Source organism: Nocardioides sp. 616 (assembly GCF_002930065.1).
GTDB classification, from domain to species: Bacteria; Actinomycetota; Actinomycetes; order Propionibacteriales; family Nocardioidaceae; genus Nocardioides; species Nocardioides houyundeii.
Map to the genome: position 1 here is coordinate 1 of NZ_POAG01000003.1, position 55538 is coordinate 55538.

The following is a 55538-nucleotide window of genomic DNA, read 5'->3' on the forward strand; positions in this document are numbered from 1 at the left end:
CCGACCGGCGGCCCGACACCGAGCGCCTCCCCGACCGGCGGCCCGACACCGAGCGCCTCCCCGACCGGCACCGGGACACCGACTGCCACCCCGACCGTCCCGACCGGGAGCGACACCCCGATCCCGTCGGTCCCGGTCGGCACCCCCACCGTCCCGACCGGCGGACCCCCGGTCCCGGTGGGCCACCCGCCGACGGGCCTCGGGGGCGCTGAGCAGCAGAGCGCCACGGGAGCGAGCCTCCTGTTCCTCCTCGCCGGGCTCGCCGCGGTGGGCGCCCTCGCCGTCCCTGCCTTGGGGGGCCGTTCCTCCCGCCGCCGTTGACCGGGCGCGGCGTGAGCCGCTCAGGGAGCACGTCCACCGGTAGCCGGAAGCTCCCGCGGCGCCGGTGCGTGCTGACGATCTCCCTCGCCGTGCTGGCCTCGGCGCTGGTCGTCGGTGGACTGCTCGCCCGCGGCCCCGAGGCCCGGCCTCCCGCGGCGCCTGCGGACAGGGCACCCGTGAGCGCGAGGTCCGACGCCTCGCCGACCGCGGTGTCGTCGCCGAGCGTCCCCGTCTCCATCACGATCCCGTCGATCGGCGCCTCCTCCGACCTGGTCGGCCTCGGGATGGAGCAGGACCGCACCGTCGAGGTGCCACGCGACGCCGACCAGGCTGGTTGGTACGAGCTCGGGACCAGCCCGGGCCAGCCCGGGTCGGCGGTGATCCTGGGGCACGTGGACTCGACCCGGGGACCGGCGGTCTTCCACCGCCTACGCGAGCTGGTTCCCGGCGCACACGTCCGGGTGGTCCTCGCCGACGGTGCCGTCGAGACGTTCGCCGTGAGCCGCCTCGAGACGGTCCGGAACGACGACTTCCCCGCGCAGCGGGTCTATGCCGGGACCCCGGACCGGCCCACCCTCAGCCTGGTGACGTGTGGCGGCGAGTACGACGCGGCCAGGGGCGGCTACCAGGCGAACGTCATCGCCTACGCCGAGCACCTGAGCACGGATCGCTCCGGCACGGCGCGGTAGCTGCCCGTGGCGGGATCCGAGAGCACCGTTCCATGCTCGAGGATGGTGCTTTCACGTACCTCCACGGTGGGTAGGCGTGGGAGAGTCAGCGCATGAAGGCGTTCAAGGCGGCCGTCGAGGCCCGCGACATCGAGGCGATGACGGCTCTGCTGGCACCCGACGTGGTCTTCCGCAGTCCGGTGGCCCACAAGCCCTATCCGGGCAAGGCGATCACCGCCTCGATCCTGGCCGAGGTGATCGAGGTCTTCTCCGACTTCCGCTACGTCACCGAGATCGGCGAGGAGGGCGGGCGCGACCACGCGCTGGTCTTCGAGGCGAACGTCGGCGACCGGGCGCTGACCGGCTGCGACTTCATCCACCTCGATGAGGACGGGTTGATCGACGACTTCATGGTGATGGTCCGGCCGCTGTCCGGGGCCCAGGCGCTGGCCGCCGAGATGGGCGCGCGATTCGACCGAATCGTGGCCCGGGTCACCAGCGCTACGGAAGACTCGGCGTCATGACCTCCATCTTCGAGTTCGAGGCGCCCGCGATCACCGGCGACCCCACCCCCTTGGCGACGTACGACGGGGACGTGCTGCTGGTGGTCAACACCGCCTCGCAGTGCGGTTTCACCCCGCAGTACGAAGGACTGCAGGAGCTGGAGACCAAGTACGCCGACTCCGGCTTCCACGTGCTGGGCTTCCCGTGCGACCAGTTCGGTGGTCAGGAGCCCGGCCAGGAGGAGGAGATCGCCGCCTTCTGCACCGGCAGCTTCGGCGTCACCTTCCCGATGTTCGCCAAGGTCGAGGTCAACGGCAAGGCGGCCCACCCGCTCTTCGAGTGGCTGCGCCACGAGAAGGGCGGCGTCCTGGGCAACCGGATCAAGTGGAACTTCACCAAGTTCCTGGTCGGCCGCGACGGTCAGGTCATCAAGCGCTACGCGCCGACCGTGAAGCCGGCGGACATCGCCGCCGACATCGAGACCGCGCTGGCGGCGCCGCGAGCCTGAGCTGCCAACACCGGCACGCCGTCCGCGCGCGGGGGCCGCGAGCCGCGATCACTCAGGCCGGAGCCGCCTGGTTGGCCACCGGTATCGCTCGTGCTGTTGATCCTGCTGATCACCGCTCCCCACTGACGGCGAGACGCGTGATCGGTGCGCCGAGCTGAAAAGCAGTCGTCTCAGGCTCCATCGGTACCGTCGTCAGGGATGAATTACTCGACACGAACCAAGACCGCCCTCGGTGCCTCACTCGCAGCAGCCCTGCTTGCCCTGACGGCCTGCGGTGGCAACGACCAGGATTCCGACTCCAAGACCTCCTCCGAGGAGTCGAGCGCGCAAGCCGAGTCGGGGGACGCCCAGCAGCCGCCGGGCCCCGACCTCGAGGGCATCCCGGACGTGGTGGCCGAGGTCAACGGCGAGGAGCTGACCAAGGACGAGTTCGTCCCGATCTACGAGGTGCAGTTCCGGCAGGCCTCGATGCAGGCCCAGATGAGCGGCGAGGAGCCGGACGAGGACGCGATCAAGAAGCAGACCGCGGAGGGGCTGGTGGGCACCGAGCTCCTGCGGCAGGAGGCCGACGACCGCGGCATCTCGGCCTCCGAGGAGGATGTCGAGGAGACGCTGACCGACCTGGCCGAGCAGAACCAGATGGGTTCGGTCGACGAGCTGTTCGAGGCACTGGAGAAGCAGGGCACCTCGGAAGAGCTCGCGCGCAGCCAGGTCGAGACCCAGGTCGTCGTGGAGCGACTGGTCGAGGACGAGGTGGGCTCCGTCAAGCCCACCGAGCGCGAGCTGCGGAAGATCTACGCCGCCGCGGTGCTGCAGCAGAAGAAGGCGGGCAGTGGCGCCCAGGACCAGCCCATCCCGTCCTTCGCCGAGGTCAAGCCGCAGCTCGTGGAGCAGGCCGAGACCGAGAGGGAGGGCAAGGCGGCCCAGACCCTGGTCGAGGAGCTTCGCGAGGACGCGGAGATCACCATCAACCTGTGACGGGTCTCCCCCATGAGCGCCCGGATCACCTGTGTCCGGGCCGGCGGCGGAGGTAGGGGACGAGCGGCCTCGGCGGCGAAGGACTGGACTAGGTAGCCGACGATCCTCCTCCAGGCGTCGGGTGCAGCGTTTCGGGTGGCAGTGACGACCCCGGCGTTCGCCATCAGGATGAGCGGGACGTCCTGGTGGACGAAGTCCTCTCGCAGTCGTCCGGTGGCCTTGGCCCGGGCTATCAGCTCGCCGAGTCCGTCGAAGGCCCTGTTGCGGTCGGCCTCGAGCGCCTTGGCCGTGGGGAAGGTGAGGATCAGGACGTCGGCGAAGCCGCGGTCCTCGGCCTGCATCTCACACATGCGCTCGATGTAGCCGCAGAAGCCCTGCCAGGCGTCGACCTCCGCGAGGGCGGTGTCGACCGCGTCCACGTAGGCGCGCATCTTGTCCGCGAAGACGGCGCCGACCAGGTCGTCGCGGGACGGAAAGCGGCGGAAGAGCGTTGCCACGCCTACCCCCGCGCGACGAGCGACCTCGTTGGTGGAGGCCTGTAGTCCTTGCTCGGCGAACACCTCGCGCGCGGCCTCAAGGATCCGCTCGCGGTTGCGTTCGGCGTCGGCTCTCAGGCCGCGGGGCTCCACTGTCGTGCCGGGACTCTACCCGTCGATGTGGAGCGGCCACTCCATCTCATTGATCCGGCTCGCGGGCACGGGTGGGGCCGCCGAACGTGCGGTGGCTCCAGGTAAGCAGCGCGAGGGAGACCGCCCCGGACAGGACCTGGGTGAGTCCGGTGACCAGACCGCCCGGCAGCCACCAGGCCACCGGCAGTCGCCACCAGTCAGCCGGCGCCGGGTCGAGGATCCACAGCGCCCCGAGAGCAGGGCGATGCCGGCGAAGACCATGAGCGTTCCCGGCCCCGGCAGGACCAGGGCGGCGGTCCCGGCGATGAGGAGGGTCCAGCCGCGCCAGTCGCTGGGGTGAGGTCAGGGCGCGTCCGGCGGCTTAACGGCCGCGGGGTTGGGGGCTCGCGGCGTGCCCGGGGAACCCGAACTCGGTGTGCACGCCGGGGCTGAACGCCACGTGGTCGGGCCGACGGGCGGCCAGGTCGGGCAGTCCCACCGACGCCAGCAGGTCGTCGTCGAGGGTGAGCACCTCGGCGTCGTGCACCGGCCACGGCTCGTGACGGTTGGGGATGTAGAGGGTGCGGCCCCAGTGGCGCACGTGCAGTCCCCAGCGGGCGCTCAGGAAGAGGTCAAGCTCCGTGGGCTCGCGCCTGGCTCCGGCTCGGACCAGGATGCGGCTCTCGGTGCGGGCGCCCGGTCGCCGCAGGCGCGCGTCGTAGGTGTGCACGTCGCCGCTCGCCTGGTAGCGCATCCGCGCCAGGCGGTACGGCAGGCCGAACGCCGTGCGGGCGCCGGCGACCACTGCCGCCCGGTCGGCGTCCAGACTGAGGAACACGATGCCGCGGCGCCCGGTCTCGTCGACCGAGTAGAGCCGCACGTTGGTCTCCAGGAAGGAGCCGAACCACGGGACCGCCGGGCCGCGGGAGAGGCCGGATCCGACGGTCCGGAACGGGATCAACCCGACGTAGGTGACCCCGTCGAGGGTGTCGGGACGTACGCCGGGCGGCATCCGGTGGGCGACCTCCTGCGGGTCGACCGCCCAGTGCAGGAAGGTGAGATCCAGCCAGCTCTGGTTGAGCATCACCGGGCCGGGTAGGTCGGGGGCGTCCGAGGTGACCGGCTCCGGGGCGAAGGGCTGCGTGGCGGCGTGTCTCACGCCGCCAGCCTAGGTCGACCGGAGGAGGGCCGGCCGGGTCGAAGGTCCCTACTCGCGGCGGGCCTCTGCGGCGCTTCGGCGCGCTTCGGCACGCAGCAGGTAGTCGGCGGTGCTGTTCTCGTGGGGGAACGGCTCGTCCGGCACCGGTACGTCGAGCGCCCGGCAGAGCGGCTCCCACCCGTCGCCCGGCTGCCACTCGACGAGCCGCTCGGGTGCGATCTCCGCGCGCACCCGCGCCAGGTGCCGCTCGTAGCCCGCCATCACCTCGGCGGGATCGTCCAGGTCGCCCAGGACACCGGTGAAGATGGAGCCGAACAGCGCCACCAAGGGGTCGGCGGGGTTCCCGCCGGCCAGGGTGTCGCGGGTACGGGCCAGGACGGTGGGCTCCATGCTCCGGTGCCACACCTCGGCACTCTCCCGACGCGACAGCAGCACCGGTGCCTGGGGATAGGCCGCGGCCAGGTCCCGCCAGCAGGTCGAGAACGGGGTGTCGACCCCGGCGGCGTACCCGGCCAGGAACTCCTCCCACACCGGGGGCTCACCGTGGATCGCCGCCACCCAGGTGGGGGCGTGCTCGGGGTGCGCCAGGGCCTCGCTCATGTGGTAGACCGGCGCGTCCAGCAGCTGTCCCAGCGCCCGGCGCAGGGAGGTCGTCCCGGTGCGGGGCAGGCCGGCGCCGATCAGTCGCAGGGTCACGTCTCCGCCTCCTTGCTCGGCAGCCGCGGGCGAGCTCAGCCCATGGTGCGGCGGAACACCCGGTGGAAGATCCCCGCGCGACCGAGCTCCACCCGGCTCTCGGGGCTGATGGTGCGGCCCGCGAGGTAGTCGTTGAACCCGGGCAGCTCGGCGGCCTGCTCGGGGCTGATCGACTTGAAGCCCATGGACCAGTCGGGGAAGGTGCGCTCCTCGATCCCGTCACGCAGCGCGACGTCCAGGTTGCGGTGACGTCGGTCCCGCTGGATGCGCCCGTACGTCTCCTCCACCGCATCCTCGGGACCCTCCAGGGTCTGGATGAAGTGGCCGTCGGCGTACAGCAGCACGCCGGTCAGGTTGGTGGCCTGGTTCTTCTCGCGCGTGGTCAGGAGCAGGTCTGTCAGCTCGGACTCGCCGTAGCTCGAGGTGGCCGTGCTGATGTAGGTGAGGGAGATCATGTGGGCCCTTGCGGAGTGGCGGGACGGCTTGCGGCGCGTAGGGGCGCTTCCCGCAGTATGCGCGGTCGATGGCCCCCGAGTGGCGGAAACGGTTCAGCAGCCGACATCATGACCCGGATCATCGCCGCGGTGCAGGATGGTCCGGTGACCGTCTACCTCGCCTGGACCTCCGAGCCGCCCGCGGACCTCGACGGACCGTGGCACGAGGCAAGGCAGATCGCTCCGGGGCTGCTGGCCCTGGAGAGCACCGAGACGCTGTCGGTGGTCTACCACGCCCTGAAGTGGGCGCTCTCGGACGAAGGATCGCTGATCGTGGTCCCGGTCGACCGCACGCCCAAGTCGCGGGGCATGGCGCCCGGCAGCACCAGCTGGCTGCGCGAGCGGACTACTCCTGACCGTCGGGACGACCCTCGTCGGGAGCGTTGAGCGACGGCTCCGCGTCCGGGCCGCCCGGCTTGCCCGCGTCGGCGTAGGACCGCACGACCGAGACGTTGAGCGGGAAGTCGATCGGCAGCGACCGGAACAGCAGACTGGACGCCGTCGCGGCCGCGGTGGTGGCCTGCTCGGCGACCTCGTCGGCGAGCGCGGCCGGCGCGTGCACGACCACCTCGTCGTGCAGGAAGAAGACCATGTGCGGCCGCGCGTCGAGCGGCCCCGTCCTACCGAGCCGCCAGAGCCGGTTGCGCAGGTCCGCGATCCAGCACAGCGCCCACTCCGCGCCGGTTCCCTGGACCACGAAGTTGCGGGTGAACCGGCCGTAGGCCCGCCGGAAGCGGGCCTGGCTGTCGGGATCGGTCGGCGGGTCGTCAGGGTCCCGGTCCCAGACCTCGCCCAGCCGGGGCGACCCCCGGCCGAGCAGGGTGCGCACCCCCAGGCCGCGCTCTCCGGCTCGCGCCGCCTCCTCGACCAGGCCGAACGCGGCCGGATAGCGCCTGGTGAGCCCGGCCACCATGCGCCCGCTCTCGCCACTGGTCGCGCCGTACATCGCCCCCAGCAGACCCAGCTTGGCCTCCTGCCGGGTCGCGACCGCGCCGTCCGCGACCATCCCCTGGTAGAGGTCGGTGCCGCGGGCGGACCGGGCCAGCGCCCGGTCGCCGCTCATCCCGGCCAGCACCCGCGGCTCGAGCTGGGCGACGTCGGCGACCACGAAGACCCAGCCCTCGTCGGCGACCGCCGCCGGACGCACCTGCACCGGGAACGACAGTGCGCCGCCGCCGTTCGAGGACCACCGTCCGGTCGAGGAGCCCGCCGGCTGGTACGACGGCCGGAACCGGCCGCCGCTGACCCACTGGTCGATCCACGCCCAGCCGTTGGTCGAGAAGAGGTGCGCCAGCCGCTTGTAGCGCAGCAGCGGCTCGATGCCCGGATGGTCCAGGCGGCGCAGCGAGTGGGCGCGGGTGTCGGTGACCTCCAGCCCGGCCCGGCGCAGCGCCGCCAGCAGCTCGGGCCGCGAGTCGGGGTTGAGGCCCGGGGCGGCGAAGGAGCGGCGTACCTCGGCGACCAGCTCCTCCAGCAGCTGCGGTCGGGCCCCGCGCGGCGGCCGTGGGCCGAGCAGGTCGGTGAGCAGCCGCTCGTGCACGTCGACCCGCCACGGCACGCCGGCGTGCGTCATCTCGGCGGCGACCAGCGCCCCGGAGGACTCCGCCGCAAGCAGCAGGCCGAGCCGCCCCGACTCCGGCGACGCCGCGACGGTGGCCAGCTGTCGGGCGTCCTCGAGGTCGGCGCGCAGGTGCTCGGCGGTGTCGTCGATGGAGAACAGCGCCGGGTCCGAGGGAGTGCTCGGCCCCAGGACGTCCCAGTGTGCCGACTGCTCACCGGCCAGCAGCGAGGCGTCCGCCGCGGGGGCTCGCCGCAGCAGGTGGTGGCCCAGCCGCAGGTCGTGGCAGCGCTCGATCCGCACCCCGGCCGCCAGCAGCGGGGGATACCAGCGGGCGGTGTCGTCCCACACCCAGCGCGGGGCCTCGGCCTCCCGGCCCGCGACGTACGTCGGGAGCTCGGCCGCGGCGATCTCGTGGGCCGCGTCGCCCTCGACGACCAGCACCCGCTCGCCCGGCAGGCGGGAGAGCGAGATCCGTGGCACCGGGACAGTGTGACCCTCCCGTGCCGCGCTCGGACCATCAGGAGTCCGGTCAGCGTGCCCTCGACCGTCCCCGGGCGAGGATCCCGGTGATCACCTCGGTCTTGGCGTCGGCGTAGGCGTTCGTGTCCGGCCAGTCCCGAGCCGCCAGCGCGCGCTTCGTCCGCTCGTACAGGGCCCGGTCGGCCTCGTCGCTGCGCAGCCGCTCGCGCAGCACGAGGTAGTCCTCGATGCCGCCGTGGCCGACCTCCAGGACGTGCACGTGGACGTCCCGGGTGGGGGGACGCACCAGCCGGTGCCCCGGCTCCCGGGCCCGCAGCTGGTAGCCGGCGGCGAGCAGCTGGTCGAGGTAGTCCTCCTCGGCGGTGATGTCGGGCACCACCAGCAGGATGTCGATGATCGGCTTGGCGGCCAGCCCCGGCACCGAGGTGGAGCCGATGTGCTCGACCTGCACGGCCGCGGCACCGACGGCCTCTCGGATCCGGGCCTCGTGCTCGCCGAAGGTCACCGGCCAGGAGTCGTCGTACGGCGCCACGACGATCTCCCGCTTCTCGACCCCGCCGACCAGCTCGACATCGGTGACGTCGGGGCGCCGCGGACGGAGCCTGATCCAGTAGCGCCGCTTGCCCTCCAGCACGTCCTCCAGGACGCCGCCGTTCTTCTCGATGGTCCGCGCGGAGCCGACGTTGGGTTCGTCGCAGGTGAGCAGCACCCGATCCAGCCCCAGCTCCCGGGCCCGGTCCAGCGCCAGGCCCAGCGCCCGGGTGGCATGCCCCCTGTGGCGGTACGACGGCCGGATGCTGTAGCCGATGTGACCCCCGGCGCGGCGCAGGAAGTCGGTGTCGATCGAGTGCCGCACGGCGACGAAGCCGATCATCTCCTCGCCGTCCATCACCCAGTAGTAGTCACTGGGCACGAGCCCGTCCGGCAGCCTGCTGGCCGGGTCGGACTCGTAGGCGACGCGGGCCAGCAGGGCCTCGAAGGAGTCCCGGTCCGGACCGAGCCCGGAGACCGCCCAGTCGCCCGACCCGTCGCGGGAGCCCTCGGCGAAGTCGCGGACGCAGGCCAGCCACGCCTGGTACAGGTCGGCGGAGGGCCGGACCAGCCTGGTCATCGGATGCGCGGTGCTGGTCACGGGAGAAAACTACTTGCTGGACCGATGTCGGATCCGGGTGCCACCGTGCGACGTACTGCAGACAAGGTGCGCGAGCACAGCACAAGGGAGCAGGGAGTACAGGACATGCGCTACATGGGATTCGTACAGATGGACCCGACCCGGGACGACCCGCCCGAGGCCCTGATGAAGGCGATGGACGAGCACATCCACCAGGCGATCGAGGCCGGGGTCTTCCTCGACGGCGGGGGCCTCGACGGCGGCGCGCAGTGCACCGAGGTGCGGCTGTCTCAGGGGCAGGTGACCACGGTGGACGGGCCCTACGCCGAGGCGAAGGAGGTGGTCGGCGGCTACTCGGTGCTGGAGTTCCGCTCCCACGAGGAGGCGGTCGAGGAGGCCCGCCGCCTGGTCGAGCTGCACCACCAGCACTGGCCCGGCTGGGAGGGCTCGGTGATCGTGCGCCGCATCTGGGACGGGCCGCCGCCGCAGGCCTGACGTCGGGGCGCGCAGCCCCCTAGGCTCGGACCATGGCGAGCGACGCGCCCCGCGAGGTCCGGGCGGAGGTCCAGGCCCAGGTCACCGCCGTCTGGCGGCGGGAGTCCACCCGGCTGGTCGCGGCGCTGCTGCGCCTGACCCGTGACCTGGACCTGGCCGAGGACCTGGCCCAGGACGCGCTGGTGGCGGCCCTGGAGCAGTGGCCGGCTGACGGCATCCCGGCCAACCCCGGCGCCTGGCTGATGCAGGTGGCCAAGCGGCGGGCGATCGACACCTTCCGCCGCAACGCGACGCTGCGCGACCGGACGGCCGAGCTCGCCCGCGCCCTTCCCACCGGCGAGGAGGCTCAGGTGCCCGACCTCGATGCCACGCTCGACCACGTCGAGGACGACGTGCTGCGGCTGATCCTGCTGACCTGCCACCCGCTGCTGTCGCCGGAGAGCCGGGCCGCGCTCACGCTGCGCCTGGTCGCGGGTCTCACCACGGCCGAGATCGCGCGGGCGTTCCTCGCGCGTGAGTCTGCGGTCGGGCAGCGGATCACCCGGGCCAAGAAGACGCTCGCCGAGCACCGGGTCGACCTCGAGGTGCCCGTCGGCCAGGAGCGGACCGCGCGGCTGGACGACGTGATGTCGGTGGTCTACCTGATCTTCAACGAGGGCTACACCGCCACCAGCGGCGAGGACTGGGCGCGACACGACCTGTGCCACGAGGGGATCCGGCTGGCCCGGATGCTCGCCGTCCTCGAGCCCCGGCACCCCGACACCCACGGGCTGCAGGCGTTGCTGGAGCTGCAGGCCTCGCGGCTCCCCGCTCGCCTCGACGCCGCCGGAGCGCCGGTGCTGCTGGAGGCGCAGGACCGCGCCCGCTGGGACCAGCTGCTGCTGCGCCGCGGGCTGGCTGCCCTGGACCGCGCCACCGCCGTCGCCCGGGAGCGCGAGGAGCCGATCGGTCCGATCACCGCGCAGGCCCACATCGCCGCCTGCCACGCCCGGGCGCGCACCGCCGAGGAGACTGACTGGTCGCGGATCGCCCGCTGGTATGACGCCCTGTCGGCAGCCGCGCCCGGACCCGTCGTGGAGGTCAACCGGGCGGTGGCCCACGGCCGCGCCCACGGCCCGGACGCCGGCCTGGCCGTGCTGGACGCGATCGCTCCCGAAGCGCTCGCCGGGTCCCACCTGCTGCCCAGCGTGCGGGGCGACCTGCTGGCCCGCGCCGGCCGGCACCGAGAGGCTGCCGAGGCGTTCTCCGCGGCGATCTCGCTCACTGCCAACGAGGGCGAGCGGAGCGTCCTGAGGCGTCGGCGCGCAGAAAGCGTGGCGGCCGATGTCGAGGAGTCCGGCCCCGGCGGCGACTGAGCGCCTCCTGGTCAGGCGGGTCAGGCGCGCAGGATCTTCTCCATCGCCTTGCCCTGGGCTAGCTCGTCGACCAGCTTGTCGAGGTAGCGGATGTTGCGCATCAGCGGGTCCTCCACCTCCTGGACCTTGACCCCGCAGACGCTGCCGGTGATCAGGGAGACGCCGGGGTTGACGGAGGCCGCGGCGAAGAACTCCTCGAACGTCGTCCCCGCGGCCAGGTGGTCAGCCAGGGCGGTGGCGTCGAACCCAGTGAGCCACGCGATCACCTGGTCCAGCTCGGCCTTGGTCCGGCCCTTCTTCTCCACCTTGTTGACGTAGTGGGGATAGACGGACGCGACGCTGACGGTGAAGATGCGGCTCACCTGCTCAGGCTAGTGCCAGTTCACCTGGGTGTGAGCGGACTCAGTGGTCATAGACGGCGATCAGCCGACCGACCACTCCGCCCGCGCGGAGACGTGCCAGCCCCTCAGGTATCTCCAGCGGTGTGATCCGATTGATCGGCGGGTTGAGCTCACCGCTGCGCATCAGCTCGTAGAGCTCGCCCAGGTCCTGCTGCGTACCCGAGACCGATCCCTTGATCGTGAGCTGTTTGAGAACGAGTGCCTGCGTGTTCACCGTCGCTTCGTAGCGTCCGAGGCCCACCTGAACCAGCGTTCCAGCACCAGCCAGGGTCTCGACCGCCTGTGCCGTCGTGCTGCCGAACCCCGCATAGTCCACGATCAGCTGCAGGTCCCTGTCGGCGAACTCGGTGATCGACTCAGCGACGCCGGCCAACCCCAGCTCGTCCGCCTGCTCGCGGGTGGACGGGTTCACCTCGGCGGCGTACACCTCGGCTCCCTTCAGCACGGCGACTCGGGCGCCGATGTAGCCGAGTCCACCCAAGCCGATCACGCCAACCCGCATGCCCTCCTGCAACCCGCCGACGCCGACCATGGCGTGGTACGACGTGAGCCCGGCGTCGGTTGCCATCGCGCCCAGCTCGAAGGAGAGCTCATCAGGCAGCCTGACGAGATTCGCCGCGGTCGCCCGGACCTTGGGGCCGTAGCCGCCGTCCCACGCGCCGTACCCAATGGCGTCGCCATCGGGCATCAACGGCGCAAGTCCGACCCGATCGCCGACTTTCCAGTCCTCCATCCCGGGTCCAACCTCGCTGATCACCCCGGCGTTCTCGTGTCCCAGGGTTGCCGGGAGGCGTGGGAACGACTTCATCCATTCCGGGTCGTCCAGTGCGCCGACGTCGGAGTGACAAAGGCCGGCCGCCCTGACATCGACGACGACTTCTCCGGGGCCGGCGTGCGGTGCCTCGACCTCCTCGAGCGTCAGAGGCTGCCCTGTTCCGTGGAATCGCCACGACTGCATCGGGATCACTCGTCCTCTACTGGTGTCGCAGTAGGCAAATCCGGGACGATGCGACACCGGGAACCGCCCAGATTCTGCAGAGTCGGGAGTCGAGGACTCCGATGCCACAGTAACGCGCGTCACATATCGCGGTAGCGCTTGGCTTCCTGAAGCTTCTCCTGCAGCAGGTCAGCGGTCACCGGGCGAGCCGACCAGGTGGGGTAGGAAGTACCCGGCACGGCGTACGGCTGCACGTAGGCCGGGGTGTCGCGCTGGAACCGCCACCCCTCCGCCAGCGGACCGACGTCCAAGGCGTCGTACCCGATCGAGTCGAGGAATCGTGCCACCGAGCGCTTCGCCGCCTCGTCGTCCCCGGCGATGGGGAGCACGGAGCGTTCCGGGTGGCCGGTGGGACGCCCCAGCACAGCGAGATGGTCCACGTAGATGTTGTTGAAGGCCTTCACCACATGGGAGTCGGGCAGATGGAGTTGCAGCAGCTCGCTGGTCGTCGTCGACTCGTCATCGAGCTCAGCGATGTGGCCGTCGCGATCGGGGTAGTAGTTGATGGTGTCGATGACCACCTTGCCGCGGAGCGGCGCGACCGGCACGTCGCGATAGGCGTTGAGGGGCACGGTGGCGACGACGAGGTCACCTGCCTCGGCAGCCTCGGTCGGCGTGCTCGCCCTGGCTCTCGGGCCAAGCTCGGACACCAGCTCGGACAGGGTCTCAGGGCCGCGCCTGTTGCTGAGCACGACGTCATGGCCTGCGCCTACCGAGAGTCGGGCCACGGTGCTGCCGATGTTTCCACTGCCAATGAGTCCGATGATCATGTCCGTCTGAACCAGTGCGACGGCCCAGAGATTCCGCGGGGTCGGACTCCGAGGGGTGCCGAGGCTCAGGCGTGCATGGAGCGCTCGTGCGCCGAGTGCGAGACGGCCTCGAACTGGATCGTCGAGTGCGCGACGTCGAACTCGTCGGCCATGCACCGCTGGATCTCGTCGAGCATTCCTGCCAGGTGGCCGTCGTGGAAGCAGGAGTCGTCGACGACGACGTGCGCGGTGAAGACCGGCAGCGCGGTGGCGACCTGGGTGGCGTGCAGGTCGTGCACGCCCTGGACATGCGGCATGGCGCACAGCCGGGAGCGCACCAGGGTCAGGTCGAGGTCCTTCGGGGTCGACTCCAGCAGCACGTGGACCGTCTCGCGCAGCAGACGCAGGGTCCTGGGGATGATCAGCACCCCGATGACGAGCGAGGCGACGGCGTCGGCCCGCAACCATCCGGTGGTGGCGATGACTCCGGCGGCCACCAGGACCGCGACCGAGCCGAGAGCGTCGTTGACCACCTCCAGGAACGCAGCCCGCATGTTGAGGTTGTCGCCCCGGCTGGTGGCCAGGATCGCCATCCCGATCAGGTTCCCGACCAGGCCGATCGTCCCGAAGAGGAGCATCGCGTCCGAGGTGACCTCGGGAGGCGAGAAGAGCCGGCGTACCCCCTCGACGATCACGTAGAGCCCGACGGCGAGCAGCACCCCGGCCTGGGCGGCGGCGCCGAGCACCTCGGCGCGGCGATAGCCCCAGGTGCGCTCCGGAGTGGCCGGCCGCCGGGTCAGGATGGCGGCCACCAGCCCCAGGGTCAGGCCGGCGACGTCGGTCAGCATGTGTGCGGCGTCGGCCAGCAGTGCGAGGCTGCCGGAGATGACGGCACCGACCACCTCGACCACGAGCACGGCGAGCGTGATCGCCAGCACCGCCGCCAGCTTGCCCCGGTGGTCGATGAGCCCCGAGTGCCCGTGGTCGTGCCCGTGGGCGTGGCTACTCACCGCTTCGCCCCTGCTCGAGCTTCGTCATACGCCCGATGCTAGACCGACCACCGGCGGGGAGAAGTGACGAGTCTCACGCCGTTTTCGGGACCTCCGACGCGACGCAGGTTGTTGAACGATCCATGACCAATGACCTCGTGCTCTCCCCCGAAGCCCAGGACCTGCTGTTCCGCGAAGCCCGGACTGCTAACGCCTTCACCGACGAGCCCGTCACCGACGAGCAGGTCGCCGCGATCTACGACCTGGTGAAGTACGGCCCCACCGCGATGAACATCCAGCCGCTCCGCGTGGTGCTGGTCCGCGCGGGCGAGGACCGGGAGCGACTGCTCAAGCACATGTCAGAGGGCAACCGCGAGAAGACCGCCTCAGCTCCGATGGTCGCCGTGCTGGCCGCCGACACCGACTTCCACGAGCTCCTGCACCGCACCTTCCCGATCTTCCCCGGCGCCAAGGACGCTTTCGCCGACGACGCCGCCCGCGAGCAGGCCGCCCGCTTCAACGCGACCCTGCAGATCGGCTACTTCATGGTCGGCGTCCGCGCTGCCGGCCTCGCCGCCGGCCCGATGAGCGGCTTCGACGCCGCCGCGCTGGACGAGGACCTCTTCGCCGGTACGGCGCTCAAGTCGCTGCTGGTGGTCAACATCGGCCACCCGGCCGAGAACGCCTGGTTCGACCGGCTGCCGCGCCTCGAGGCCCACGAGGTCGTGCGCTAGGCCTGAGCCACTGTCTCAGCGCGCCAGACCGAGGCCCGTCCAGGCCTCGTCCCCACTCACGTCCGCGATGACGTCGAGCCACTCCGGGACGGGGCCTGGCGGCGTCTCACCGTCGTCGATCTCGGCCAGCAGCGTGCCGTCCTCGAGCTCGTCGACCGCCACCACCACACCGTCGCGGGACACCAGGTGCCGCCGCTTGCGCAGCGTCCGCGCCGGCAGGCCCACCAGCAGCGACCACTCGCCCTCGTCGAGGTAGAAGTTGGTGCACGCCACCTCGGATGGACCGGCGGCGAGCCGCACCTTGTGCGTCAGCTTGCGCACCACCGTGCCGTCGGCCGCGCGCACCTCCCGCAGCCGCATCCGGGTCCCGGTGACATACCTGTCCTCGATCTCCCGGACGCTGGTCACCGGGTCGGGGAGCGTCCTGACCAGGTAGCGGCGCTCCCGCTCGATGACGGCGTACTTCCGCGAGACGGGCATGACTCGGAGGCTAGCTGCGCCGCAGGTCCTCCCGCATCTGCGCGGCCAGAGCCCGAGCGGTCGGGTCCGGCTCCGCCTCCAGCCCCGCGACCACCCCGGCGCGGTCCGCCTCGGACCGGTTCTGGCTGCGCTTGGCCTTGGCCTCGACGCTCTCGATCTCCACCTCCACGCCCACGATGGCCTTGAGCTGCTGGGTGACGTACGACTCCGGGGCGTCGCCCACCTGCCACGGGTCGTCGCGGTGCTCCTCGTGCTGGACGGTGAGGTCGGTGACCGCGGCGCGGAGCCAGTCGGGGTCGCGGTGCACGGTGGCGCGGCCGCGGAAGTGGATCGCGGAGTAGTTCCAGGTGGGCACCACCCGGCCGTGCTCGGCCTTGGTGGGATACCAGTTGGGGGAGACGTACCCCTGCGGCCCGGTCACCACGGCGAGGGCCGGGCTCCCCGGCTCGATCGTGCGCCAGTGCGGGTTGGCGAACGCCAGGTGGAAGACCAGCCGGTCGCCGGACCAGATCACGGGCAGCCGGGTGGCCTGGGGGAGGCCGTCGGTGTCGACCGTGATGAGCTCGGCGGACCCCACAGCCTCCACCAGTGGACGCAGCTCGGCCTCGGGCATGACGTTGAACCGGGGGACGTACACCGGACTCATCCTTCCTGTTGACTGGACCCATGGCGACCCGGCTGCTCCTGTTGGCGGACACCCACCTGCCCAAGCGGGCTCGTGACCTGCCCGAGCAGGTGTGGCACGAGGTGGAGAGCGCCGACGTGGTGATCCATGCCGGCGACTGGGTCTGCGAGGAGCTGCTCGACGAGCTCGAGAGCCGCTCGCGGCGTTTGGTGGGCGTGTGGGGCAACAACGACCACGGCGCGCTCCGCGAGCGCCTGCCGGAGGTGGCGCGCGTGGAGATCGAGGGCATCCGGCTCGGCGTGGTGCACGAGACGGGCGACGCCAAGGGGCGCGAGGAGCGCTGCAGCGCGCTCTACCCCGACCTCGACGTGCTCGTCTTCGGGCACAGCCACATTCCCTGGGACACCACCACCAGGACCGGTCTGCGACTGCTGAACCCCGGCTCACCCACCGACCGTCGTCGTCAGCCGTTCTGCACCTATCTCACCGCCCTGGCGGCGGATGGTGAGCTCCACGAGGTCACCCTGCACCGGATCCCCAGGCGCGCGAGTGGGAAGACCAGCACCGAGAGGGCAGCCGCCCCGGGCGACCCGGCCTAGAGGCTGAACACGAGCCCGGCGATGGCCGCGTTGGCCAGGTTGGCGAGCGCGCCGCCGAGCAGTGCGCGCAGCCCCAGGTCGGCGACGACGCCGCGCCGCTCCGGCAGCAGCGATCCCAGGGTGCCGATCTGGATCGCGATGGAGGTCAGGTTGGCGAACCCCGCCAGCGCGAACGTCACGATGACCACGGTGATGGGGGCCAGCGAGTCGACCTCCGGACCGAAGCTGGCGAAGGCGACGAACTCGTTGAGCACCGTCTTCTCGCCGATCCAGCCTCCAGCCTGGACCGCGTCCGACCACGGCACCCCCAGCAGCCAGGCCAGGGGGGCGAGCGCCCAGCCGAGCAGCTTGTCGAAGGTCAGGTCGTCGGCACCGACCCACGACCCGACCTCGCCCAGGATGCCGTCGGCCATGGCGATCAGGGCGACGAAAGCGATCAGCAGCGCGCCCACCGTCACCGCGATGCGGGCCCCGGCCAGCGCACCTCTGCCCACGGCGTCGATGGGGTTGAAGGACTCCTCGTCGCGCACCCGTCGTACGTCGATCTCGCGGTCGCCCTCACCCTCCGCGAGGTCGACCTCCGCCTCGTCCGGCGTACCGTCGGGCCACATCAGCTTGGCCATCAGCAGCGAGGCGGGCGCGTTCATCACGGTCGCGGCCAGCAAGTAGTCCAACGGCGCTCCGAGCAGGGAGTAGCCGACCAGGGTGGAGCCGGCCGCCGCCGCGAACCCCGCCACCATGATCGTGAACAGCTGGCCGCGGCGCAGCGAGCGCAGATAGGGCGCGATCATCAGCGGCGCCTCGCTCTGCCCCAGGAAGATCACCGTCGCGCCGTACATCGACTCGACCTTGCTGATCCCCAGCAGCCACGCCAGGGCGCCGCCGAGCGCCCAGGTGGTCCACTGGATCACCCGCAGGTAGAACAGCAGTCCGATCAGGGCGCCCAGGAAGATGATCACCGGCAGCACCTGGAGGGCGAAGATGGTCTCGTTCTTCGCGCCGACCTCGAGCAGCGGTCCGAAGAGGAACGCGGTGCCCGCCTCGGTGTAGCCGATCAGCGTGGCGACCCGGTCCGAGACCCACTTCAGGCCCTGCTGCCCCGGCCCCCATCGCAGCACGAGGAAGGCGAAACCGACCTGCAGGGCGAGGGCGACGCCGATCGTGCGCCAGGAGATGCCGCGCCGGTTCTTGGAGAACGCGAACGCGACGAGGAGCAAGAAGGCCAGACCGAGGGCGCCGCGCAGCTCCGCCATGCATGTCGGTGCCCAGTCCGGGCTCGGCCTACACCCGCAGCTACACCTCGCAGCTACACCTCGCAGCTACACCTCGCAGCTACACCCCGCAGCTACACCGTGCCGCGTACCTCGGAGCGCAGGATGCTGTAGAGGATCCCGTCGCGGAAGGCCCCGTCCCGCCACTGGGCGCCCCGGACCACGCCCTCGGCGGTGAACCCGGCCTTGGACAGCGAACGCTGCTCGGCGAGGTTCTCCACGTCGGTGTGGGCCTCGACCCGGTTGACCACGGTGTGGCGGAAGAACAGGTCGACCAGGCTCGACTGGGCCTCGGTCCCCGCGCCGCGTCCGCGGGCCTCGGACCGCAGCCACACCCCGATCATCGGGTTGCGGGAGCCGGCGTTGGGTCCCCAGTGCACGTAGTGCCAGCTCACCGAGCCGAGCACGATGTCCTCGGAGTCGACGATCACGAGCCCGCCGGAGGAGTCGAGGTCGGACCCGGGCACGTCGGTGCGCCGCTTGGGGCCCCAGTCGTCGTACGGCGAGTCGCCGCCGGGCAGCAGGGGGAGGTCCGCAGGCGTGAAGGGGCGCAGCGAGATCGGCACCCCGGCACCGTATCCGCCCGGCGGCGGACGCGGGTTCAGGCGAGGCTGAACTCGGGGCGACGGTCCACGGGCACGAGGTCGAGGTACTCCGGGTTCCGGGCGATGTACTTGGCGTAGAAGCTGCAGTGCGGCAGCACCTGCAGGTCGCGGCTGCGCGCCTCGTCCAGCGAGCGGGCCGCCAGCTCCTGGGCCAGGCCCTTGCCGCTGAACTTCTCGAACACCTCGGTGTGGGTGAAGTCGATGACCCCGTCGCCCAGCTCGTACTCGGCAAAGCCGGCCAAGGTGCCGTCGCTGTGGATCTCGTAGCGCGAGTCGTCGGTGTTGTCGGTGACCTGGGCATCCTGGGTGGCGTCGCTCATGCCCACACCGTAGTGACTTGCTGGTAACCATGCTCGGGGTGAAGGGTCTGCCCATGGCCGCCACCGCTTCGTCGTACTCGATCACCATGCGCCTGCACACCGCGCCGGACCACGGAGTGGTCGGCACCGTCGCCACCACCATCTCCCAGCACGACGGCATCGTGACCGGGATCGACGTGGCCGAGTCCCGCCATGACCGCCTGGTGGTGGACGTGACCTGCTCGGCGGCCGACGAGCCTCACTCCCGCGAGCTCGCGGCCGCGGTGGACGCCATCGACGGCGTCGAGGTGCACAAGGTCAGCGACCGCACCTTCCTGCTGCACCTCGGCGGCAAGATCGAGGTCACCAGTAAGGTGCCGCTGCGCAGCCGGGACGACCTGTCGATGGCCTACACCCCGGGGGTGGGCCGGGTCAGCTCCGCGATCGCCAACAACCCCGAGGACGTCTGGAGCCTGACGGTGAAGGGCAACTCGGTGGCCGTGGTCACCGACGGCTCGGCGGTGCTGGGGCTGGGCAACATCGGGCCGGGGGCGGCGCTGCCGGTGATGGAGGGCAAGGCGGCGCTGTTCAAGAAGTTCGCCGACATCGACGCCTGGCCGATCTGCCTGGCCAGCCAGGACACCGAGGAGATCGTCCGGGCGGTCGAGATGATCGCGCCGGGCTTCGGCGGCATCAACCTCGAGGACATCGCCGCGCCGCGCTGCTTCGAGATCGAGGCCCGGCTGCGGGAGTCCCTCGACATCCCGGTCTTCCACGACGACCAGCACGGCACCGCGATCGTGGTGCTCGCCGCGCTGACCAACGCCCTGCGGGTGGTCGGCAAGACGCTGCCCGAGGCCCGGATCGTGGTCGCCGGCGGCGGCGCGGCCGGTACCGCGATCGTCACGCTGCTGCTCGCCGACGGTGCCTCCGACGTGGTGGTGTGGGACCGGATGGGCTGCCTGACCGGGGACGACGAGTCGCTCTCCCCGGCCATGGCCTCGCTGGCCGGCCGCACCAACCCCCGCGGGATCCGTGGCGACCTCCGCGCCGCGCTGGCTGGTGCCGACGTCTTCGTCGGGGTCAGCGGACCCGGCGTGCTCCAGGCCGAGTGGATCCAGGAGATGGCCCCCGACCCGGTCGTCTTCGCCCTGGCCAACCCGGACCCGGAGATCGACCCCGCCGAGGCCGACCGGTACGCCGCCGTGGTGGCCAGCGGCCGCTCGGACTATCCCAACCAGATCAACAACGTGCTGGCCTTCCCGGGCGTATTCCGGGGACTGCTCGACGCCCGGGCCGCGGAGATCACCACCGAGATGCTGCTACGGGCGGCCCACGCCATCGCCGAGGTCGTCACCGACGAGGAGCTCAACCCCAACTTCATCATCCCCACGGTCTTCCACCCCGAGGTGCCGAAGGCGGTCGCGCGGGCGATCCAGGGCCTGGAGGCGTGAGGCCCCCGCCGCGCTGACCCTCAGCTGCGGCGCCGGTCGACCTTGCGCGGCCACCAGAACGTGTCGCCCAGGGTGAGCGCCAGGGCGGGCACGAGCACGGTCCGCACCACCAGGGTGTCGAGCAGCACGCCGACGAAGATGATCGCGCCGAGCTGGGCGAGCACCACCAGCGGCAGGACACCGAGGACGGCGAAGACCGCGGCGAGCAGGATTCCGGCGCTGGTGATCACGCCGCCGGTGGCGGTCAGGGCGCGCAGCATGCCCTCTCTGGTGCCGTGTTGTGCCGCCTCCTCCTTGGCCCGGGTGACCAGGAAGATGTTGTAGTCCACACCGAGCGCCACCAGGAACAGGAACGCCAGCAGGGGTACGCCGACGTCCATCGCGGCGAACCCGAAGACGCCGGTGAAGATCCACCACGAGGTGCCCATGGCGGCGGCGTACGTGCCGACCACGGTGGCGACCAGCAGGATCGGGGCGACCAGCGAGCGCAGCAGCAGGAGCAGCGCCCCCAGCACCAGCAGCAGGATCACCGGCAGGATCAGCCAGCGGTCCTGCACCGAGGCCTCGGACTCGTCCAGCGCCTCGGCGTCCCCGCCGCCGACGTGGGTGTCGTCGAAGTCGGCCACGGCCTCGCGCACCTCGGCCACGGTCTCCTTGGCCTCGTCGCTGCCGGGGGCGGACTCCAGCACCGCGTCGATCTGCGCGATGCCGCCGCCTTCGGTGGTGACTCGGGCCGAGGCGATGCCGTCGACCTGCTCCACCGTGGCCAGCACGTCCTCGGGGTTCTCGCGGGTGAGCACCTGCACCGGGTCGGTGGTGCCGGCCGGGAAGGACTCGCCCAGCCGGTCGGCAGCGCTGATCGCCTCCGGGGTCTCCAGGAACTGGTCCGAGGGGCCGAGTCCGGTGTTGATCTGGAACAGCCCGATCATCATCACGCCGAGCAGCAGCACGGTGCCGGCGACGAACGCCCGCGGCCGGCGAGCCACGCGGTCGCCCACCTTGCGCCAGAAGGAGCGGCCCTCGACCAGCGGGGCCTCGCCGTTGTGCGGCACCCGGGGCCAGAAGATCCAGCGCCCGAAGAGAACCAGGGCCGCCGGCAGCACCACCATCACGAACGTCGCCGCGATCAGGATGCCGATGGCGCAGGCCAGGCCCAGCCCTCGGGTGGTCGGGAAGGCGGAGAGCAGCAGCGTCAGCAGGCCGAGGAAGACGGTGGTGGAGCTGGCGAAGACGGCCTCGGCGGTCCGGGTCAGGGCCCGTGCCATGGCGTCGTTGCGGGATTCGTGGCTCCTGAGCTCATCGCGGTAGCGGGAGATCAGCAGCAGGGCATAGTTGGTGCCCGCCCCGAAGACGAGCACGCTCAGGATCCCGATCGTGGACTCGTCCCAGGTCACGTAGTCGATCCGCTGGAGCACCTGGGTGGCGACGATGGCCGAGAGCCGGTCGGCCAGCCCCACGACGGTGAGCGGGATGAGCCAGAGCACCGGGCTGCGGTACGTCGCGATGAGCAGGATGGCGACCACCGAGGCGGTGGCGAGCAGCAGCCGGAGGTTGGCGCCGTCGAAGACCGCCGCGACGTCGGCCTGGATGCCGGCCGGGCCGGTGACCTGGACCTTGACCCCGTCGGGCACGTCGGCCTCGAGCGTCTTGCGGAGCTCGGTGACCAGGTCGGCGTTGTCGGAGGAGGTCTTGGCCGTCACCGGCACCACGGAGTACGCCGCGGTGGCGTCGTCGGCGACCGTCAGCGGGCCCTGCTCGCCCTCGGAGTCGGGCCCGGGCTTGCCGCCCGAAGGGGGACCTGACTCACCACCGGACTCGCCCCCCTCGGCGTACTCGGCGAGCAGCTCGCCGGCCTGCTTGCCGATCTCACCCAGCTGGTCCTCGGTGAGCTCGCCGTCCTCGGCGGTCCAGAGCACGATCGCCACGGAGGAGTCCTCCTCGGGGAGCTCGGACTGCAGGGCCACGGCGCTGGTGCTGTCGAAGTCGTCGGGCAGCGAGTCGGTCGCGGAGACGTTGCGCTCGCCCTCGGGCACGAAGCCCAGCAGCATGCCGGCCAGGAGGATCGGTACGAGTGCCACCAGCCAGGCCGTACGGCGGGCGCTGATGAACTGGGCCACGCGGCTGGCGCCGGGCACCTTCGTCGTACTCATGGGCTTCTCCGAGGCTCGAGAGGTAGAATAGATTGCTATCTTAATTACTAAGCAGCTTAAGCATATCGTGGGGCTCAACAGCCCCGCAGTGCCGGGATGGAGAGGGGGGTGTCATGGCAGAAGGTGCCGATGAGTCATTCGACGCCGCACGTGCTCCCGGATGGGACCAGACCGGCAGCCTCCTCGCCCTGCGTCAGGTGCTGGCCGAGTCGGCCCGGATGGGCAGCGTCGTCGCGCGGCGCGCAGGCCTGAGCCACCGCGAGCTCACGGCCCTGGAGCACCTGAGCCGTGACCCGCTGGGGCCGGCCGAGCTGGCGCGCCGCCTGGACGTCACCACGGCCGCCACCACCGGGATCGTGGACCGGCTCGCCGAGCGGGGGCACGTGGAGCGCCACGCCCACGCCGAGGACCGCAGGCGCACCGAGGTGCGCGTCACCGACTCGGGCCGGAGCGAGGCCGTGGGCCACCTGATGCCGATGTTCGTCGCGCTGGACCGGCTGGACCGGAGCTTCAGCGAGGAGGAGCGGGCGGTCGTGGAGCGGTACCTGCGGGGCGTGCTCGAGGCCTTCGACGCCGTGATCAGTGCCGACCGGCCCGGCTCGCCACCAGGGCCGCCCCGATGATGCCGGCCTTGTTGCGCAGCGCCGCCGGCACGATCTCGGTCTCGATCTCGATCAGCGGCAGGAACTCGTCGGCGGACTTGCTGACCCCGCCTCCGACCACGATCAGCTCGGGGGAGAAGAGCCGCTCCAGCGTCCGGTAGTAGGAGGTGAGCCGCTGGGCCCAGTCGGCCCAGGAGAGCTCCTCGCGCTCGCGGACGCTGTTGGCGGCGTGCTGCTCGGCCACCTTGCCGGCGATCTCCAGGTGGCCCAGCTCGGAGTTGGGCACCAGCACCCCGTCATGCACGAGTGCCGAGCCGATCCCGGTGCCCAGGGTGGTGACGATGACCAGCCCACGCCGGCCCTTCGCCGCGCCGTACTCCACCTCGGCGAGGCCGGCCGCGTCGGCGTCGTTGACCACGTGCACCTCGCGCTGCAGGGCCTCGGTGAAGACCTCGTCGGCGTCGGTGCCGATCCAGGAGGAGTCGATGTTGGCCGCCGACCAGACCACGCCGTGCTTGACCACGCCCGGGACGGTCACCCCGACCGCGGCGGTGGAGCTGGGGAAGCCGGAGACCAGCTGGCGGAAGACCGCCGAGACCGTCTCCGGGTTCGCCGGTCGGGGGGTGTCGATCTTCGCCTTCGGACCGGCGAAGGTGCCGGTGGCCAGGTCGACGGGTGCGCCCTTGATGCCGGTGCCGCCGAAGTCGATGCCGAAGGGATGCTCCATGAGCGCCATGAGACCACATCCAGCACGCAGGTGGCCTACTGCTGGCGCTGCCCCGCCTGGGCCGGGACCTCGGGGCGAGCCTGGCGCAGCTGCAGTGGATCACCAACGGCTACCTGCTCTCCCTCGCCGGGCTGATCCTGATCGGCGGGCTCCCTCGGCGACCGGTTGCACCGCACCGCGGAGCCGATGGTGCCGCTGGGGCTCTTCGGGGACCGGACGTTCTCCGCGGGCAACGCGATGACCTTCCTGGTCGCTGGCGGTGGTCGTCTGTGCCGGGCCGAATGTGACTCTTGCCACAGGGCTTTACAAACCCTATGGTTTTGTAAACTACGTCGGCTGCGCACAGGAGACTCGGATGACCTCGGACCGGATCCTGAACAGCACCGTGAGCCCGGACTCCACCACCGGATGGCAGGACCGCAAGCGCCGCCTCTGGCTGATCGGTCTCGTGGTGCCGTCCCTGGCCTTCGTCGGCTACGCCATGTACGGCCTGACCCACTGGGGGATCTGGCTGTGGCTGGGGCCGATCGTGATCCTGGTGATCGTGCCCGCGATCGACCTGATGGCCGGGCTGGACCGCTCCAACCCGCCCGACGACGTGATCGAGGCGCTCGAGGCCGACCGCTACTACCGGTGGATCACCTACCTCTTCCTTCCCCTGCAGTACGTCGGCTTCGTGAGCGCGATGTACATGCTGATGCGCGGCGACCCGCTCGGCTGGGCGCCCGAGCTGGGGCCCGTCGACAAGGTCGCGCTGGCCATCTCCATCGGGTGCATCGGCGGGATCGGCATCAACACCGCCCACGAGCTGGGCCACAAGAAGGAGTCGCACGAGCGCTGGCTCTCCAAGATCGCGCTGGCCCAGGTCGCCTACGGCCACTTCTACATCGAGCACAACCGCGGGCACCACGTCCGGGTGGCGACGCCCGCGGACCCGGCGAGCAGCCGCCTGGGGGAGAGCCTCTACGAGTTCTGGCCGCGGACGGTGCTGGGTTCGCTGCGCTCGGCGTGGCGGCTGGAGAAGCGGCGCTACGCGCGTCGCAGCCAGACCCCCTGGCGGATCGGCAACGACGTGCTGAACGCCTGGCTGATGACCGCGGTGCTGTGGGTGGCGCTGATGGTGTGGCTCGGGATCGGCCTGCTGCCCTACCTGGTGCTCCAGGCGCTGGTGGGGCTGAGCCTCCTGGAGGTCGTCAACTACATGGAGCACTACGGGATGCTGCGGCAGAAGGTCGGCGTGGGGGAGCGGGAGCGCTACGAGCGCGTCGACCCCAGCCACAGCTGGAACTCCAACAACATCGCCACCAACGTGCTGCTCTACCACCTGCAGCGGCACAGCGACCACCACGCCAACCCGACCCGGCGCTACCAGGCGCTGCGGGACTTCGAGGAGTCCCCGGTGCTGCCCACCGGGTACGCCGGGATGATCCTGCTGGCGGCGTTCCCCCCGGTGTGGCGCCGGGTGATGGACCCCCGGGTGCTGGCCCACTTCCACGGCGACGTGACCCGGGCCAACCTGAGCCCGCGGCACCGCGAGGCCTACCTGCGCCGGTACGCCGTACCGGCGGATGGGCCGGCCGGCGGCGATCAGGGGCGCACGGACCTCGCGGGGAGCGGCGACGGCGAGCAGAGCGCAGAGGTGTTGGCCGCTCGCTGCCCCGGGTGCGGCTACACCTACGAGGTGGCGGCCGGCGACGAGCACGAGGGGTTCGCGGCCGGCACGGCCTGGGCCGACGTCCCGGAGACCTGGAGCTGCCCGGACTGCGGGGTCCGGGACAAGGTCGACTTCGTGCCGGTGGACCCGGCGGAGGCGGTGGCCAGCAGCGTGCCGGTGCCCAGGCGCTTTTCCCGCGGTTCCTAGACTCAGCCGGGTGACCTCCCCGGCGGCAGCTCCGACGCTCCAGCAGCGCCTGGTGGCGACCGCCGTGGAGCTGACCACCGCCCATGGTTGGTCGCACGTGACCATGGCCCGGCTCGCCCGCGAGGTCGGGGTGAGTCGCCAGACGGTCTATGACCAGATCGGGACCAAGCAGGAGCTGGCCGAGGCGGTGATCTCCACCGAGCTGGCCCGCTTCCTCGACGCCGTCACCCGCGCCTTCGACCGCTCGCCCGGCGACCTGGTCGCCGCCGTCGAGGGCGCCTGCCACGACGTGCTGGTGCTGGCCCAGGACAACGCCCTGCTACGGGCCATCGTCTCGGCCACCCACGGCACCGACACCGAGCTGCTGCCGCTGCTCACCACGCACTCCGCGACGCTGCTGCAGACCGCCCAGGCGGTGGTGGCCGAACGCGTCGCCCAGTACGACGTCCCGCTCGACCCGGCGCGCCTGGCGGCGGGCATCGAGGTGATCGTGCGCGTGGTGCTCAGCCACGTGATGCAGCCCTCCGGCACGCCGGCGCAGACCGCGGCCGACCTGAGCTGGATCGCCGGCCGGGTGCTGGCGACCGGTGAGGGCCGCCGGTCCTGAGCCGCGGGCTGCCCTGGCCTGGCCGCGGCTCAGAGGTCGCGGTGCAGCTCGTCGAGGCGAGGCACGTCCGGGCTTCGCGTGAGGCGCACGATCGCCACCGCCAGCCCGCCCCACAGGATCACCATCGCCAGCACCATCAGCACGATCGCCTCGACGTTCATGCCTGGACCTCCTCGTCGTCGGTGACATCCATGGGTGTGTCCTTGCGCCAGGGCAGCCGGGCCGCGACGAAGCCGAAGACGATCACCAGTCCGGCAGCACCCCACCCGAAGACTCCGAGCATCCAGCCCGGGTAGTCCTCGTACCTCGTCCTGACGTCGTTCCACAGCCCGTCGAGCAGCACGTAGGTCAGCGCCAGCGGCGCGACCACCGAGACCAGGATCCGCCACGGGGCGCCCAGCCGGAAGGAGCCGTTGCGGTTGAGGTGGTCCTGCAGCAGCGGCAGCACCTTGAGCACCCAGGCGAGGACCACCATCGAGACCACCGCGACCAGCAGGATGCCGAACTGGTTGATGAAGTGGTCGAGGATGTCCAGCACGTGCAGCCCGCTGGTGCTGGAGAAGAGCAGCACGCTCAGGACGGCCGCCGGGATGCTGACCAGCGCGGCGGCCTGGGCGCGGCCCAGCTCGAACTTGTCGCGCACCGCCGAGATGACCACCTCGATCACCGAGACCAGCGACGTCAGCCCGGCGATGACCAGCGAGGCGAAGAAGCAGACGCCGATGAATGCTCCCCAGGGCGCCTCGCTGATGATCGCCGGGAACCCGATGAAGGCCAGCCCCACTCCGCTCTGGGCGACCTCGTCCACCGCGACGCCCTCGGCCTGCGCCATGAAGCCCAGGGCGGCGAAGACGCCGATGCCGGCGAGCAGCTCGAAGCCGGAGTTGGCGAAGCCCACCACCAGACCGGATCCGGTCATGTCGGTGTCGCGGTGCACGTAGGAGGAGTAGGTGATCATGATGCCGAAGCCGATGGAGAGGGAGAAGAAGATCTGGCCGAAGGCTGCTCCCCACACCCCGGGCTCGGCCAGGGCGCCCCAGTCGGGGGTGAACAGCGCGTCCAGGCCGTCGGCGGCACCGGGCAGGAAGAGCGACCGGACCACCAGCGCCCCGAAGGTGATGACGAGCAGCGGGATGAAGACCACCGAGACGGCCCCGATCCCCTTCTGCACGCCGGCGACCATGACCACGACGACCGCGGCCCACACGATGAGCAGCGGGACCAGCACGCCCGGGACGATCTCGGCGGTCACGCCGGGGTCGCTGACCTGCAGGAACTCGCCGGTGAAGAAACCCGCGGCGTCGTCCCCCCACGCCTCGGTGACCGAGAAGAGGGTGTAGCGCAGCGCCCAGGCGATCACCGCGGCGTAGTAGATGGCGATCATGAAGCAGATGCCGACCTGCCACCAGCCCAGTCCCTCGGTGCCGCGACGCAGCCGCGCGAACGACAGTGGCGCCGAGCCGCGGAAGCGGTGACCCAGCGCGTAGTCGAGGAAGAGGAACGGGATTCCCGCGGTGAGCAGCGCGATCAGGTAGGGGATCATGAAGGCGCCGCCGCCGTTGTCGTAGGCGACGTAGGGGAAGCGCCAGATGTTGCCCAGCCCGACGGCCGAGCCGATCGCCGCGAGGATGAAGACCCTGCGGGACGAGAACGACCCTCGGCGCTCGGCCTCCTGGGCGTGCGTCTCCTGCTGAGTCATGGCGCCTCCCGAAGATGTGACGTGGACGACTCGTCGGATGCTAGCGCTCAGGGTGGACGGTGTCCTGCTCAGACGGGCTCCGGCTCACGCCACAGCTGCTCGCGCAGCCGCCACGGCTGGGCCTCACCGGCGTCCAGGATCATCCGGGCGAACGGGGTCATGGTCGCCAGGACCGTTGCCTGCTCCGCCTCGCTGAGCACGCCCAGCGGCGCCGCGGCAAGCCGGTCCGTGGTCCGCTCCAGCGACGACTTGAGCTCCGTGCCCTCCGCGGTCGCGTGGTCCTCGTCGACGACCAGGCCGCGCGCGACCAGCCGGTCGACCGCGGCCTGCCAGGCGGCGTCGTCCCACCCGGTGTGCCGGTGCAGCATCTCCGCCGGCATGTAGCCGTCGGCACAGGCCAGCACGTGGCACTCGACGGGGTCGATGCCCATGGCCGTGGTGGTCGCCCAGTGCGCGTCGCCGCGGTGCTCGCGCAGTACCGTGCAGGCCAACCAGAGCTGCAGGTGCGGCGCGTCGGGCCACTCCACGGCCAGGTGTGCGGCGGCCATCGGGTGTCCGCCGAGGTCGCACGCCTCCGCCGCCCGCCTGACCAGTCCCGCCACCTCGGCGGTCTCGGCCAGGTGGTCCCCCAGCACCCGGCGCAGCGTGGCGTCGGCTGCCTCGAGCCGAGCCGCGAGGATGTCCTCGGGGTCCGCGCGCTGCCAGACCTCCGGGACCGCCCTGGCGACGTACGCCGGGGCGAAGCCGAAGGTCAGGGCGGCCGCGACCTCGGCGGACACCGGTCCCAGGGCGCACAGCCGGGCGCCGAAGTACTGCAGCTCGGGCCGGTCGAGGCCGAGAGCGCTCATCTGCTCCACGCCCTCGGCGGAACGGTAGGAGAGCTGGTGGTACGGCTCCATCATCCGCCACAGCTGACGGGGGTGGGTGCTCACGGCGCGCTTAGGAGAGCTCGGCAAGCAGGACGGACATCTTCGCGGTGTCCTTGTAGTAGACGTCGATCTCGCTGATGCGACCGTCCGTGACGGAGTAGAGCTCCACCATGGGCATCCGTACCGTGCGACCAGACCGCTTCGAGGTGAAGACCCCGGTCATCGTCACCAGCACCCGGTCGCCGGCCTGCACCGCGTCCCAGTCCTCGATCCCCAGCTCCGCGAGCTCGCCGATCTTCGCCTTGATCGTGTGGAACCCGGCGACACCGCGGTAGGTCCCCGGGTAGGGGAGGTTCTCCGGCTCGTGGATGGCCAGCTCTGGGTGGAAGACCTGCTCGATGCGAGCCTGGTCGTCCGCGTGGACCGCGGCGAGCAGTTCGTCGACGACGTCCTTGGGGTTCTGCGACACGGGACTCTGGGACACGGGACTCTGGGACACGGGGTGCCTCGCTCTTCGTCGGTGACCCGACACGGCGTCGGGTTCGTCACCGTATGACGCAGGTCACACACTGTCAACCATCCGTTTGCTTGTTAAGCGACCTGAACTGCCCTGCCAGATGGCCCGGGAGGAGTGTGCCCACGGCTCCTAGGCTGGTTGCGGGAGGTCACCATGGACCGCAGGACCGGGGCAGCCGTCGCGCTGGTGCTGGCGTTCGCCGCCTCCGGCTGTCGCGGCGGTACGACGGCCGGGCCCGTCGCCCCCTCGGTCGCCTCTCCCACGGCCTCCACCTCCGGCGGGCCGTCCAGCACCGGCTCCTCCGCCCCAGAGGTCCGCGACCCCGCGCACGCGGTGCCCCCGCCCGGCCCGCTGACCGACGACCTGCTCCCCGCCGACCTGCTGGTCCACACCCAGGAACCACTGGACGCCGACCTGGTGGCGACTGTGGGCAAGCTCGAGGGCGTGGCCCACGTGGAGCCCATCGCGCTGGCCCAGGTGAGCATCCAGGACCGGGTGGTCAACGTGGCCGCGGTGGACGCGGCGGCGTACCGGCGGTTCACCACCCCCGGCAGCGCCAGGCTCCAGGAGGCCTGGGACCGGGTGGCCGGCGGCGAGGTGGCGGTCGTCCCCGCCCTCGGTCGTCGGCTCCCCGACGAGGAGGGCTACCTGCGGCTGGGCAACGACCGGGACGCCGCCCGCGTGCACGTGGGGGCGCTCACCGCCCAGGTGCCGCAGGTCGACGCGGTGGTGAACAGCGCCTGGGGCACCGAGCTCGGGATGCGCCCCGGCAACGCGCTGCTGATCTCGGTGGACCGGCTGGTGGCACCGCAGCGGGTCAGACCCGCGATCACCCGCCTGGTCGGCCGCGACGTGTCGGTGCAGGTCCTCGGACCGGACCTGGACGTGTCCGCGGTGCAGACGGCGGTCCTGACCGGCGGCTCCGTGGCCCAGGCGGTGGGCTCGTTCTCCTACCGGGTCGGCACCGCTGGACGGATCGTGCCGCAGCAGCAGTGGGTGGCCGGGCACATCCGCACCGAGACCGTGCCGATCCTGGGGGCGGTCACCTGCCACGCGGTGATGCTCCCGCAGCTCAGGGCCGCGCTGGCGGAGGTGGCGGCCTCGGGGCTGACGAAGGAGATCGACCCCGACCAGTACGCCGGCTGCTACCACCCGCGGTTCATCGCCGGTTCCACCCAGCTCTCCCTGCACGCCTTCGGCATCGCGGTCGACCTCAACGTCCCCGGCAACCAGCGCGGCACCGTGGGCGAGATGGACCCCCGGGTGGTCGCCATCTTCGAGAGGTGGGGGTTCGCCTGGGGCGGACGCTGGTCGTGGACCGACCCGATGCACTTCGAGATGGACCGGCTGGTCGAGGTCAGGTGAGCGGGTGGGCCAGCTCGTCGGCGGGCAGGCGCGCCCACACGATCGCCACCACAGCGGCCACCACGGGCGCGGCCGCGCCGATGTAGAAGGTCTCGCGCATCCCGATCGCCTCGGAGACCGGGCCGGCCAGCGCCATCGAGAGCGGCATCAGCGAGATGCTGACGAAGAAGTCGAGCGAGGAGACCCGACCGAGGAGGTGGGTCGGCACCCGGCGCTGCAGCAGGGTGCCCCAGATGACCATGGGGAACGAGAAGAGTGCCCCCATCACGAACCCGGCGGCCACGAGCATCCACAGCTCGTCGGCGTGCGCGACCGCCAGGAGCGGCACCCCGGCCAGTCCCCAGCCGAGCGTCATGATCGTGAGGTAGCGCCGGGGCATCCGCACCGACGCCATCCCCAGGGAGCCGAGTGCCCCGCCGACGCCGAACGCGGCCAGCACCAGGGAGTGGTCGCCCGCGTCCCCGCCCAGGTCGGACTTGATGAGGAACGGGACCAGCACCTCCAGCGGGCCCATCAGCGCCAGGATCATCAGACAGGCGAAGAGCAGGCTGGCCAACAGCCACGGGGTGCCGACCAGGTAGCGGAACCCCTCGGTCATGTCGCCGATCGCGCTGCGGATCGGGTGTCCCGCGTGCGCCTCGTCGAGCCGGGGACGCACCGCGGTCCGCGGCACCCGAAGCAGCGCCAGCAGCGAGAGCAGCATGGAGGCCGCCGCGATGGCGAAGGCCAGCGAGGGAGCGAGGGCCCCGATCGCGAGACCCGCGACGGCAGGCCCGAGCGCCTGGCCGATCGTGGGCCGGACCATGCCCTCGAAGCCGTTGACGGCCATCAGGTCGTCCTCGGGGACCAGCGCGGGCAGCATGGCGGAGTAGGCCGGGTAGTAGAAGGCCATCGCGACGCCGAGGAAGAACGCGACCACGGCCAGCAGCCACACCGTCGTCAGCTCCGCGGCGGCCAGCGCGGCGACCAGCGCCATGCCGACCAGCTCGACGCCGGCGACCGTCATCAGCACCCGGCGCTGCGGCACCCGGTCGGCGACCACGCCGGCCAGCAGGGCGGTGACCAGCACCCCCACCGCGGACGCGGAGGAGACGAGCGAGAGCTGGGAGGGGCCGCCGCCCAGGCGGAAGACCTCCCACACCAGGGCGACCAGCCACACGCCGCCGCCGAAGGCGCTGAAGACCAGGGCCAGGGCGAGCCGTCGGTAGGCGGGGGTGTTGAACGGGGTCAGAGCCCGGGGCAGGCGACGCCCGGTGGCCTGGTCGCCGAGCGTGTCGAGGAGGGTGTCGACGAGCGGATCAGGCACGCCGCACATCATGCCTGTGCGCTGCGACAGTCACCGCCGCGGGCGCCGCCGCCTAGGGTGACGCCCATGCGCGCAATCCAGGTCGTCAGCCCCACGGGTCCCTCCGGCGTCGAGCTCCGTGAGGTGCCCGAACCCACCGCCGGCCCGGGGGAGGTGCTCGTTCAGGTGCACAGCGTCGGGATCTCGTTCCCCGACCTGCTGCTCTCCAAGGGGGAGTACCAGCTCAAGCCCGAGGTGCCGTTCACCCTCGGGGTCGACTTCGCCGGCAGCGTCGCCGCTCTCGGCGAGGGCGTCGAGGGGTTCGCCGTCGGTCAGCGGGTCGCCGGCGTGCTGCCGCACGGTGGTGCCGCCGAGCTGGTGGCGGTGCCGGCGGCGTTCACCTTCGCGCTGCCTGAGGGCACGACGTACGACGAAGGCGCGGCGCTGCCGATGAACTACCTCACCGCCCAGTTCGCCCTCGACGAGCGGGGTGGCCTCAAGCCCGGCGAGACCGTGCTGGTGCACGGCGCCGCGGGCGGGGTCGGCACCGCCACCATCCAGGTCGCCAAGGGGATGGGGGCGCGGGTGATCGCCGTGGTCTCCACCGAGGAGAAGGCGAAGGTCGCCCGGGACGCCGGCGCCGACGAGGCGGTGCTGCTGGCCGAGTTCAAGGACGAGGTGAAGCGGCTCACCGACGGTCGCGGGGTCGACGTGGTCCTCGACGTGGTGGGCGGCGACGCGTTCACCGACTCGCTGCGGCTGCTCGCCCCCCAGGGCCGGCTGCTGGTGGTCGGCTTCGCGTCCGGTCAGGGCATCCCCGAGGTCAAGGTCAACCGGCTGCTGCTCAACAACGTCGACGTCCGAGGCGTCGGCTGGGGCGCCTACGCGATGGTGCGTCCGGAGTTCATGCAGCACCAGTGGCGGGCGCTGGTGCCGATGCTGGAGTCGGGGGTCGTCCGGCCGCCGATCGGGTCGATGTACGACGTCGGCTCCTTCGCGCAGGCGCTGACCGACATGGACGAGCGCCGCACCCTGGGCAAGTCGGTCGTCCGGCTGCGCTGACGCGTCGTACCTCACGCTCCCGACGCCGCCGTTCAGCCGTGCCGCGGCCTGCGGCGCGCCTAGGGTCGGACCCATGCTGGAACTGCGCCGGGTGCTGAGCGCCGCCCTCGTCTCGGCGGTGGTGCTGGCGAGCACCTCGTGCATGTCCGAGCCGGAGCACCCCAGCACCTCGTGGGGGCCGACGCCGGTGCAGATCGGCGGGCTCAGCGTGCTCGCGGAGTCCGACCGCGACGGCTTCCGGCTGCACACCTCCTCGGGGGACAAGGGCTTCCTGCCCGGCGTCAACCTGGGCTCCACGCTGCCGACGCTGCAGCCGGGCGAGGTGGGGCAGATCCCGGCCGAGCACTACCGCAGGTGGATCTCCCAGATGGGCGACCTGGGCATCCGGGTGGTCCGGGTCTACACCCTGCTGCCGCCCGGGTTCTACGCCGAGCTCGCGGCCTACAACGAGGCGCACCCGGTCTCCCCGATCTACCTGGTGCAGGGCGCCTACCTGCCCAACGAGGAGTACGTCGACCCCGGCCGCAGCCTCTACGACCCCGAGATCGACGACTCGTTCTCCGCCGAGATCCGCGACCTGTCCGCCGCCGTGCACGGCGACCTGGTCCGCGAGGAGGCCCCCGGTCGCGCCTGGGGCACCTACGACGTGGACGTGTCGGCCTGGGTGGCGTCGTGGATCATCGGGGTGGAGTGGGACGGCTCCGCCGTGCAGCGCACCAACCGGATCTCGGCGCAGGCGGCGTACACGCCCGGCAGGTTCTTCGTGGCGGGGCAGCGGGCGACCGCGACCGAGCGCTGGATCGCCAAGCACATGGACGAGATCGCCACGCTGGAGGCGGAGCGGGGGGTCTCGGTCCCGGTCGCGATGGCCAACTGGCCGACCGCCGACCCGCTCGAGCACCCCTCGGAGCCGCTGGACCGCGAGGACCTGCCCGGGGTCGACGCCAACCACGTCCTGCCCACCGCGGCGTGGCCCGGCGGCACCTTCGCCAGCTTCCACGCCTACCCCTACTACCCGGACTTCCAGCGCTACCAGGACGGTCTCGACGAGACGCTCTGGGCGGGCGAGCCGGACCGCTACGCGGGCTACCTGAAGAGCCTGAAGGACCACTTCGCCGACACCATGCCGCTGCTGGTCACCGAGTACGGCGTCCCGGCGTCCCTGGGCAGTGCGCACATCGGCACCAACGGCCGGGACCAGGGCGGGCACTCCGAGCCCGAGGCGATGGAGATGAACGCCGAGATGATGCGGATGATGGAGGACCTCGGGCTCGGCGGGGCGTTCGTCTTCGTGTGGGCCGACGAGTGGTTCAAGCGGACCTGGAACACCATGGAGCACCAGGTCGGGGAGCGGCGTCAGCTCTGGCACGACCCGCTCACCAACGAGCAGTGGTTCGGGCTGGTGGCCACGGACCCGGCGCCGCTCGTCGACGCCGCTGTGGAGGAGCTGCCCGAGGACCTCCCCACCGACGGCGCCTACGAGTACCTCTACACCTGGGCGGACGCGTCCTGGGTGCACCTCGACATCAAGTTCCGCGACGAGCTGCCCGAGCGGCTGGTCCTCGACGCCGACGTGGTGCCTGGCGCCAAGCGTGCTGACTACCGGGTGAGCGTGGACCGGGTCGCCGGCTCGGCGCGCCTGGAGGTACGCCGCGCGCTGGACCCGATCCGGCTGGACACCCCGATGCGGCCCTACGTCGAGGACATGGACGCCCCGTGGCACCTCTACCGGCTGATCACCAACCAGTCGTACGAGAAGCCGGCGCCGCACCCGGCGGAGTACCAGGACGTGGGCGAGCTGGTCGAGGGCATCTGGGACCCGAAGAGTCCCGACTACGTCTCGACCTCGACCTGGCAGGTCAACCAGGAGCACCGCACCATCTCGCTGCGCATCCCGTGGTCGATGCTGGGTTTCGCGGACCCGTCCTCGCGCATCGCGCTCGGCGAGGGCGTGCCGGCAGAGCTGGTGGAGGTCGACGGCATCACCTTCCGCTTCGACGCCGACGGTGCGAGGCACGAGCAGGTCTTCACCTGGCCCACCTGGAACCGCGCCGACTACACCGAGCGTCCCAAGCAGGGCATCGAGGTACTGGAGCAGGCGTTCCGCGAGCTCGCGCCGTAGGCCAGCCCGTGGCGGGCAGCGAGAGCACCGTTCTGCGCCCCAGATGGGTGCTCCCGCTTCCCGCCACGCGAGGAGCATCACGTTCACCCTGCCGCACTGACGGTGCCACCGCCTAGGGTGGACGGCGTGACGATTCTCGATGACGCCCGCGAGGGCATGGACCCCGACACCCGGCCGCAGGACGATCTCTTCGGCCACGTCAACGGCACTTGGCTGGAGGTCACGGAGATCCCCAGTGACCGCAGCAGCTGGGGACCCTTCGTGTCCCTGGCCGACACGGCCGAGCAGCAGGTGCACGCGATCATCGAGGAGCTGGCCGCTGGCAGCGCCCTCGACGAGGCAGCCGACGCCGAGGACGCCCGCAAGATCGCGGCGCTCTACTCCTCCTTCATGGACACCGACGCCATCGCCGCCCGTGGCACCGCCCCGATCGAGCCGCTGCTGGCCGAGATCGAGGCGGTGAGCGACGTGCGCGAGCTGTCGGCCTTCCTGGGCGGCTTCGAGCGCCAGGGCGGCAGCGGCGCGTTCGGCTCCTACGTCGACACCGACGCCAAGAAGTCCGACCGCTACCTCCTCAACATCACCCAGGGCGGCCTGGGCCTGCCCGACGAGAGCTACTACCGCGAGGAGAAGTTCGCCGACATCAGGTCGGCGTACCTGGCCTACCTGACCCGGCTCTTCGAGCTCGCCGGCCGCAGTGACGCCGCCGACTGCGCCGCCGCCGTGCTGGCACTGGAGACCCGGCTCGCCGCGGGTCACTGGGAGCGCGCCGAGACCCGCGACGTGCAGAAGACCTACAACCTGGTGAGCCGCTCCGAGCTCGAGGCCCTGGCCCCGGCCTTCGACTTCGACGCCTGGATCACCGCGCTCGGCGGCAGCGACGAGACGATCGCCGAGGCCTGCGTCCGCCAGCCGTCGTACCTGGAGCACCTCTCGGGCCTGCTGACGGAGATCCCGGCCGAGCAGTGGCGGCCCTGGCTGCTGGCCAAGGTGCTGCGCAGCTCCGCGGCGTACCTCACCGACGACTTCGTCGAGACCAACTTCGACTTCTACGGCCGCACCCTCAACGGCACGCCCGAGCTGCGCGAGCGGTGGAAGCGCGGCGTCGCGTTCGTCGAGGGCGCGATCGGGGAGGCCGTGGGCCGGGAGTACGTCGCCCGGTACTTCCCGCCGCGGTCCAAGGAGCTGATGGACGACCTGGTGGCCAACCTGCTCGAGGCCTACCGCCAGTCCATCGCCGAGCTCGACTGGATGACCGAGGAGACCAAGCAGCGGGCCTACGACAAGCTCGCCACCTTCCGGCCCAAGATCGGCTACCCGGAGAAGTTCCGCGACTACTCCGCACTGCATGTCGACGCCGGTGACCTGATGGGCAACGTGCGCGCCTCGGCCGCCTACGAGACCGACCGCGAGCTGAACAAGATCGGCAGCCCGGTGGACCGCGACGAGTGGTTCATGCTGCCCCAGACCGTCAACGCCTACTACAACCCCGGCACCAACGAGATCTGCTTCCCCGCCGGCATCCTGCAGAAGCCCTTCTTCTCCCCCGACGCCGACCCGGCGGAGAACTACGGCGGCATCGGCGCGGTGATCGGCCACGAGATCGGTCACGGCTTTGACGACCAGGGCGCCCAGTACGACGGGGAGGGCAACCTCAACGACTGGTGGACCACCGACGACAAGGCCGCCTTCGAGGTCAAGTCCAAGGCCCTGATCGAGCAGTACGACGGGTTCTCCCCGCGCGCCCTCCCCGGGGAGTTCGTCAACGGGTCCCTCACCGTCGGCGAGAACATCGGCGACCTCGGCGGGCTGACCATCGGCCACAAGGCCTACCTGATCGCCACGCACGGCCAGGCCACGCCCGAGCAGCGCAAGAAGGTCTTCCTCAACTGGGCCTACTGCTGGCGCACCAAGCGGCGCAAGGAGCAGGAGCAGCAGTACCTCACGATCGACCCGCACTCCCCGCCGGAGTTCCGGGCCAACATCGTGCGCAACCTCGACGAGTTCCACGAGGTCTTCGACACCGCCGAGGGTGACGGTCTCTGGCTCGACCCCGAGGACCGGGTCCGGATCTGGTGACCCGCCTCGCGGAGCCACCCCGGGGCCGCCGAGACCCAGCCGATGGAGGCATCGTGAACATCTTGTCCCTGCGCCGCGCGTGGTCCACCCTAATGGCACCCCCGCCGGCCGAGCTGGTCGGTGACCTGGGGGCCTCGTTCGTGGCGCCGCTGAAGCGGGTGGCGCCGGCGGGGCTGGGGCTGATCGGGCTGCCGCGCTGGCACGGCAAGCGGTTCCACCTCGAGGGCGACCGACTGGTGGGGGTCAACCTGCTGCGCGCCGCCGACGGGTCAGGCGGGCTGACCGAGACCCTGCCGATGACGGCGATGCTGTCCGCGTCCTGGGCCGACGGGCTGCCGGCCGTCGCCGTCTCCTACGCCCCTGATGCGCCCCGGCCCTGGCGCTGGGTCCGCGACGAGCTGCGGGAACGACCGGACGGCACCCTGGTGGGCATGACCTTCGTGGGGCTGCCGGGCCTGCGCGCCCTGGGCGGTACGCCGTTCCTGCTGCGCCGGGGGTGAGCGGCCGCTCCCGGCGCCCCGATCCACCGGAGTCGGCGGTGGTTGATAGACAGGGTGCATGACTTCCCCCGCCAGCAGCACCGCGAGCTCCGCGACCGACGACGTACGCCGGGAGCAGCGCGCCGCCGCCGAGGCGCACCTGCGCTCCCTGGTCGGCAGCGAAGACGCGGTCCTGCGCGAGGACCAGTGGTCGGCGATCGAGGCGCTGGCGGTCGACCGGCGGCGCGCGCTGGTGGTGCAGCGGACCGGCTGGGGCAAGTCGGCGGTCTACTTCGTCGCCACCTTGTTGCTCCGGGCCCAGGGGGCCGGGCCGACGGTGATCGTCTCCCCGCTGCTCGCCCTGATGCGCAACCAGATCGCCGCCGCCCAGCGCGCCGGCATCCGGGCGGTCACCATCAACTCCACCAACATCGACCAGTGGCAGCCGATCCACGACGCCATCCACGCCGGCGAGGTCGACGTGCTGCTGGTGAGCCCCGAGCGGCTCAACAACCCCGGCTTCCGCGACGAGGTGCTGCCGCGGCTGGCGGCCAGTGCCGGCCTGCTGGTGATCGACGAGGCGCACTGCATCTCCGACTGGGGACACGACTTCCGTCCCGACTACCGCCGGATCCGCACGCTGCTCGGAGAGCTGCCCGACGGGATCCCGGTGCTGGCGACCACCGCGACCGCCAACGCCCGGGTCACCTCCGACGTCGCCGAGCAGATGGGCACCGACGTGCTCGTGCTGCGCGGCAGCCTGGACCGCGAGTCGCTGCGGCTGGGCGTGGTGCGGCTCAAGACCGCCGAGCAGCGCCTGGCCTGGCTCGCCGACCACCTCGCCGAGCAGCCCGGCTCGGGCATCGTCTACTGCCTCACCGTCGCCGCCACCCAGGAGATCGCCGACTACCTGCGCTCCCGCGGTCACCAGGTCGCGGCGTACTCCGGGCAGACCGAGGCCAGCGAGCGGCAGGCGCTGGAGGAGGACCTGGTCAACGGCCGGGTCAAGGCGCTGATCGCCACCAGCGCCCTCGGCATGGGCTTCGACGCCCGCCTGGGGTTCGTGGTCAACATGGGGGCGCCCGCCTCCCCGGTGGCCTACTACCAGCAGGTGGGCCGTGCCGGCCGTGGCACCGACGAGGCGACCGTGGTGCTCCTGCCTGCCATCGAGGACCGCGACATCTGGGCCTACTTCTCCTCCCTCGCCTTCCCGCGGCAGGAGCTGGTCCAGCAGACCCTCGACGTGCTGGCGGGATCACCGAAGCCGATGAGCACCGCTTCCCTGGAGACCTACGTCGAGCTCAACCGGACCCGGCTGGAGCAGATGCTCAAGGTGCTCGACGTCGACGGCGCGGTACGCCGGGTCCAGGGCGGGTGGACCTCGACGGGCCAGCCTTGGGACTACGACGCCGAGCGCTACGCCCGGGTCGCTGCCGCCCGGGAGCGGGAGCAGCAGGCGATGCTCGACTACATCACCACGGACACGTGCCGGATGTGGTTCCTGCGCGACCAGCTCGACGACCCGGACAACACCGAGCACTGCGGGCGGTGTGACAACTGCGGCGGGCTCACCCTGTCCACCCAGCTCTCCGAGCAGTCGGTCGAGGCCGCCCACGAGCGGCTGGCCCGGCCGGGCGTGGTCATCGAGCCGCGCAAGATGTGGCCCAGCGGGCTGTCCAACCTGGGCGTCGACCTGAAGGGCAAGATCAGCCAGCCGGCCAGCGAGGGGCGGGCCGTCAACCGGCTCACCGACCTAGGCTACGGACAGCAGCTGCGCGAGCTCTTCCGGGTCACCACCGAGCCGGACGGCACCCAGACGGTGCTGGACGGCCCGGTCCCCGTGCCGCTGGTCCAGGCCGTGGTGGAGGTGCTCAACGACTGGAAGCCCCGGGTCGCCGGCATCGTGTACGTCGAGTCGGCGCGGCGTCCCACGCTGACCCGGGACCTGGCCGACGGACTCTCCCGCTACCTCAAGGTGCCCGTGGTGGGGTCGTTCGCCATCGTCGACCCCGACGTGCCGCCCGGCAAGGGCGCCATGAACTCCGCCCAGCGGGTGGCCGCGGTCGGCCGGCGCAGCGCCCTGACCGGCGAGATGCCGGACGGCCCGGTGCTGCTGGTCGACGACCTGGTGGTCACGGGCTGGACCCTGACCCTGGCCGCGCGGGCGATCCGGGCGGCCGGGGCGAGCAACGTGCTGCCGCTGACGCTGGCGCTCAACGCCTGAGCGCACCGCCGGCCCGGATCACCGGGCCGGCGGCGGTCGGTCAGCTGGCGGCAGCGCAGGTCAGGTTCACGACGAGCCGGTCGGCGGTCTCCGGCGTCGTTCCCCGGGCGATGACGGTGGTGTTGTTCTCGAACGACAGCTGCGAGGTGCCGGCCCACGAGGTCTCCCAGAAGCTGGTGGCCCCCATGACCTTCTTGCCGGCCGGGCACGAGAGCGTCACCTCGGCCTTGTTGTCGGTCGCCGACTTGCTGAAGCGCACGATCTCGTAGGCCGACACGCCGGGCGCACCGGCGGCGCCGGACGGACCCCGGACGCCGGCCGGACCAGCGGGACCGACGGGACCGGGGGTGCCGGCCAGCTTCGTGATCGCACCCGCGGTCAGGTCCTTCTTCTTCAGCGACCCGTCCTTGATGTCGGCCGAGGTCACGGAGTCGTTCTTGATGTCCTTGCCGGTGATGACCAGGGCGGCGGTTGCGCCACCGGTCGCCGTGGCGACCAGCAGCCCGCCGGCGATCAGCACCGTGGGAACGCTGCGACGGAGGGAGAAGGAGGAGCGAGACATCGGCGAGTCCTTTGCAGTTGAAAGAAAGTTCCGCCATTGAAGCGTCTGGCTCAGCCGTTCAGCGACCGTCTCAGATTTTGCCAAACGCCCTGGCCCGTCTCGCGCTGCTCAGTCCGCCGCAGCCCACGGTCTAGTGACCCATCATCGCGGTCGGGTCGACCGGCTCCTCCGGGGGCTTGCGCGGCAGGAAGAACGCCGGGATCAGCACGCAGCCGACCAGGATGGTGCCGACCACGAAGACCGTGGCGAAGCTGTCGGCCAGCTCCGGCAGGGCCACCGGGGCGATGGCGTCCAGCTGGGCCTTGAGCTCGGCGGCCTTGTCCCCGCTGGCCTGGGAGACCATCCCCTTCAGGCCCAGGTAGGCGCCGGCGGAGTCGCTGGCCTTGATCTGGTTGGTGAGCACCACCGAGAACAGCGCCGTGCCCATCGAGGCGGCGACCTGCTGGGTGATGTTCATCAGCGTCGAGCCGCGGGCGATGTTGTGGTCGCTGAGCGTCTGCAGCGCCGAGCTCATGATCGGCATCATCGTGGCGCCCATGCCCAGGCCCATCACGAAGAGCGAGCCGAGCAGCAAGGCGTAGGAGGTGTCTGCCTCGAGCTGGGTGAACATCGCCATCCCGATGGTGATCAGCGTGATTCCGACCATCACGATCTTGCCGGGTCCGCGCTTGTCGGCCATCAGGCCGGCGATGGGCATGGTGATCATCGCGCCGATGCCCTGAGGGGCGAGCAGCAGACCGGCGTGGAGGGCGTCCTCACCGCGGACCTGCTGGAAGTAGAGCGGGAAGAGCAGCGAGGCACCGAAGAAGGCCATAGCGAAGAGAGCCATCGCGATCACGGCCACGGTCATCTTGCGGTTGGCGAACAGGCGCAGCTCGACCAGCGGGTGGGCGTTGCGCCGGTTCAGCGCCCACGGCACGAAGGCGGCCACGAGCAGGATCCCGACGATCGTGGGGATGGCGACCTCGCCGGCGAAGAAGGTGCCGTGCTCGGGGATCGAGGAGACGCCGTACAGGAAGGCGGCCAGGCCGGGGGAGAGCAGCAGCATCCCGAGCCAGTCGAAGGTCTCCGAGGGCTCGACGTTGTCCTTGGGCAGCACCACGATGGCGTAGATGAACGCGATGGCGCCGATCGGCAGGTTGATCAGGAAGATCCAGTGCCAGGAGGCGGCCTCGATCAGGTAGCCGCCGACGATGGGACCGAAGATCGGACCCAGCAGCATCGGGATGCCCAGCACGGCCATCACCCGGCCGATGCGGTGCGGCCCGGCGGCGCGGGTCAGGATCGTCATGCCCAGCGGCATCAGCATGCCGCCGCCGAGGCCCTGGAGCACCCGGAAGATGACCAGCGTCTGCAGCGAGTCGGCCAGGGCGCAGAGCACCGAGCCGAGGGTGAAGAGCCCGACCGCGAGCAGGTAGAGGCGCTTGGTGCCGAAGCGGTCCGCGGCCCAGCCGGTCAGCGGGATCACCGAGGCCAGGGCCAGGGTGTAGCCGGTCATCGTCCAGGCGACCTCGGCGGACGTGGCCTCGAACTCGTTCTGGAAGGTCTCCAGCGCCACCGAGACGACCGTGATGTCGAGGATCGACATGATGGCGCCCAGGACGACGACGCCGGCGACGAGGAGGACGCTCTTGTCCAGCTTGTCGTTGCCGGGCGGGGTGGGGGGAAGGCCAGGGTTCGCTGACTCGGTCTTGATGCTCACCGGTGCAGGCTAGAGGTTGCCGGCGACAACGACACCTGGTTAAGCAGGGCTCAGGGAGTGTTCCCGATCACGCTCTGGACCGCCGCGACCAGGGCCGGGTCGTCGGGCTCGGTCGTCGGGCTGAACCGGGCCACCGGTCGCCCTTGGGCGTCGACGAGGAACTTCTCGAAGTTCCACTGCACGTCGCCGGTGTGCCCCTTCTCGTCGGGGAGCTCGACCAGCTCCGCGAGCACCGGGTGTCGGCCGTCGCCGTTGACCTCGATCTTCTCCGACATCGGGAACGTCACGCCGTACGTCGCGGAGCAGAACTCCGCGATCTCCTCGGCGCTGCCCGGCTCCTGGCCCATGAACTGGTTGCACGGCAGGCCCACGACGGCGAACCCGCGGTCGGCGTACTCGTCGTGGAGCGCCTCGAGCTTGGCGTACTGCGGAGTGAGGCCGCACTTGCTGGCCACGTTGACCAGCAGGGCGCCGCGGCTGCCGGTGAGGTCGCGCAGGGTGCCGGGGGTTCCGTCCAGGCGGGCCAGGGACGAGTCGAGGATGCTCATGGCCTCATTGTGGCCCTCAGCACAAGGCTCGACGCCGGAGTCTCGGTGTTGCCAGCGGTGTCGGGTGCAACGACTAGCGTCGAGGGGTGAGCTTCATACCGACCACCGGCCCCGCCGTCTTCCACGCGGCGCAGCCACCCCGGCAGGGCGTGGTGGAGTTCACCGGGGCGCGGAGCGTGCGGCTGCCGATCACCGCGGCACTCCCGGTCCTGGCCAAGGCCCACAAGGACCAGGCGGTCCATCCCAGCGTCGCGCTGCTCGCGGGTGCGGCCCACCTCGGCCTGCGGCTGGTCGCCGACGGCCGCTTCGAGCCGCACCCCACCCAGCCCTGGTGGCAGGTCGCCCCCCTCGGCGACGCCGACCGGGACCGGGTCGAGCAGCTCGCCCGCGCCCGGGCGTACGGCGACCTCGACCCGGCGGGCGCCGAGGGGGTGGTGCGCAAGGTGCTGGAGGCCGTCGTCGACGCCATGCCGCGGCGGCCCCCCACCCGGCCGGTGGCGGTGCCCGACTACACCGACCGGCTCTCGGACCGGATCCAGCGGCTCAAGCAGGTCGCCGCCGGCGACGACCGGCCCCAGCTGGTGAGCCTCTCGCTGCGCGTGGAGGCCGACGAGGACGAGCTGTACGCCGGCGAGCTGCGGGTCGTCCCGCAGGTGCACGCGGAGAACAACGCCACCCACGTGGCCGACGCCGCCGAGCTCTGGCTGGAGTCGGGGGCCCGCGCGGGTCACGGGTTCGGCGACCGGGCGCGGACCCACGCCACGCTGGCGCTGCGGCAGGCCGCCGACGCCTGGCCGGTGCTCGACCGCCTGCTGGAGCTCCGGGTCCCGGACCGGATCACCCTGGGCAGCGACGAGGTGACCGACCTCCTCGAGCACGGTCTGGCCGACCTGCACGCGGTCGGGGTCGACGTGCACTGGCCGCGCGAGCTGGGCCGCGATCTCACCAGCCGGGCCGTCCTGGACCGCTCGCGCAAGAAGGGTCCCTCGCCGGACGCGCCCCTGCAGACCGGGATGCTCGGGGCGGCCGACCTCTTCGCGTTCCGCTGGCAGGTCTCGCTGCACGGTGACCCGCTCACCGACGACGAGATGGCACGGCTGGCCGCGGCGGCGAGCCCGGTGGTGCGGCTGCGGGACAGCTGGGTGGTCGTCGACCCCGAGGTCGCCAAGCGGGCGCGCAAACGGCTGATCCGCACGGTCAAGCCCGCGCAGGCGGTGGCCGCCGCGCTGACCGGGGTGGTCGAGGTCGAGGAGACCCCGGACGTCGAGGTCGTGGTGGGGGCCTCACTGCTCAAGGTGCGCGACCAGCTCAGGGCTGCCGCCACCCGCGAGCCGGTCCCGGTGCCGGACGGGCTGGCCGCCACCCTGCGCGACTACCAGCGCCAGGGCCTGACCTGGCTGACCGAGCTGACCGGGCTGGGGCTCGGCGCCTGCCTGGCCGACGACATGGGCCTGGGCAAGACGGTCACCCTGATCGCGCTGCACCTGCACCGGGCCGAGGAGCGTCGCGCGGCCGGCGAGGCGTGCGGGGCGACGCTGGTCGTCTGCCCCGCGTCGCTGCTGGGCAACTGGGAGGCCGAGATCCACCGCTTCGCCCCCGGCGTCCCGGTACGGCGCTTCCACGGCGGCACCCGCTCGCTCCAGGGCCTGGCCCGCGCACCTCAGGAGCCGGATCAGGAGCCGGCGCTGCTGGACGAGGCGGCGCTCACCGACCCGGCCACCGAGGGCGGCTTCGTGCTCACCACCTACGGGACGCTGCGCAACGACGCCGAGACGCTGGCACACGTCGACTGGGACCTGGTGGTCGCCGACGAGGCCCAGCACGTCAAGAACGCCCGCTCCTCCACCGCCAAGGCGCTGCGCCGCGTGGGGAGCCGGGCGCGGGTGGCGCTCACCGGCACCCCGGTGGAGAACGACCTCACCGAGCTCTGGGCGATCCTGGACTGGGTGATCCCGGGTCTGCTCGGCAGTCGCCTGGCGTTCCGCCGCGCCTGGGCGGCCCCCATCGAGGCCGGGGTGGACCCCGAGATCACCCAGCGCTTCGCCGACCTGATCAGCCCTTTCCTGATGCGTCGGCGCAAGTCCGACCCCGGGATCGCCCCGGAGCTGCCGCCCAAGACCGAGACCGACCACCTGCTCGGTCTCACCCGCGAGCAGGCGGTGCTCTACGAGACCTTCGTGCGGGACCGGATGGAGCGCATCGAGCGCTCGGAGCCCGAGGCCCGCCGCGGGCTGGTGCTGGCGATGCTCACGGGCCTGAAGCAGATCTGCAACCACCCGGCTCACTTCCTCAAGCAGACCAACCCCACCCTGGTGGGGCGCTCGGAGAAGATCGACCTGCTCGACGAGCTGCTGGGCACGGTGCTGGCCGAGGACGGCGCGGCGCTGATCTTCACCCAGTACGTCGCGATGGCGCGGCTGCTCGAGCTGCACCTGACCCGGGCCGGGCTCCCGCACCAGTTCCTGCACGGCGGTACGCCGGTGGCTGAGCGCGAGGCCATGGTCCGCCGCTTCCAGGCCGGTCCGGAGGACCCCGACAGCGTCCCGGTCTTCCTGCTCTCCCTGAAGGCCGGTGGCACCGGGCTCAACCTCACCCGGGCCGACCACGTCATCCACCTCGACCGCTGGTGGAACCCGGCGGTGGAGGAGCAGGCCACCGACCGGGCCTACCGGATCGGGCAGACCCGGCCCGTGCAGGTGCACCGGATGATCACCGAGGGCACGGTCGAGCAGCGGATCGCCGCCCTGCTGGAGCGCAAGCGCGGCCTGGCCGACTCGGTGCTGGCCGGCGGCGAGGCCGCCCTCACCGAGCTCAGCAACGACGAGCTGCGCGACCTCGTGACGCTGCGATGAACGTCAGCTATCCGCAGCTCGAGCCGCGTCGTGGCTCGAGCGGCAGCACCTGGTGGGGCAAGGCCTGGACCCGCAGCCTGGAAGAGGCGGCGTACGGCGAGGAGGAGCTCAAGCAAGGTCGGCGACTGGCCCGCAACGGCGCCGTGGGGGCGATCACCGTCTCCTCGGGTGGCTACCTGGCGGCGGTCCAGGACCGCGGGGACGCCTGGACGGTGACCGGCACGGTCGAGCCGCTGGACGAGACCAGCCGGCACCTCTTCGCCGAGGTGGTTGCCGGGAGCTCGGGGCGGGTGGCGTCGCTGCTGCGCGGGGACCTCCCGCTCCCGCTGGTGGAGGACTGCGAGGAGGTGGGCGTCGAGCTGGTCCCGTACGCCGGCGAGCTGGGCTGGACGTGCACCTGCGCGCACTGGGTGGACCCCTGCCCGCACGGGGTGGCGGTGGCGGTCCAGGTGGGGTGGCTGCTGCAGGCCGACGCCCTGGTGCTGCTGCACCTGCGAGGGCTGGCGCGCGAGGAGCTGCTGGCCGCCGTGCACGCGCTGGCCACCAGCGGCCCCGACGTCCAGGCCGACGTGGAGACCGACATGCAGACCGACGTGGAGACCGACGTGGAGACCGGCGTCGACGCGGCGCTGCGGGCCGGTGCCCTGCTCGACCAGTGGGAGCATCCGCCCAGCGCGTGACCGGCGTCGGCCCGGCGGCGTGGCCCGGCGACGCTAATCTGTGGACGTGACCCGCCGCGAGCAGATCCTGGAGACCGCCGCGGACCTCTTCGCCGCTCGCGGCTTCCACGGTGTCTCGGTGGCCGAGCTGGGTGCGGCCTGCGGCATCAGCGGTCCCGCCCTCTACAAGCACTTCCCGTCCAAGGACGCGATGCTCGCCGAGATGCTGGTGCGGATCAGCGAGGAGCTGCTGGCGGTGGGCCGCGAGCGGGTGGCCAGCGCCGACACGCCCGAGGCCGCGCTCACCGAGCTGGTCGGATGGCACACCGACTTCGCGCTGCGCCACCGCTCGCTCATCGTGGTCCAGGACCGGGACTGGGAGTCGCTCCCGGCGGCGGCGCGCGAGCAGGTGCGTGCCCTCCAGCGCGAGTACGTCGACCTGTGGGCCGCGCAACTGCGGCTCGCGCACCCCGACCTCTCACCGGAGCGGGCTCGCGCCGCGGCGCACGCCGCGTTCGGGCTGCTCAACTCCACCCCGCACAGCGCGCTGCTGCCGGACGAGGGGATGCGCGAGCTGTTGAGCTCGATGGCGCTCGCCGCGCTCGGGATCTCGTCCCCGCCTGACGGTGTGACGTAGTCGAGGCTGACAACTAGGCTCACGTCTCGGCTCCGGCCGTGCCAGAACTTCCGCTACCCAGAACGGTGCACCTCGTGACGCAGCTCCGCGTGGCCCTCGTCGGATCCGGTTCGATGGGTCTCAACCATGCCCGCACGATCGCCGCCGGGCCGGACACCGAGCTCGCCTTCGTCGTCGACCCCTCGGAGGAGAACGGCCTGCCCGTCGCCCAGGAGTACGGCGCGCGCTGGGTCTCCGGCCTGGACCAGATCGGAGACGTCGACGCCGCGGTGATCGCGGCCTCCACCGAGCACCACTACGACCTGGCGCTGCCGATCATCAAGGCGCGGCTGCCGCTGCTCATCGAGAAGCCGGTCTGTCCCTCCCTGGCGCAGTCCGACGAGGTGGTGACTGCCTCCCGGGAGGCCGGCACGGTGCTGATGTGCGGCCTGCTGGAGCGCTTCAACCCGGCAGTCGTGGTGGCGATGAAGATGGTGGAGCAGCCGCTCTACATCCGCGCCGAGCGGCACTCGCCGTACGCCGCCCGGATCCGCACCGGCGTGGCCTGGGACCTGCTGGTCCACGACGTCGACCTGGTGGTGCGCGCCTTCGGCGGCGACCACCCCGAGCGGGCCGAGATGCAGGTGGGCCACTTCCACCCCGACTCCGTCGCGGGCGCCGAGGACGTGGTGGAGGCGTCGCTGCGCTTCGCCTCCGGCGGGATCGCGTCGGTCTCGGCGAGCCGGCTCGGGCAGCGCAAGGTCCGCTCCATGGTCATCCAGGAGATCGACCGGCTGATCGAGGTCGACCTGCTGCGCCGCGGCGTCACCTCCTACCGGCACTCCTCGCTGGCCGGCGACCCCGGGCGCGACGGCTTCCGGCAGATGACCGAGATGGAGGTGCCGGAGGTGATCGGCGCCGAGCCGCTGGCCAGCCAGCTGGCGCACTTCGTCGGCCTGGTCCGCGGCGAGCACGACCCCGACCTCGAGCGCGACTCGATCCTCCCGGCACACCGGGTCGTCGACCAGGTGCTGGCGACCCGTGGCTGAGGGGCGCCGCTCGCGCCGCGGTCCGCTGGGCTGGGCCACCGAGCTGATCGCCGCAGCCCTGCTGGTGCTGATGGCGGTCTCGCTGTCCACCATCGCCCTGGACGGGCGCCCGCTGTCGGCCGTCGACGAGCCCACGCACTTCGACAACGTGATCCAGCTCCAGCACGACACCTACCCGCACCGCGGCTCCCTCTACACCCAGCGCACCGTCAACGAGTGGGCCTGCGGCGTGGGCCACGAGGTCGGCCCGCTCGGCAAGGAGTGCGGGGACCCGAAGCTGGGTCCTGAGCTGCTGCCGATGACCAAGTACACGACCGGCTACATCCACTACCCGACGTACTTCGTGGCGCTGTTGGCCGGCACCAAGGTGGTGCACGCGGTCGATTCGAAGGTGCCGCTGATCGGGGCGCTGCGCCTCTCCTCGACGGTGATCCTGCTCGCCGGCGTGGTCGCCTGCTGGCTGCTGGCCACCTCGCTGGGCCTGGGAGGCGCCCGCAAGCTCGCGGTCACCTTCGCACCGGTGGCCGCGCCGGGGATCCTGACCTACGGTCCGATGGTCAACCCGGGGTCGGCCGCCACGCTGTGCGGGGCGCTGGTCGCGCTGGGCGGGTTCGCCTGGATGCGCTCGCGCCGGTGGTTCTGGGGCTACCTCGCGGCCGCCCTGCTGGCCAGCTGCGTCGCGGCGACCGCCTCGCTGACGGTCGGGGTGTTCGCGATCGTCTCCGGGGTGACCTGGCTCGCCGGGTTGCTGGGGGTCCGCACGATGCGGGACTGGCAGGTCCGGTGGTGGCACCTGCTGCTCCAGGCCGTGGTCTTCCTGGGCCCTGTCCTGGTCTGGGAGCAGGTCATCAGCGCCCGGGCGACCGTGCCGGACTCGGTGGTCTACGCCGTGGTCGCGGTGGCCTCCACCACGGCGCTGATCAGCGGAGCGCTCGCCGAGCTGACCACCCTGCACAGCCCCTGGACCGACGTGGGGGCGCTGGGGGAGACCGACGGCGACCTCCTCGGCACCTACGTCCGCGCGCTCGGCTACGGGCTCCCGTCGCTGGTCACGGTGCTGGTCTTCGGCACCCTCGCCCTGGCGGCTCTCGGCGCCTTCGGCCGGGTACGCCGTCACCTGGTCGACGCGTCGGCAACCGACGCGCCCGCTGCTGACGCGCCCGCTCCCGACGGAGCCCGGGCCCGCCTGGCCCGGCATTGGCCGACCTGGCTCACCGGGGACCGGCTGGTGGTCGTGGCCCTGCTCTTCGTGGTGTTCGTGTTCCCGCCCGCGCTGCGGCTCTCGAACGCGGCGAACTTCGGGCTGGACTACGCCATCGTGCCCCGCTACCTGATCTCCCTGGCCCCCATCGCGGTGCTGCTGGCCGTGCGCCAGGTCCGGGGCTCAGGGGTGCCGCGGGTGCTGGCACTGATCTCGATGACCACCATCGTCGGGGTCTGCCTGACCGCCTGGTGAGGGGCCGTCGGGCTAGGGCTGGTCCCCTGGGCCGGTGACGAACCTGGGGGCCACCTCGTGGTCCAGCTCCACCCGCCCGATGACCCGGGCGGGCACGCCGCCCACGATCGTGCGCGGTGCCACGTCGCCGGTCACCACCGCGCCGGCCGCGACCACCGCCTCGTCACCGATGGTGACGCCCATGTTGATGATGGCGCCGGCGCCCACGAAGACCCGGTCCCCGATGGTCACGGGAGCTCGCTCGACCTCGGCGAACGCCCGGCCGCTGACACAGCGCTTCGCCGAGGAGTGGGTGTAGATCTGGGCTCCGGAGGAGATGTCGCACCCGGCCCCGATCCGCAACCCCCCGGAGCCGTCGATCACGGTGAAGGCGCCGATCCAGGTGCCCTCGCCGACGACCGGCTCGCCGACCACCCATGCGTGCGCGTTCCACGGGTTGGGGGGCAGCGAGCCCGGCCCCGCCTGGCCCGACGGCTGGCCGGACATGGCTCAGCCGGCCGAGCGGATCAGGTCGATCATGCCCTGGCGCACCTCGATCGTCGGCTCGAAGCCGAGGACCTCGCGGCCGCGGGTGGTGTCCGCGGCGCGGCGCGAGACGAGCACGTCGCGCTCCTTGAAGATCGGCTTCACGTCGGCGTTCACGGCCTCGATGAGGATGTCGGCCAGCTCCGCGATGGAGGTGTCGACGCCGGTGCCGATGTTGACCGGCACGTTGTCGGTCTCGCAGTCCAGGGCCAGCACCACCGCGCGGGCGATGTCGTGGACGTGGATGAAGTCCATCGACTGCTCGCCCTTGCCGTCGATCACCGGCGGCTCGCCGTTGCGGATCCGGTTGACGAAGTGGTTGATCACCGAGGTGTAGTAGGCGGTGGTCTTCTGGCCGGGGCCGTAGACGTTGAAGAAGCGCAGCGCGATCCAGGACAGGTCGGCGCGGCGCTGGTAGTAGCCGAGCAGGTCCTCCCCGGTGCGCTTGGCGATGCAGTACGGCGTCTGCGGGGCCAGGCGGTCGTCCTCGTGCATCGGCAGCTTCTCCGGCTCGCCGTACACCGAGGCCGACGAGCAGTACACGAGCCGGTCCACGCCGTGGTCCGCGGCGGCCGCGAAGACGTTGTGGTTGCCGATCATGTTGATGTCCATCGACTCGTACGGGTCGGACTGGCTCTTGTTGATCGAGACCGCGGCGGCGTGGATGACCTTGGAGCAGCCCTTCATCGCCTGGTGCACGGCGCCGCCGTAGCGCACGTCCTGGTCGATCAGCTCGACGTCGCTGCCGAAGCCGGCCACGGCCTCACGGTCCCCGCGGAACATGTTGTCGAAGATCCGGACCTTGTAGTCCTTCTCCAGCAGCATGGGCACGACGTGCAGGCCGATGAAGCCGGCGCCACCGGTGAAGAAGACGGTTTCCTTGGACATCGAAGATGTTCCTTTCCAGAGGTGGAGCAGAGCGGGGCGAGGTCAGCGACGCACGGCGGCCGAGGAGACGACCTCACGCAGTGTCGCAGCCACGTGGGACACGTCGTCCTCGTCGAGGTTGGCGTGCATGGGGATGGCGAGGTGCCGCTCGAACAGGTCGGCCGAGACGGGGCACTCCTCGCGCGAGCCGTAGACGGGCTGCACGTGGGAGGCGTAGGTGCCGAAGTTGCAGCCCACGCCGCGCTCGCGCAGCGCCAGCGCCACCGCGCCCCGGTCCAGGGCCGGGTCGATCGCGATGACGTAGGACTGCCAGGTGTGGGTGCGGTCGGGCAGGGCCACCGGCAGCGCCACCTGCTCGAGGTCGCCGAGCTGGTCGGCGTACCAGCCGGCGGCGCGGGAGCGGGCGGCCAGCAGGTCCGGGAGCCGGCGCAGCTGGACCCGCATGATGGCCGCGGAGACGTCGGAGAGTCGGTAGTTGTAGCCGGCCACGTCGAAACTCGGGACCGGCAGGGTCGCCCGTCCAGCGGCGGCGCCCTCGCGGGTGATCGCCGGGGCGATGCCGTAGGTGTGCAGCTTGCGCGCGGCGTCCATCCGGGCCGCGTCGCTCCCGACCAGCGCGCCGCCCTCGCCGGCGGTGATGCCCTTGCGGCCGTGGAAGCTGAAGGCGGCCAGGTCGGCCAGGCTGCCCGCGGGGCGGCCCTGGTAGGTCGCGCCCGTGGCGCAGGCCGCGTCCTCCATCAGCCAGAGCCCGTGCCGGTCGGCGATGGTGCGCAGCTCGGCGTAGTCGGCCGGCTGCCCGAACGGGTCCACGGCCAGGATGCCGACGGTGCGGTCGGTGATCCGGGCCTCGACGCTGGCCGGGTCGGCCGACCAGATGTCGGGGCGGACGTCGGCGAAGACGGGGGTGGCGCCGGTCCACAGCACCGCGTGCCCGGTGGCCGGGAACGTGTAGTCGGCGACCACGACCTCGTCGCCGGGGCCGGTGCCGAGCACCTGCAGACCCAGGTGCAGCGCGGAGCCGCAGTTGCTGGTGGCCAGCGCGTGGGAGGTGCCGACGGCGGCGGCCAGCTCGGACTCCAGCGCCAGGCACGACGGCCCGGCTCCCGAGAGCCAGCCGGAGGCGAACACCTCGGCGACGGCGGCGAGCTCCGGCTCGCCCACGGTGGGCTCGCCCAGGGCGACGGTGCGGGTCGGGGCGCTGGTGGAGTCGGTCATGCGGGTCCTTCCGGGCTCTCGGTGATCCCAGCCAGGTCGGCCAGGGTCTCCAGGTGCTGGTCCAGGACCCGCTCCAGGGTGAAGTGCCGGTCGAAGACCTCGCGACCGCGGGCGCCGACCAGGCGTGCCGCGTCCGGGTCGTCGAGCACCCGCAGCAGCCGTTCCGACAGCCCGGCGACGTCGTGGCGCTCGCACAGGTGGATGTCGTGCCCGTCCTTCAGCGCCACTCCGGGGAAGTTGTCCTCCCGGCCCCAGCCGACCACCGGCACGCCGGCGGCCATCGCCTCCAGCGTCGCGGTCCCGAGGCCGTCGCCCTGCTCGTGGGCCTCCACGTCGGCGGCGGCGAGCAGGTGCGGGATCGTCGACTTCTCCATGGCGCCCAGCGAGCGGACCGCGTGGCTGATGCCGAGCTCCTCGGCCTTGGCCAGGAACAGGTCGTAGTAGACGCGCCCGACCACGGCGAGCACGGCGTCGGGGTGGCGGGCCAGCACGGCCGGCATCGCCTCCACCAGGCCGATCCGGTCCCGCAGCGGGATCACGTGCCCCACCGAGAGGATCAGCGGTACGTCGTCGGCGAGCCCGAGCATGGCGCGGCCGGTGTCCCGGGAGCCGCCGCGCACCCAGTCGCCGTTGACCCCGACCGGGATCGGGACCAGGTCGCGGAAGCCGTGCGGGTAGCGGTGGCGGATGTAGTCGTCCATGTAGCGGTCCATCACCACGATGCGGGGCTGGTAGCGCCGCAGCCGGGGGTTGACCAGCGTGGCGTCCAGGCCCCGGAAGGCGCGGCGGTAGTGCGCCGAGGGGTTCTCCAGCCGGGTGTGGATGCTGAGCAGGGTGGGCACCCCGCGGCGCCGGGCGTAGGCGCCGGTGGCCCAGGTGAGGTCCATCATCTGGCCGTGCTGGTGGATGGCGTCGGGCGCGAAGTCGTCCAGCAGCGCCGCCAGCCGGCGGCGCAGGGAGGGCCGGGTGGCGAAGGAGAGGTCGAAGCTGACCGCCAGCTTGCTCTCCGGGAGCATCACCGCCGGCAGCCGCACGATCCGCAGGCCGTCGCGCTCCTCGTACGCCGGGGCGTCGGCGTAGGCGGCGGTCACCACGAGCACGTCGTGGCCGCGCGCGGCGTACCCCTTGGCGAGGGCTTCGGAGAGGTGCGAGCTGCCACCGACCCGTGGTGGGAAGAAGTTGTTGACGACAGCGATGCGCACCGGCCGGAATCTACCTGCTCGGCGCCACGGCGGGCACATCGTCCGGGACCGGCGTGGCGCCGCGGCGCAGCGCGAGGAGGTGCCCCGCCCAGCCGGCGACCAGCAGCGCGGCCAGCACGGCGGTCAGCAGCTCGCCGGGGAGTGGCGGGTCCCAGGGCCCGTCGAACAGCGAGTCGCCCTCGGTGCCGGAGACGTTGCGGCGCAGCAGGTGCAGGAACGCCCGCAGCTGGCCGATGGTCAGGATCGCGATGGCCACCGACCAGGCGATCCCGAGGCGCCGGCGCAACCAGGCCCGGTCGCCGTCGAGCCGCTCCGAGGCCAGGAACAGCGCGAAGACGGGCACCATCACCGTCACTGGCAGGGTGTAGCGGCCCTGCCACACGCCGCCCGTGGTGTTCCACTGGTAGGCCTGCAGCAGGATCGGCGCCGCGTAGGTCGCCAGGCCCAGGGCCACCACCACCAGCACCTCGCGGCGGGTCAGCAGCACCAGCGCGGTGGAGAGCACGAAGATCGTGGTCCACGCGATCACCGTGAACTGCTCCGGCGGCAGGGTCAGCTCCAGCCAGCCGAAGCTGCCGACCTGCTGCACCAGCGTGGTGCTGTCGATCCACTGCTTGGCCTCCATCAGCCGCTGCGGCCAGGAGAGGTCGAACTTGTCCTCGGCCTGGATGGAGAGCAGCTCGGCGTGGTTGGTCCACCACAGGTCGAACACCGCGCCGGCCGCCGGCAGGAAGGCCCACGGCAGGTTCCGCCGGGTCAGCACCGCCCGCCAGGTACGCCGCTGGGCCAGCGCCACGAACGCCGCCGCCCAGATCAGCACCCAGAACGGGGCGAGCATCCGGATCGTCACCATCACGGTGGCCGCGAGCATGGCGCGGCGGAACATCGCCGCGCCCAGCCAGCTGTCGGGGTCCCGCCAGAAGGCCAGGCCGCAGGCGGCCAGGGCGATGCCGGCGGTGATCTCGGTGGTGTTGGGGTTCACCGCCCCGCCCAGGTACATCACCATCGGCGTTAGGGTCAGGCCCACGCCGGTCAGCGCGACCCCGGGGCGCCGCATGGTCAGCGCGGCGCTGATCGCGAAGGCGACGAAGAGCGCGGCCAGGGCGGCGGCGGCCACGCGCTCGGCGTAGACGGCGTACTGCTGGGGGACCAGGTTCGAGGGCCACCCGGTCGCGAGGTAGTAGGTGGGCATGTTGCGCCCCGCCGGGTTGGTGTACTCCACCAGCGTCTCGGAGTCGGTCGGGAACGTCATGCACGAGGCGGGCACCTCGGGCTGGAACACCATGCAGCTGAAGCTCGACGCGCTCTGCACCAGGCCCTCGGGGACGTCCATCACCGCGTTGGAGGTGACGCCCGAGGCGAAGACGTCGGTGAGCTCGGGCTCGAGGTTGCCGTGGCCCACGTGCCAGGCCATCAGGTCGTGCGCCGGCGCGTCCGGGGTGCTCCACAGCGGCGTGGCCACCGACCACGCCATGAAGCAGCCGAAGACCCAGACCCAGGCGACCAGCGTGGTGACCAGCAGCCGGGTGCGGGTCCAGGGGTGACGCAGCAGGCCGACTTCAGGCACCGGCCCGGACCACCGCGTTGACGCCGGTCACGATGCGCTCGAGGTCGCCGTCGGTGAGCGAGGGGTGCACGGGGAGGCTGATCACCTCGGCCGCGGCCCGCTCGGTCTCCGGCAGGTGCAGGTCGCCGGCGTGCGGGGCCAGCGAGGCCAGCCGGTGGTTGGGGATCGGGTAGTAGACCCCGGAGCCGACCTGGTGTTCCTCGCGCAGCGCCGTGACGATCCGGTCGCGCTCGCTCGAGCCGCCGGCGACCCGGATCGTGTACTGGTGGTAGACGTGCGTGGCGTGCTCGTGCACGGTCGGCACCTGCACGCCCGTCAGGTGCGCGTCCAGGTATGCCGCGTTGGCCCGGCGCTGCTCGGTCCAGCCCTCCACCTTCCTCAGCTGGACCCGACCGATGGCCGCGTGGATGTCGGTCATCCGGGCGTTGAAGCCGACGACCTCGTTGGCGTACTGCCGCTCCATGCCCTGGTTGCGCAGCAGGCGCAGGGCCCGGGCGATCTCGTCGGTGGCGCACGAGACCATCCCGCCCTCGCCCGAGGTCATGTTCTTGGTGGGGTAGAGGCTGAACATCGCGAAGTCGCCGAAGGTGCCCACCGGCGCCCCGCGCCAGGTGGCCGCGTGCGCCTGCGCGGCGTCCTCGAAGATCGCGATCCCGGTCTCCTCGGCCAGGGCGGCGAAGCCGTCCATGTCGGCCGGGTGGCCGTAGAGGTGCACGGGCATCACGCCCTTGGTGCGCTCGGTGACCGCGGCCTTGACGCTCTCGGGGTCCAGGCAGAAGGTGACCGGGTCGATGTCGGCGAACACCGGGGTGGCGCCGGTGAGGGCGACGGAGTTGCCGGTGGCGGCGAAGGTGAACGACGGCACGATGACCTCGTCGCCGGGGCCGACGCCCGCGGCCAGCAGGCCC

54 protein-coding genes and 2 pseudogenes (1 of these 56 running past the window's edge) are annotated in these 55538 nt (G+C 71.7%); 25 read left to right on the plus strand and 31 right to left on the minus strand.

Annotation, left to right across the window (positions count from 1 at the left end; all coding sequences use genetic code 11):
- From C5H89_RS19040 to C5H89_RS19240, 5 genes and pseudogenes are all read left to right on the plus strand, one after another.
- Positions 1 to 321: pseudogene (locus C5H89_RS19040) on the plus strand (adhesin); the annotation flags it as partial.
- 68 nt (positions 322 to 389) lie between these two features.
- Positions 390 to 1010, plus strand: coding sequence for a class F sortase (locus C5H89_RS00785; RefSeq protein ID WP_162799133.1), 621 nt, complete (start codon positions 390 to 392; stop codon positions 1008 to 1010).
- A gap of 92 nt (positions 1011 to 1102) precedes the next feature.
- On the plus strand, positions 1103 to 1513 hold the full coding sequence (locus tag C5H89_RS00790; protein ID WP_104105214.1) for a nuclear transport factor 2 family protein: 411 nt from the start codon (positions 1103 to 1105) through the stop codon (positions 1511 to 1513).
- Entirely contained in the window at positions 1510 to 2001 is a 492-nt protein-coding gene (locus tag C5H89_RS00795) for a glutathione peroxidase (RefSeq protein WP_104105215.1), read from the plus strand. The genes C5H89_RS00790 and C5H89_RS00795 overlap by 4 nt, the downstream gene beginning before the upstream one ends.
- 198 nt (positions 2002 to 2199) lie before the next feature.
- Complete coding sequence (locus C5H89_RS19240) at positions 2200 to 2979, plus strand: SurA N-terminal domain-containing protein (RefSeq protein ID WP_104105216.1); 780 nt, start codon at positions 2200 to 2202, stop codon at positions 2977 to 2979.
- A gap of 158 nt (positions 2980 to 3137) precedes the next feature.
- Here the strand turns inward: C5H89_RS19240 and C5H89_RS19540 are convergent.
- The 4 genes and pseudogenes from C5H89_RS19540 to C5H89_RS00825 all read right to left on the minus strand — a co-directional run.
- Positions 3138 to 3608, minus strand: a pseudogene (locus C5H89_RS19540) (helix-turn-helix domain-containing protein); the annotation flags it as partial.
- Positions 3609 to 3969: 361 nt separating this feature from the next.
- Positions 3970 to 4746, minus strand: a complete 777-nt coding sequence (locus C5H89_RS00815) for a DUF2071 domain-containing protein (RefSeq protein ID WP_240181627.1) — start codon at positions 4744 to 4746, stop codon at positions 3970 to 3972.
- 48 nt (positions 4747 to 4794) lie between these two features.
- Positions 4795 to 5442, minus strand: a complete 648-nt coding sequence (locus C5H89_RS00820) for a sulfotransferase family protein (protein WP_104105217.1) — start codon at positions 5440 to 5442, stop codon at positions 4795 to 4797.
- Positions 5443 to 5477: 35 nt separating this feature from the next.
- Positions 5478 to 5897, minus strand: coding sequence for a BLUF domain-containing protein (locus C5H89_RS00825; RefSeq protein WP_104105218.1), 420 nt, complete (start codon positions 5895 to 5897; stop codon positions 5478 to 5480).
- Between the two features lie 108 nt (positions 5898 to 6005).
- Between C5H89_RS00825 and C5H89_RS00830 the strand changes: the two genes are divergently transcribed.
- A complete protein-coding gene (locus C5H89_RS00830) occupies positions 6006 to 6323 on the plus strand; it encodes a hypothetical protein (protein WP_104105219.1) in 318 nt (105 codons plus the stop codon).
- On the opposite strand, the gene C5H89_RS00835 is transcribed toward C5H89_RS00830, so the two are convergent.
- Positions 6283 to 7977 (minus strand): bifunctional 3'-5' exonuclease/DNA polymerase, encoded by a 1695-nt coding sequence (locus C5H89_RS00835; protein ID WP_104105220.1) that lies wholly within the window; start codon positions 7975 to 7977, stop codon positions 6283 to 6285. The two genes, C5H89_RS00830 and C5H89_RS00835, sit on opposite strands and share 41 nt — an antisense overlap.
- A gap of 49 nt (positions 7978 to 8026) precedes the next feature.
- A complete protein-coding gene (locus tag C5H89_RS19045; protein WP_205304789.1) occupies positions 8027 to 9109 on the minus strand; it encodes a GNAT family N-acetyltransferase in 1083 nt (360 codons plus the stop codon).
- A gap of 114 nt (positions 9110 to 9223) precedes the next feature.
- Between C5H89_RS19045 and C5H89_RS00845 the strand changes: the two genes are divergently transcribed.
- Both C5H89_RS00845 and C5H89_RS00850 read left to right on the plus strand, forming a co-directional pair.
- On the plus strand, positions 9224 to 9583 hold the full coding sequence (locus tag C5H89_RS00845) for a YciI family protein (protein WP_205304790.1): 360 nt from the start codon (positions 9224 to 9226) through the stop codon (positions 9581 to 9583).
- 32 nt (positions 9584 to 9615) lie between these two features.
- The gene (locus C5H89_RS00850) at positions 9616 to 10938 is read left to right on the plus strand and encodes a sigma-70 family RNA polymerase sigma factor (protein ID WP_104105222.1); all 1323 of its coding nucleotides are present in this window, start codon (positions 9616 to 9618) and stop codon (positions 10936 to 10938) included.
- Between the two features lie 20 nt (positions 10939 to 10958).
- On the opposite strand, the gene C5H89_RS00855 is transcribed toward C5H89_RS00850, so the two are convergent.
- The 4 genes from C5H89_RS00855 to C5H89_RS00870 form a co-directional block, all read right to left on the minus strand.
- Positions 10959 to 11300, minus strand: coding sequence for a DUF2200 domain-containing protein (locus tag C5H89_RS00855; RefSeq protein ID WP_104105223.1), 342 nt, complete (start codon positions 11298 to 11300; stop codon positions 10959 to 10961).
- 40 nt (positions 11301 to 11340) lie between these two features.
- On the minus strand, positions 11341 to 12297 hold the full coding sequence (locus tag C5H89_RS00860) for a zinc-binding dehydrogenase (RefSeq protein ID WP_104105263.1): 957 nt from the start codon (positions 12295 to 12297) through the stop codon (positions 11341 to 11343).
- 119 nt (positions 12298 to 12416) lie between these two features.
- Positions 12417 to 13106 (minus strand): NADPH-dependent F420 reductase, encoded by a 690-nt coding sequence (locus tag C5H89_RS00865; RefSeq protein WP_104105224.1) that lies wholly within the window; start codon positions 13104 to 13106, stop codon positions 12417 to 12419.
- Positions 13107 to 13171: 65 nt separating this feature from the next.
- Positions 13172 to 14095 (minus strand): cation diffusion facilitator family transporter, encoded by a 924-nt coding sequence (locus tag C5H89_RS00870; protein WP_205304792.1) that lies wholly within the window; start codon positions 14093 to 14095, stop codon positions 13172 to 13174.
- A gap of 122 nt (positions 14096 to 14217) precedes the next feature.
- On the opposite strand from C5H89_RS00870, the gene C5H89_RS00875 reads away from it, so the two are divergent.
- Positions 14218 to 14808, plus strand: a complete 591-nt coding sequence (locus C5H89_RS00875; protein WP_104105225.1) for a malonic semialdehyde reductase — start codon at positions 14218 to 14220, stop codon at positions 14806 to 14808.
- A gap of 15 nt (positions 14809 to 14823) precedes the next feature.
- On the opposite strand, the gene C5H89_RS00880 is transcribed toward C5H89_RS00875, so the two are convergent.
- Together C5H89_RS00880 and C5H89_RS00885 are read right to left on the minus strand one after the other, a co-directional pair.
- Positions 14824 to 15288, minus strand: coding sequence for a hypothetical protein (locus tag C5H89_RS00880; RefSeq protein ID WP_104105226.1), 465 nt, complete (start codon positions 15286 to 15288; stop codon positions 14824 to 14826).
- Positions 15289 to 15298: 10 nt separating this feature from the next.
- Positions 15299 to 15925, minus strand: a complete 627-nt coding sequence (locus C5H89_RS00885; protein WP_104105227.1) for an FMN-binding negative transcriptional regulator — start codon at positions 15923 to 15925, stop codon at positions 15299 to 15301.
- A gap of 29 nt (positions 15926 to 15954) precedes the next feature.
- Here C5H89_RS00885 and C5H89_RS00890 point away from each other — a divergent pair, with 29 nt between their 5' ends.
- Complete coding sequence (locus tag C5H89_RS00890) at positions 15955 to 16512, plus strand: metallophosphoesterase (protein WP_104105228.1); 558 nt, start codon at positions 15955 to 15957, stop codon at positions 16510 to 16512.
- On the opposite strand, the gene C5H89_RS00895 is transcribed toward C5H89_RS00890, so the two are convergent.
- The 3 genes from C5H89_RS00895 to C5H89_RS00905 form a co-directional block, all read right to left on the minus strand.
- Positions 16509 to 17765, minus strand: coding sequence for a nucleoside transporter C-terminal domain-containing protein (locus C5H89_RS00895; protein WP_104105229.1), 1257 nt, complete (start codon positions 17763 to 17765; stop codon positions 16509 to 16511). The two genes, C5H89_RS00890 and C5H89_RS00895, sit on opposite strands and share 4 nt — an antisense overlap.
- Before the next feature lie 92 nt (positions 17766 to 17857).
- Complete coding sequence (locus C5H89_RS00900; RefSeq protein ID WP_162799134.1) at positions 17858 to 18349, minus strand: GNAT family protein; 492 nt, start codon at positions 18347 to 18349, stop codon at positions 17858 to 17860.
- A gap of 35 nt (positions 18350 to 18384) precedes the next feature.
- Positions 18385 to 18708, minus strand: a complete 324-nt coding sequence (locus tag C5H89_RS00905) for a GNAT family N-acetyltransferase (RefSeq protein ID WP_104105230.1) — start codon at positions 18706 to 18708, stop codon at positions 18385 to 18387.
- A gap of 53 nt (positions 18709 to 18761) precedes the next feature.
- On the opposite strand from C5H89_RS00905, the gene C5H89_RS00910 reads away from it, so the two are divergent.
- The gene (locus tag C5H89_RS00910; protein ID WP_104105266.1) at positions 18762 to 20141 is read left to right on the plus strand and encodes an NAD-dependent malic enzyme; all 1380 of its coding nucleotides are present in this window, start codon (positions 18762 to 18764) and stop codon (positions 20139 to 20141) included.
- Between the two features lie 20 nt (positions 20142 to 20161).
- On the opposite strand, the gene C5H89_RS00915 is transcribed toward C5H89_RS00910, so the two are convergent.
- The gene (locus C5H89_RS00915) at positions 20162 to 22291 is read right to left on the minus strand and encodes an MMPL family transporter (RefSeq protein WP_104105231.1); all 2130 of its coding nucleotides are present in this window, start codon (positions 22289 to 22291) and stop codon (positions 20162 to 20164) included.
- A 113-nt stretch (positions 22292 to 22404) separates the two neighbouring features.
- Between C5H89_RS00915 and C5H89_RS00920 the strand changes: the two genes are divergently transcribed.
- Positions 22405 to 22914, plus strand: a complete 510-nt coding sequence (locus C5H89_RS00920; protein ID WP_104105232.1) for a MarR family transcriptional regulator — start codon at positions 22405 to 22407, stop codon at positions 22912 to 22914.
- Here C5H89_RS00920 and C5H89_RS00925 read toward each other — a convergent pair.
- Positions 22871 to 23620 carry a polyphosphate--glucose phosphotransferase gene (locus C5H89_RS00925; RefSeq protein ID WP_275887089.1) on the minus strand — a complete coding sequence of 250 codons (750 nt, stop codon included), beginning with the start codon at positions 23618 to 23620 and terminating at the stop codon, positions 22871 to 22873. The two genes, C5H89_RS00920 and C5H89_RS00925, sit on opposite strands and share 44 nt — an antisense overlap.
- A 355-nt stretch (positions 23621 to 23975) precedes the next feature.
- Between C5H89_RS00925 and C5H89_RS19425 the strand changes: the two genes are divergently transcribed.
- Positions 23976 to 25481, plus strand: coding sequence for a fatty acid desaturase (locus C5H89_RS19425; RefSeq protein ID WP_104105234.1), 1506 nt, complete (start codon positions 23976 to 23978; stop codon positions 25479 to 25481).
- Positions 25482 to 25491: 10 nt separating this feature from the next.
- Positions 25492 to 26088, plus strand: coding sequence for a TetR family transcriptional regulator (locus C5H89_RS00935; protein WP_104105235.1), 597 nt, complete (start codon positions 25492 to 25494; stop codon positions 26086 to 26088).
- A gap of 29 nt (positions 26089 to 26117) precedes the next feature.
- On the opposite strand, the gene C5H89_RS00940 is transcribed toward C5H89_RS00935, so the two are convergent.
- From C5H89_RS00940 to C5H89_RS00955, 4 genes are all read right to left on the minus strand, one after another.
- Complete coding sequence (locus C5H89_RS00940) at positions 26118 to 26249, minus strand: methionine/alanine import family NSS transporter small subunit (protein ID WP_101522998.1); 132 nt, start codon at positions 26247 to 26249, stop codon at positions 26118 to 26120.
- Positions 26246 to 27787, minus strand: a complete 1542-nt coding sequence (locus C5H89_RS00945) for a sodium-dependent transporter (protein ID WP_104105236.1) — start codon at positions 27785 to 27787, stop codon at positions 26246 to 26248. Before C5H89_RS00945 ends, C5H89_RS00940 begins: the two co-directional genes overlap by 4 nt.
- A 68-nt stretch (positions 27788 to 27855) precedes the next feature.
- A complete protein-coding gene (locus C5H89_RS00950; protein WP_104105237.1) occupies positions 27856 to 28719 on the minus strand; it encodes a hypothetical protein in 864 nt (287 codons plus the stop codon).
- Between the two features lie 7 nt (positions 28720 to 28726).
- Positions 28727 to 29125: a nuclear transport factor 2 family protein gene (locus C5H89_RS00955; protein ID WP_162799135.1), complete on the minus strand. Its 399-nt coding sequence runs from the start codon at positions 29123 to 29125 to the stop codon at positions 28727 to 28729.
- Between the two features lie 201 nt (positions 29126 to 29326).
- On the opposite strand from C5H89_RS00955, the gene C5H89_RS00960 reads away from it, so the two are divergent.
- Positions 29327 to 30538: a M15 family metallopeptidase gene (locus C5H89_RS00960; RefSeq protein WP_240181628.1), complete on the plus strand. Its 1212-nt coding sequence runs from the start codon at positions 29327 to 29329 to the stop codon at positions 30536 to 30538.
- Here C5H89_RS00960 and C5H89_RS00965 read toward each other — a convergent pair.
- Complete coding sequence (locus C5H89_RS00965; RefSeq protein ID WP_205304793.1) at positions 30531 to 31844, minus strand: MFS transporter; 1314 nt, start codon at positions 31842 to 31844, stop codon at positions 30531 to 30533. The two genes, C5H89_RS00960 and C5H89_RS00965, sit on opposite strands and share 8 nt — an antisense overlap.
- 66 nt (positions 31845 to 31910) lie before the next feature.
- Here C5H89_RS00965 and C5H89_RS00970 point away from each other — a divergent pair, with 66 nt between their 5' ends.
- The 5 genes from C5H89_RS00970 (at position 31911) to C5H89_RS00990 (ending at position 39789) form a co-directional block, all read left to right on the plus strand.
- Entirely contained in the window at positions 31911 to 32885 is a 975-nt protein-coding gene (locus C5H89_RS00970) for an NADPH:quinone oxidoreductase family protein (protein ID WP_104105240.1), read from the plus strand.
- 73 nt (positions 32886 to 32958) lie between these two features.
- Positions 32959 to 35007 carry a hypothetical protein gene (locus C5H89_RS00975; protein WP_104105241.1) on the plus strand — a complete coding sequence of 683 codons (2049 nt, stop codon included), beginning with the start codon at positions 32959 to 32961 and terminating at the stop codon, positions 35005 to 35007.
- A 156-nt stretch (positions 35008 to 35163) separates the two neighbouring features.
- Positions 35164 to 37086, plus strand: a complete 1923-nt coding sequence (locus tag C5H89_RS00980) for a M13-type metalloendopeptidase (RefSeq protein ID WP_205304797.1) — start codon at positions 35164 to 35166, stop codon at positions 37084 to 37086.
- A gap of 53 nt (positions 37087 to 37139) precedes the next feature.
- A complete protein-coding gene (locus C5H89_RS00985; RefSeq protein ID WP_205304794.1) occupies positions 37140 to 37586 on the plus strand; it encodes a hypothetical protein in 447 nt (148 codons plus the stop codon).
- Positions 37587 to 37644: 58 nt separating this feature from the next.
- Positions 37645 to 39789, plus strand: a complete 2145-nt coding sequence (locus C5H89_RS00990) for a DEAD/DEAH box helicase (protein ID WP_104105242.1) — start codon at positions 37645 to 37647, stop codon at positions 39787 to 39789.
- A 40-nt stretch (positions 39790 to 39829) separates the two neighbouring features.
- On the opposite strand, the gene C5H89_RS00995 is transcribed toward C5H89_RS00990, so the two are convergent.
- The 3 genes from C5H89_RS00995 to C5H89_RS01005 all read right to left on the minus strand — a co-directional run bounded on the left by C5H89_RS00995 (position 39830) and on the right by C5H89_RS01005 (position 42601).
- Positions 39830 to 40351, minus strand: a complete 522-nt coding sequence (locus C5H89_RS00995; protein ID WP_104105243.1) for a collagen-like protein — start codon at positions 40349 to 40351, stop codon at positions 39830 to 39832.
- A gap of 130 nt (positions 40352 to 40481) precedes the next feature.
- Positions 40482 to 42053, minus strand: a complete 1572-nt coding sequence (locus C5H89_RS01000; protein WP_345840632.1) for a DHA2 family efflux MFS transporter permease subunit — start codon at positions 42051 to 42053, stop codon at positions 40482 to 40484.
- Positions 42054 to 42103: 50 nt separating this feature from the next.
- Positions 42104 to 42601 carry a glutathione peroxidase gene (locus C5H89_RS01005; RefSeq protein ID WP_104105244.1) on the minus strand — a complete coding sequence of 166 codons (498 nt, stop codon included), beginning with the start codon at positions 42599 to 42601 and terminating at the stop codon, positions 42104 to 42106.
- A gap of 86 nt (positions 42602 to 42687) precedes the next feature.
- Between C5H89_RS01005 and C5H89_RS01010 the strand changes: the two genes are divergently transcribed.
- The 5 genes from C5H89_RS01010 to C5H89_RS01030 all read left to right on the plus strand — a co-directional run bounded on the left by C5H89_RS01010 (position 42688) and on the right by C5H89_RS01030 (position 49233).
- A complete protein-coding gene (locus C5H89_RS01010) occupies positions 42688 to 45453 on the plus strand; it encodes a DEAD/DEAH box helicase (RefSeq protein ID WP_104105245.1) in 2766 nt (921 codons plus the stop codon).
- Positions 45450 to 46133 (plus strand): hypothetical protein, encoded by a 684-nt coding sequence (locus C5H89_RS01015; RefSeq protein WP_104105246.1) that lies wholly within the window; start codon positions 45450 to 45452, stop codon positions 46131 to 46133. Before C5H89_RS01010 ends, C5H89_RS01015 begins: the two co-directional genes overlap by 4 nt.
- Before the next feature lie 46 nt (positions 46134 to 46179).
- A complete protein-coding gene (locus C5H89_RS01020) occupies positions 46180 to 46749 on the plus strand; it encodes a TetR/AcrR family transcriptional regulator (protein WP_104105271.1) in 570 nt (189 codons plus the stop codon).
- Positions 46750 to 46823: 74 nt separating this feature from the next.
- On the plus strand, positions 46824 to 47777 hold the full coding sequence (locus tag C5H89_RS01025; protein ID WP_104105247.1) for a Gfo/Idh/MocA family oxidoreductase: 954 nt from the start codon (positions 46824 to 46826) through the stop codon (positions 47775 to 47777).
- Entirely contained in the window at positions 47770 to 49233 is a 1464-nt protein-coding gene (locus C5H89_RS01030; RefSeq protein WP_104105248.1) for a hypothetical protein, read from the plus strand. Before C5H89_RS01025 ends, C5H89_RS01030 begins: the two co-directional genes overlap by 8 nt.
- Positions 49234 to 49245: 12 nt before the next feature.
- On the opposite strand, the gene C5H89_RS19430 is transcribed toward C5H89_RS01030, so the two are convergent.
- The 6 genes in view from C5H89_RS19430 to C5H89_RS01060 are tightly spaced (at most 42 nt apart) and all read right to left on the minus strand, a layout consistent with a single transcriptional unit that may run on beyond the window.
- Positions 49246 to 49719: an acyltransferase gene (locus C5H89_RS19430; protein ID WP_104105249.1), complete on the minus strand. Its 474-nt coding sequence runs from the start codon at positions 49717 to 49719 to the stop codon at positions 49246 to 49248.
- 3 nt (positions 49720 to 49722) lie between these two features.
- Positions 49723 to 50646 carry an NAD-dependent epimerase/dehydratase family protein gene (locus tag C5H89_RS01040; protein WP_104105250.1) on the minus strand — a complete coding sequence of 308 codons (924 nt, stop codon included), beginning with the start codon at positions 50644 to 50646 and terminating at the stop codon, positions 49723 to 49725.
- Between the two features lie 42 nt (positions 50647 to 50688).
- A complete protein-coding gene (locus C5H89_RS01045; protein WP_104105251.1) occupies positions 50689 to 51861 on the minus strand; it encodes a DegT/DnrJ/EryC1/StrS family aminotransferase in 1173 nt (390 codons plus the stop codon).
- Positions 51858 to 53063 (minus strand): glycosyltransferase family 4 protein, encoded by a 1206-nt coding sequence (locus tag C5H89_RS01050; protein ID WP_162799136.1) that lies wholly within the window; start codon positions 53061 to 53063, stop codon positions 51858 to 51860. Before C5H89_RS01050 ends, C5H89_RS01045 begins: the two co-directional genes overlap by 4 nt.
- A gap of 10 nt (positions 53064 to 53073) precedes the next feature.
- A complete protein-coding gene (locus C5H89_RS01055; RefSeq protein ID WP_104105253.1) occupies positions 53074 to 54630 on the minus strand; it encodes a DUF2142 domain-containing protein in 1557 nt (518 codons plus the stop codon).
- Positions 54623 to 55538, minus strand: partial view of a DegT/DnrJ/EryC1/StrS family aminotransferase gene (locus C5H89_RS01060; protein WP_104105254.1) — the 3' portion only. It continues 191 nt past the right edge of the window; 916 of the gene's 1107 nt are visible here — the last part of the coding sequence; its start codon lies off the right edge, out of view; the stop codon is at positions 54623 to 54625. The genes C5H89_RS01055 and C5H89_RS01060 overlap by 8 nt, the downstream gene beginning before the upstream one ends.

Bases quoted from the DNA above. Each gene is read 5' to 3' on its own strand.
- C5H89_RS00865 (WP_104105224.1), bottom strand. From the start codon at position 13,106: ATGATCATCGGACTCATTGGCAGTGGAAACATCGGCAGCACCGTGGCC.
- C5H89_RS00945 (WP_104105236.1), bottom strand. From the start codon at position 27,787: ATGACTCAGCAGGAGACGCACGCCCAGGAGGCCGAGCGCCGAGGGTCG.
- C5H89_RS00970 (WP_104105240.1), top strand. From the start codon at position 31,911: ATGCGCGCAATCCAGGTCGTCAGCCCCACGGGTCCCTCCGGCGTCGAG.
- C5H89_RS00915 (WP_104105231.1), bottom strand. From the start codon at position 22,291: ATGAGTACGACGAAGGTGCCCGGCGCCAGCCGCGTGGCCCAGTTCATC.
- C5H89_RS00910 (WP_104105266.1), top strand. From the start codon at position 18,762: ATGGCCGCCACCGCTTCGTCGTACTCGATCACCATGCGCCTGCACACC.
- C5H89_RS00940 (WP_101522998.1), bottom strand. From the start codon at position 26,249: ATGAACGTCGAGGCGATCGTGCTGATGGTGCTGGCGATGGTGATCCTG.
- C5H89_RS00960 (WP_240181628.1), top strand. From the start codon at position 29,327: ATGGACCGCAGGACCGGGGCAGCCGTCGCGCTGGTGCTGGCGTTCGCC.
- C5H89_RS00845 (WP_205304790.1), top strand. From the start codon at position 9,224: ATGGGATTCGTACAGATGGACCCGACCCGGGACGACCCGCCCGAGGCC.
- C5H89_RS00830 (WP_104105219.1), top strand. From the start codon at position 6,006: ATGACCCGGATCATCGCCGCGGTGCAGGATGGTCCGGTGACCGTCTAC.
- C5H89_RS01015 (WP_104105246.1), top strand. From the start codon at position 45,450: ATGAACGTCAGCTATCCGCAGCTCGAGCCGCGTCGTGGCTCGAGCGGC.
- C5H89_RS01045 (WP_104105251.1), bottom strand. From the start codon at position 51,861: ATGACCGACTCCACCAGCGCCCCGACCCGCACCGTCGCCCTGGGCGAG.
- C5H89_RS00890 (WP_104105228.1), top strand. From the start codon at position 15,955: ATGGCGACCCGGCTGCTCCTGTTGGCGGACACCCACCTGCCCAAGCGG.
- C5H89_RS00895 (WP_104105229.1), bottom strand. From the start codon at position 17,765: ATGGCGGAGCTGCGCGGCGCCCTCGGTCTGGCCTTCTTGCTCCTCGTC.
- C5H89_RS01005 (WP_104105244.1), bottom strand. From the start codon at position 42,601: ATGAGCATCCTCGACTCGTCCCTGGCCCGCCTGGACGGAACCCCCGGC.
- C5H89_RS01040 (WP_104105250.1), bottom strand. From the start codon at position 50,646: ATGTCCAAGGAAACCGTCTTCTTCACCGGTGGCGCCGGCTTCATCGGC.
- C5H89_RS00795 (WP_104105215.1), top strand. From the start codon at position 1,510: ATGACCTCCATCTTCGAGTTCGAGGCGCCCGCGATCACCGGCGACCCC.
- C5H89_RS00995 (WP_104105243.1), bottom strand. From the start codon at position 40,351: ATGTCTCGCTCCTCCTTCTCCCTCCGTCGCAGCGTTCCCACGGTGCTG.
- C5H89_RS00990 (WP_104105242.1), top strand. From the start codon at position 37,645: ATGACTTCCCCCGCCAGCAGCACCGCGAGCTCCGCGACCGACGACGTA.
- C5H89_RS00980 (WP_205304797.1), top strand. From the start codon at position 35,164: ATGGACCCCGACACCCGGCCGCAGGACGATCTCTTCGGCCACGTCAAC.
- C5H89_RS00880 (WP_104105226.1), bottom strand. From the start codon at position 15,288: ATGCCCGTCTCGCGGAAGTACGCCGTCATCGAGCGGGAGCGCCGCTAC.
- C5H89_RS19430 (WP_104105249.1), bottom strand. From the start codon at position 49,719: ATGTCCGGCCAGCCGTCGGGCCAGGCGGGGCCGGGCTCGCTGCCCCCC.
- C5H89_RS19240 (WP_104105216.1), top strand. From the start codon at position 2,200: ATGAATTACTCGACACGAACCAAGACCGCCCTCGGTGCCTCACTCGCA.
- C5H89_RS00850 (WP_104105222.1), top strand. From the start codon at position 9,616: ATGGCGAGCGACGCGCCCCGCGAGGTCCGGGCGGAGGTCCAGGCCCAG.
- C5H89_RS19425 (WP_104105234.1), top strand. From the start codon at position 23,976: ATGACCTCGGACCGGATCCTGAACAGCACCGTGAGCCCGGACTCCACC.
- C5H89_RS00875 (WP_104105225.1), top strand. From the start codon at position 14,218: ATGACCAATGACCTCGTGCTCTCCCCCGAAGCCCAGGACCTGCTGTTC.
- C5H89_RS00925 (WP_275887089.1), bottom strand. From the start codon at position 23,620: ATGGAGCATCCCTTCGGCATCGACTTCGGCGGCACCGGCATCAAGGGC.
- C5H89_RS00920 (WP_104105232.1), top strand. From the start codon at position 22,405: ATGGCAGAAGGTGCCGATGAGTCATTCGACGCCGCACGTGCTCCCGGA.
- C5H89_RS00905 (WP_104105230.1), bottom strand. From the start codon at position 18,708: ATGAGCGACGCCACCCAGGATGCCCAGGTCACCGACAACACCGACGAC.
- C5H89_RS00975 (WP_104105241.1), top strand. From the start codon at position 32,959: ATGCTGGAACTGCGCCGGGTGCTGAGCGCCGCCCTCGTCTCGGCGGTG.
- C5H89_RS00790 (WP_104105214.1), top strand. From the start codon at position 1,103: ATGAAGGCGTTCAAGGCGGCCGTCGAGGCCCGCGACATCGAGGCGATG.
- C5H89_RS00825 (WP_104105218.1), bottom strand. From the start codon at position 5,897: ATGATCTCCCTCACCTACATCAGCACGGCCACCTCGAGCTACGGCGAG.
- C5H89_RS00860 (WP_104105263.1), bottom strand. From the start codon at position 12,297: ATGCAGTCGTGGCGATTCCACGGAACAGGGCAGCCTCTGACGCTCGAG.